Consider the following 57,211-nt stretch of genomic DNA (forward strand, 5'->3'; position numbering starts at 1 on the left):
GCGGCCATCCACAACCTGATGGAGGACGCCGCCACCGCGGAGATCTCCCGCTCCCAGCTGTGGCAGTGGGTGCACAACGACGTGGTGCTGGACGACGGCACGCCGGTCACCGGCGAGCTGGTGCGGGAGGTGCTCGCCGAGGTCGCGAGCGGGCTCGACGGCGAGCACCTGGCCGCGGCCGTGGAGCTGTTCGAGCGGGTGGCCCTGTCCGACGACTTCGTGGACTTCCTGACGCTGCCCGCCTACGAGCGGATCGACTGACCCGCCGCGCCCGCCGCCGGGATCGGGGAGCCGACCCGGCGTCGCGGTGCGCGCGCGGTACTCGCGAGTTAGCCCGTAGGGGGTCAAACCACGGGAGGACGGCCCGCGCGACTTCAGGCGGTTGTGCCGCAGTTCACAGCCCTGCCACCCTGCGATCACCCATAAGGGTGACAGGACTGAGGGAGGAACCTGTGCGACCGATCTTCCGAGCGCTGGGTGGTGCCGGCGCGGTCACCGCGCTCGTCGCCGGCCTGGCGTCGCCCGCTTCGGCGGACCCCGCCGGGACCACCGGCACGCAGGGCGTCGAGCTGTCGGCCATCGACTGGCAGCCGTGCCCGGAGATCGCCGAGGTCGAGTGCGGCACGCTGCGGCTGCCGATCGACTGGGCGGCGCCGCGGGGTGAGAAGTTCGACCTGGCCGTGGCCCGCCGCAAGGCCACCGACCCCGCCAAGCGCATCGGCGTCCTGGTGATCAACCCCGGCGGCCCCGGCGGTTCCGGCGTGAACTTCGCCCTGGGCGCCGACGGGTACTTCAGCCCGCAGGTCCAGGAGCGCTTCGACATCGTCGGCTTCGACCCGCGCGGCGTCGCGCGCAGCCAACCGGTGCGGTGCTCGCTCGACGTCCTGGGCCGGGCGCCCGCGGCGTACCCGACCGACCAGGCCGGGTTCGAGGCCCTCGTGCGGTACAACCGGGAGCTGGCCGCGGACTGCCGCGAGCACACCGGCCCGCTGTTCGACCACGCCGACACCATCAGCGTCGTCAACGACATCGACGCCCTGCGCCGCGCGCTCGGCGAGCGGAAGATTAACTACCACGGCATCTCGTACGGCACGCTGATCGGCCAGCAGTACGCCGAGCGCTACGGCCGCAACATCCGGTCCATGGTCATCGACTCCAACATGGACCACAGCCTGGGCACGTGGCAGTTCAACGAGACCGAGGCCCGCACGGCGCAGGACTCGTTCGACGAGTTCGTCAAGTGGTGCGACCGCACGGCGTCGTGCCCGCTGAACGGCCAGGACGTGGTGCGGGCCTGGGAAGACCTGCTGGCGAAGGCGGACCGCGGCGAGGTGCCCGCCCCCGGCGACCCGACCCGCCGGCTCACCGCGCTGCAGATCGTCAACGCCGCGATCAGCGCGCTCTACGGGCCGAACTGGCAGGGCCTGGCGGACCTGATCGTCGCCCTCGGCTCCGGCACGGCGGCCCCGCAGGCCCTCACCGCCGCGCAGACCGCGCCGAACCCGTTCACGGCGGTGTTCTGCCAGGACTGGTCGGTGCCGGTGAAGGACTACCGCCAGTTCTCGGCGCTGACCCGCCGCGCGAACCAGATCGCGCCGCAGCTGCGCGGCGAGTCGCTGGGCATCTCCGCGATCGCCGGTTGCGCGGGCCTGCCGGCGAAGGTGAACAACCCGCAGCACCGCCTGCGCATCAAGCACGCGCCGAAGATCCTGATGCTCAACGCCCTGCACGACCCGGCGACCGGCTACGAGTGGGCCGTCAACGCCCACCGCCAGAGCCGCGACACCACGGTCCTGCTGACCTACGAGGGTTGGGGCCACGGCGTCTACGGCCGCAGCGCCTGCACCCGGGACGCCACCGACGCCTACCTGATCGAGCAGCGCGTGCCGCGGGACGGCGCCCGGTGCGCCGCCGTCGAGCCCGCCGGCGCGGTCGCGGCGGCCGGCCGGCCGCTGCCGCTGCCGAACGGCCCGAAGCCGGGCCTGCCGGGCTGGGGCCGGTAGCACTTCCCGACAGGGGCCGTTGCCCGTCCGCGGACGGGCAACGGCCCCTGTCGTCGTCACCGGGCGCGCCCGCCGGACAGGCGGCGTGCCGCGGGCACCGGGCGTCACCGCCGAAACCGCCCGACCGCAACGGATTCGTGAGCGCTGCTCGCCCTTCAACACCGTGAAACGCGTCCGTAACACCACCGCCCCGACAGTTCACCCGCGCGAAACCTCCGGCGCGGCCCGGCGAAACAGGACGTCCCGATGCTGCCTGCAACCGACGTGCAGTGGAGGTCGACGTGGACACAGGGGACACCGCCTGGTTGCTCACCAGTTCCGCACTGGTGCTGCTGATGACGCCCGGCCTGGCCTTCTTCTACGGGGGCATGGTCCGGTCCAAGGGCGTGCTCAACATGATGATGATGAGCCTGGGCGCGATGGGCGTGGTCGGCGTGCTCTGGGTGCTGGTCGGCTACTCCACCGCGTTCGGCGGCGACGTGGGCGCCGGCCTGCTGGGCGACCCGTTCGAGTTCTTCGGCCTGGCCGGCCTGCTGGGCGGGGAAGCGCTGACCGGCACCATCCCGACCACCGTGTTCGTCGCGTTCCAGGCGATGTTCGCCATCATCACCGTGGCGCTGATCTCGGGCGCCGTCGCCGACCGCGCCCGGTTCGGCCCGTGGCTGCTGTTCGCCGGGCTGTGGGCGCTGGTCGTGTACTTCCCGGTCGCGCACTGGGTGTTCGACTTCGACACCAAGGACGCCGGCGGCAACGTCGTCGACCCGGGCGGGTGGATCGCCAACGGGCTCGCGGCCATCGACTTTGCGGGCGGCACGGCCGTGCACGTCAACGCGGGCGCGGCCGGCCTGGCGCTGGCGATCGTGCTGGGCAGGCGGGTCGGCTGGCCGGGGGACCGCGGGAAACCGCACAGCCTGCCGCTGGTCGTGCTGGGCGCGGCCCTGCTGTGGTTCGGCTGGTTCGGGTTCAACGCCGGCTCCGCCGTCGGCGCGAACGCCACCGCCGGCGTCACCTTCGTCAACACGCTGGTCGCCACGAGCGCCGCCATGCTCGCCTGGCTGGCCGTGGAGCGCGTCCGGGACGGCAACGCCACGACGCTGGGCGCCGCGTCGGGCGTCGTCGCCGGGCTGGTCGCGATCACCCCCGCGTGCTCCGCCGTCACCCCGCTGGGCGCCATCGCCGTCGGCGCGATCACCGGGGCGCTGTGCGCCCTCGCGGTCGGCCTCAAGCACCGCTTCGGGATCGACGACTCGCTCGACGTGGTCGGCGTGCACCTGGTCGGCGGCCTGGCCGGCACCGTCCTGGTCGGCCTGTTCGCCAGCGCCGACGCCCCGGCGGGCGTCGACGGCCTGTTCCACGGCGGCGGCCTCGACCAGCTGTGGCGGCAGGTCGTGGGCGCGCTCGCCGTGCTGGCGTACTCGTTCACCCTCAGCCTCGGCCTGGGCTACCTGGTCAAGCTGACCGTCGGCTTCCGCGTCGACGAGGACGCCGAGGTCGCCGGCATCGACGAGGCCGAGCACGCGGAGAGCGCCTACGACCTCGGCGTGCTGTCCGGTCCGCGCGGTCGCGCCAAGCGCGCCGCCGTCCTGGAGGGGAGCACCCGGTCGTGAAGCTGGTCACCGCGATCATCAAGCCGTTCACGCTGGACGACGTGAAGACGTCGCTGGAGCAGCTGGGGGTGCTGGGCATGACCGTCAGCGAGGTGCAGGGCTACGGCAGGCAGAAGGGCCACACCGAGGTCTACCGGGGAGCGGAGTACTCCGTGGACTTCGTGCCCAAGCTGCGCGTCGAGGTGCTGGTCGACGACGCGGCGGCGGACAGGGTGCTCGACGCGGTGGTCGAGGCCGCCCGCACCGGCCGGATCGGCGACGGGAAGGTCTGGGTGACCCCGGTGGACGCGGTCGTCCGGGTGCGGACCGGGGAACGCGGATCCGACGCCCTGTAGCGGGGAGCCGTGGTGGAGCGGGAGGGAACGGCCGACGACCTGGTGCGGGCGCGCGACCGGCTGCTCGCGCCGGGCCGTCGCCGGCTGACCGGCGAGGCGCTGCGCGCCGCGCTGGCGGACCTGCACGAGTTCTGGCTCGCCGCGCACGCCGCGCGGGCCGGCGTCGGCGGGCCCGGCTGCGGGGTGGCGCTGGTCGCCGTGGGCGGGCTGGGCCGGCGCGAGCTGACGCCGCACTCGGACCTCGACCTGGTCCTGGTGCACACCGGGGGCGAGCCCGTGGCCGAGCTGGCCGAGCGGCTGTGGTACCCGCTGTGGAACTCGGGCGTCGGCCTGGACCACTCGGTGCGCACGGTCGGCGAGGCGCTGCGCGTCGCGGCGGGCGACCTGCGCACCGCGCTGGGGCTGCTGGACGCCCGCCACCTCGCCGGCGACGCGGAGGTCGGCGCCCGGCTCGCGGACGCCGCGCGCCGCGCGTGGCGCGCGGACGTGCGGACCCGGCTGGACGAGCTGGCCGAGTCGGCGCGCCGGCGGTGGGCCCGCAGCGGCGAGGTCGCGCACCGCGCCGAGCCGGACCTCAAGCACGGCCGGGGCGGGCTGCGGGACGTGGCCCTGCTGGACGCGCTGGCGGTGGCGCAGCTGACCGACCGGCCTCCGGCGGAGGTGGCGCAGGCGCGCAGGCTGCTGCTCGACGTGCGCACCGAACTGCGCCGGGTGGCCCGCCGGCCGCGCGACGTGCTGCGGGCGCAGGACGGCGACGAGGTCGCGTCGGCGCTCGGGCTGGCCGACCGGTTCGCCTTGGCGCGTGCGACGTCGTCGGCCGCGCGCACGGTCGTGTACGCGGTGGACGTCGCCCTGCGCACGGCGCGCGCCGCCGTTCCCCGGCGCGGGCTGGGCGTGTTCGCGCGTTCGCCCTTGAGGCGCGCGGCGGTGCGGCGCCCGCTGGACGAAGGCGTTGTGCTGCACGGGACCGAAGTCGCGTTGGCGCGTGACGCGGCACCCGGCCGCGACCCGGCGCTGCTGCTGCGGGTGGCCACGGCGGCGGCGCGGGGCAGGCACCCCATCGCGGCCGGGACGCTGTCGCGGCTCGCCGAGGCGGCCCCGGAGCTGCGCCGCCCGTGGCCGCGCGAGGCGCGGGAGGAGCTGCTGGCGCTGCTGGGCAGCGGCAGCGGGCTGGTCGACGTCGTGGAGGCGCTGGACCGCACCGGGCTGTGGGGCCGGCTGTTCCCGGAGTGGGGCGCGGTGCGCGACCTGCCGCCCCGCGACGCCGCCCACGTGTGGACCGTCGACCGGCACCTGGTGGAGGCCACCGCGCACGCCGCCCGCCTGGCCACCAGGGTGTCGCGGCCGGACCTGCTGGTGCTGGGCGCGCTGCTGCACGACATCGGCAAGGGGCGCCGGAAGGACCACTCCGAGGTCGGCGCGGCGCTGGCCGCGCAGGTGGCCGAGCGGCTGGGGCTGTGGCCGCAGGACGTCGCCGCGGTGACCGCCCTGGTGCGGCACCACCTGCTGCTGCCGCACACCGCGACCCGGCGCGACGTGGCGGACGAGGCGACCGTGCGGCGCGTCGTGGACACCCTCGGCGGCGACCCGGTGCTGCTGGAGCTGCTGGCGGCGCTGGCCGAGGCGGACGCGCTGGCGACCGGGCCGGGCGCGTGGACGGGCTGGAAGGCGTCGCTGGTCGACGAGCTGGTGGCGCGCTGCCGGGCGGTGATGGCGGGCGAGGAGTTGCCCGCGCCGCAGCCGCTGGACCGGCGGCAGCGGGACCTGGCGGAGGAGGTGCTGCGGACCGGCCGGCCGGACGTGCTGCTCGACGCGCGCGGCCACGCGGCGGCGGTGACGGTGGTCGCGCCGGACCGGCCGGGGCTGCTCTCGCGCGCGGCCGGGGTGCTGGCGCTGAACTCGCTGGAGGTGCACTCGGCCGTGCTGCGGTCCCACGGGGGCGCGGCGGTGGACGTGTTCGCGGTCTCGCCCCGGTTCGGCTCGTTGCCGGACGCGGCCCTGCTGCGGGAGCAGCTGTCCCGGGCGGTGGGCGGCGCGCCCGGACCCGGCGGGCCGGCGCTCGCGGACCGGTTGGCCGCGAAGGAGCGCGACTACGGCGGCCCGCCCCGGGACGCGCCCCCGCCGAAGGTGCTGTGGTTCGACGACGAGTCGACCGGCGCGGTGGTGCTGGAACTGCGGGCGGCGGACCGGATCGGCCTGCTGCACCGGGTGGCGGACGCGCTGGAGCGCTGCGGGGTGGACGTCGTGTGGGCGCGGGTGTCCACGCTGGGGTCGACGGTGGTGGACGCGTTCGCCATCACCGGTGCGGGCGCGGCGGGCCGGGTGGCGCGCGAGGAGGTCGAGCGGGCGGTGCTGGCGGCGGCCGGCTGATTTTTTGCGTAGGTCTACGCACAACCCATCGCGGGTGCTCACGCTGCCCCTGGTCGGCCGTGCCGGGCAGGCTTTCAGCCGTGACGCGGGGGGGACGCCCGAAGGGGCGAACGGAGCGTCACCGACGGGAGGTCCGGGGGCGGTCCATCGAGGGGTTGGGCCGCCCCCGGGCGACAACCGGGTTTCCGGGCGCGACGACCACGACGGCCGAATCGCCGGTGCCCGCCGGGCAACCGACCCGGCGGCCCGCCCCGTCCGCGGTGCGGCGCCGTGGTCCGCGGGTCCGGGCTCGTCGCGGCGAGCGGTCGGGACCGTCCCGGGGCGAAGGGCTCCGGGCGGGAACTCAGGCGAGTCCGAAACGTCTCTTTAGTATGGAAGTGATGACCGCCGTCGCCGTAGCGCCACGTGCCCTGGTCGTGCTGGCCGGGCTGCCCGGCGCCGGCAAGTCGACGTTGCTCGCGGGCGTCGACACCGGCGGCGCGGCGGCCGTCGTGCTGGACTCCGACCAGGTGCGCGGCTACCTGCGGCGCGTGCTGCCCGCCGCGCTGCCGTACCGCTTCTACCGGCCGCTGGTCCACCTGGTGCACCGGCTGCGCATCCTCTGGTTCACCGTCTTCGCCGCCGGCCTGCTGCTGGTCCACGAGCCGTCCACCCGGCCGACCACGCGGGCCGGCCTGGTGGCGGTCGGCGTGGTGGGCAACCGGCCGCGGCACTTCGTCTGGCTGGACGCCAGCGCCGAGGAGGCCCTGTCCGGCCAGGTCCGGCGCGGGCGGCTGATCCGGCGCGGGTCGTTCGCGCGGCACGTCCGGCGCGCCGAGCGGTTGCGCCGCAGGTTCGCCGAGGGCCGCGCGCCGCGGGGTTGGCAGGCGCTGACCGTGCTCACCCGCGGCGACCGCCTGCGGCTGGCGGTGAGCCCGAGCGGCTACCCTGGCGGGTAGTCATTGGTCCCACGACGTGCGAGGTCTGGCGGCATCGTGTTCAACACCCTTTCCGACCGGCTCACCTCGGTCCTGCAGAACCTGCGGGGCAAGGGGCGGCTGTCCGAGGCCGACATCGACGCCACCGCGCGGGAGATCCGCGTGGCGCTGCTGGAGGCCGACGTCGCCCTGCCCGTCGTGCGGACCTTCATCGCGAAGGTCAAGGAGCGGGCCAAGGGCGCCGAGGTGTCCCAGGCGCTCAACCCCGCCCAGCAGGTCGTCAAGATCGTCAACGAGGAGCTGGTCGGCATCCTCGGCGGCGAGACGCGCCGGCTGAACCTCGCCAAGAACCCGCCGACGGTGGTCATGCTCGCCGGCCTCCAGGGCGCCGGCAAGACGACCCTCGCGGGCAAGCTCGCGAAGTGGCTGCGCGGGCAGGGGCACACGCCGATGCTCGTCGCGTGCGACCTCCAGCGCCCCAACGCCGTCACCCAGCTGCAGGTCGTCGGCGAGCGGGCCGGGGTGCCGGTGTACGCGCCCGAGCCCGGCAACGGCGTCGGCGACCCGGTGGACGTCGCCCGCCGCGGCGTCGAGGAGGCCAGGCGCGCGCAGCACGACGTCGTCGTCGTCGACACCGCGGGCCGCCTGGGCGTCGACGAGGAGATGATGCGCCAGGCGGTCGACATCCGCGCGGCCGTGCAGCCCGACGAGGTGCTGTTCGTGGTCGACGCGATGATCGGCCAGGACGCGGTGAACACCGCGACCGCGTTCCGGGACGGCGTCGGCTTCACCGGCGTGGTGCTGACCAAGCTCGACGGCGACGCCCGCGGCGGCGCGGCGCTGAGCGTCCGCGAGGTGACCGGCCAGCCGATCCTGTTCGCGTCCAACGGCGAGAAGCTGGAGGACTTCGACGTCTTCCACCCGGACCGGATGGCGTCGCGGATCCTCGGCATGGGCGACATGCTGACCCTGATCGAGCAGGCCGAGCAGGCTTTCGACGCCGACCAGGCCGAGGCCGCCGCGGTGAAGATGGGGTCCGGCCAGCTCACGCTGGAGGACTTCCTGGAGCAGATGCTCACGCTGCGCAAGATGGGCCCGATCGCGAACCTGCTCGGGATGCTGCCCGGCGCGGGCCAGATGAAGGACCAGCTCGCCAACCTCGACGAGAAGCACCTCGACCGGGTGCAGGCGATCATCCGCGGCATGACCCCCGCCGAGCGGGAGGACCCCAAGATCATCAACGCGTCGCGCCGGCTGCGCATCGCCAACGGCTCGGGCGTCCGGGTCAGCGACGTCAACGACCTGGTCAACCGCTTCTTCGAAGCCCGCAAGATGATGTCGCAGATGGCCGGCCGGTTCGGGCTGCCGGGCGGGAAGAACAACCGCAAGGGCAAGGGCAAGAAGGGGAAGAAGGGCAAGGGCGGGCGCGGCCCCACGCCGCCGAAGGTCCGCGGCGGCTTCCCCGGCATGATCCCCGGCGGCCTCCCGCCGGGCATGGCCGGCGGCGGCGCGCACGAGCTGCCGCCCGGCCTGGGCGGGCTCGACCAGCTGCCGCCCGGGTTCGACCCGTCGAAGCTGAAGTTCCCGAAGTGACCGGTCTGCACCTGCGCGGCGTCGTCCTGCCCGACGGCGGGGAGCCGCGCGACCTGTGGGTGGTCAACGGCCGCATCCGCACGCGGGCCGTGCCGGGCGCGCGCACCGTCGTGGACGGCGGGTACCTGGTGCCCGGCCTGGTCGACGCGCACTGCCACGTCGGGCTGGGCGCCCAGGGCGCGGTGGACCTGCCCGAAGCGGTCGAGCAGGCGCTGCTCGACCGGGAGGCGGGCACGCTGCTGATCCGGGACTGCGGCTCGCCGCTGGACACCCGCCCGCTGCAGGAGCGGCTGGACCTGCCCCGCATCATCCGCGCGGGCAGGCACCTGGCCCGGCCCAAGCGGTACATCAGGTACCTGGGCGTCGAGCTGGAGGACGAGCAGGACCTGCCCGCCGCCGTGGCCGAGCAGGCCGCGAACGGCGACGGCTGGGTCAAGCTGGTCGGCGACTGGATCGACCGCGGCACCGGCGACCTGGCCCCGCTGTGGTCGGACGACGTGCTGGTGCGGGCGATCGAGGCCGCGCACGCCGCCGGCGCGCGGGTCACCGCGCACGTGTTCGGCGAGGACGCGCTGCCGGGGCTGCTCGCCGCGGGGATCGACTGCGTCGAGCACGGCACCGGGCTGACCGACGACACCATCGCCACGATGGCCGCCGCGGGCACCGCCCTGGTCCCGACGCTGATCAACATCGAGAACTTCCCGGACATCGCGGCCTCCGGCGCGGACCGGTTCCCGTCCTACGCCAAGCACATGCGGGAGCTGCACGCGCGCAACCGGGCCACCGTCGCGGCGGCGGTCGAGGCGGGCGTGCCGGTGTTCGCGGGCACCGACGCGGGCGGCGGCATCGAGCACGGCCGGATCGTGGACGAGGTCCAGGCGCTGCACGGCGTCGGCCTGTCGCGGCACGACGCGCTCGCCGCCGCGTCCTGGGCGGCCCGCGAGTGGCTGGGCTTCCCGTCGCTGGTGGAGGGCGCGGCGGCGGACGTCGTGGTCTACGACCGGGACCCGCGCGAGGACCTGGCGGCCCTGCGGCGCCCGTCGCTGGTGATGCTGCGCGGCCGGATCCACTGACCGGCAGGCGGGCCCGGTCCACCGGCCCGCCGGGTCCACCGACCGGTCGGTACCGGCCGGTCGGTCCGGGTCCCCGCGCCCGCCGCGGGTACCCCACCGCGCATGACCTCCTGGACGCCCCGCTCGCCGGGCACCTCCTCCACCGACCGCTCGCACGACCGCCGGGCGCGCCGCGAGCGCCGCCGCGCCGGCGGCCGACACCCCGCACCGCGCCGTCCACCCGCGAGCGCGCCGGGTCTGACTAGGGTGTTTGCTGTGCAACCACCGGATGACCCCCCGACGGGACTGATCGCCGGCGTCCGCGCGGTCGGCCGCGAGCCGTCGCCGCGGCGCGCCGGGCAGCGCTGGGGCTTCGGCGCGTTCCTGCTGGTCGAAGCGGTGTTCGTGCTGACCGCCGTGTTCATCACCGCGATCGCGCGCACCTCCGGCGCGGACATCGGCTCGTCGGTCGCGTTCATCCTGGTCGGCTCGATGGTCCCGACCGTCCTGGCCGCCGCCGTCGCGGTGGCGATCACGCGGGTGCGCGGCAACGGCCCGCTGGTGGACCTGCGCCTGGAGTGGAACTGGGCGGACGTCAAGGTCGGCCTCAAGCTCGGCCTGCTCGGGCTGGGCCTGACCTACCTGGCCGCGCTGGTCTGGTCGCGGGTCGTCGGCGACCAGAACGCGACGTCCGCGATCGGCGAGCTGGTGGACGGCGTCGGGCTGCCGCTCGCCGCCGCGATCGCGATGTTCCTCTACGTCTGCTTCGTGGGCCCGATCTGCGAGGAGCTGATCTACCGGGGCCTGCTGTGGGGCGCGATCGAGCGGCAGGGCTGGAGCCAGTGGGCCGCGTTCGTGCTCACCACGCTGATCTTCGCGGCCAGCCACCTGGAACCGCTGCGCACGTCGCTGCTGATCGTGATAGCGCTGCCGATCGGCATCGCCCGGCTGATCACCCGCCGGCTCACCGCCAGCGTCGTGGCGCACGTGGTCAACAACTTTCTGCCCGGCCTGACGCTGCTGCTGGTCTCCGTCGGGGTGATGCCCACGTGATCGACCTGAACAGCGACCTCGGCGAGGGCTTCGGCATCTGGCGGCTGGGTGATGACGCGGCCCTGCTCGACGTCGTGACCAGCGCGAACGTGGCCTGCGGCTTCCACGCGGGCGATCCGTCGACCATGCGCCGGGTGTGCGCGCGGGCCGCCGAGCGCGGTGTCGCCGTCGGCGCGCAGGTGTCCTACCGCGACCTGGCCGGGTTCGGGCGGCGGTTCATCGACGCGGACCCGGCCGAACTGGCCGACGAGGTGCTGTACCAGATCGGCGCCCTGGAAGCGTGTGCGCGCGCGGCGGGCACACGGGTGTCCTACGTCAAGCCGCACGGCGCCTTGTACAACGCGACGGTGCACCACGACGCGCAGGCGCAGGCCGTGGTGCGCGGTGTGAAGGCGTTCGGCGACCTGCCCGTGCTCGGGCTGCCCGGCTCGCGGCTGCTGCACCACGCGGCGCGCGCGGGGCTGCGCGCGGTGCGCGAGGCGTTCGCCGACCGGGCTTACACGCCGGAAGGCGCGCTGGTGCCGCGCTCGCAGCCGGGCGCGGTGCTGACCGGGACGGACGCGGTGGTGGCCCAGGTGTTGCGGCTCGTCCGATCCGGTGAACTCGTGACCGTGACGGGTGAGATCATCGCTACCGAAGTGGACTCCATCTGCCTGCACGGCGATACCCCGGGCGCCGTGGCGCACGCCCGGTCCGTGCGGGAAGCGCTCCTCGACGCGGGCGTGCGACCGGGGCGATTCGTGCCCGCGTGACGCCGTCTGGCAGAATGGCCTGTTGTTCGCCGCGGTCGGTCCCTCTCACCGTGCCTCGGCGCCCAGACACCTGGGCGTTTCCCACCCGTGCCCCACTCGGGTGAGCAGTGCCCGAACCTGAGCAAACGAGAGCCTGAGGAGCACCCACACCCGTGGCCGTCAAGATCAAGCTGCAGCGGCTTGGCAAGATCCGTCAGCCGTACTACCGGATCGTCGTCGCCGACGCGCGCACCCGCCGCAACGGCAAGGCCATCGAGACGATCGGCAAGTACCACCCGAAGGAAGAGCCGTCGTTCATCGCGGTCGACACCGAGCGGGCGCAGTACTGGCTGGGCGTCGGCGCGCAGCCGACCGAGTCCGTCCAGCGCATCCTGGAGATCACCGGCGACTGGCAGAAGTTCAAGGGCCTGCCGGGCGCCGAGGGCACCCTGAAGGTCAAGGAGCCCAAGCCGAGCAAGGCCGACCTCTTCGCCGCCGCCCTCGCCGCGGCCGGCGACGCGCCGTCCACCGAGGCCACCACGCCGAAGAAGAAGTCCGCCAAGAAGGACGACGCGGCGAAGTCCGACGAGGCCGCCACCAAGGACGAGGCGTGAGCTTGTTGGCTGACGCCCTCGAACACCTCGTTCGGGGCATCGTCGACCACCCGGACGACGTCCGGGTCAACCTGGTCACGACCCGGCGCGGTCGCACGCTGGAGGTGCACGTCCACCCGGACGACCTCGGCAAGGTCATCGGCCGCAGCGGCCGGACCGCGACCGCCCTGCGCACCGTGATGGCGGGCATCGGTGGTCGTGGCGTGCGGGTCGACGTGGTCGACACCGACCGCTGAGCGCGCACGTGGACGTCGTCGTCGGCCGAGTGGCCAAGGCGCACGGGATCAGCGGTGAGCTGGCCGTCGACGTGCGCACCGACTCGCCCGAGCTGCGGTTCGCCCGCGGCTCGGCGCTGGTCGCCCAGCTGCGCGACGGCACGTCCCGCACCCTCACCGTCGCAGCCGCCCGGAACCACTCCGGGCGGCTGCTGGTGCGTTTCGAGGAAGTCCTGACCAGGGACGTCGCCGAAACCCTCCGCGGCACGCTGCTGCTCGCGGGCACCGCCGACCTGCCGCCCACCGGTGACCCGGACGAGTTCTACGACCACGAGCTGGAGGGCCTGCGGGCCGAGCTGGTGGACGGCACCGAGGTCGGCACGGTCCTGGAGATCGTGCACGGCCCGGGCGGCGAGCTGCTGGTGGTCCGCCGCGCGGACGACGAGGTGCTGGTCCCGTTCGTCCGGGAGATCGTGCCCACCGTGGACGTCGCCGGCGGTCGCGTCGTGCTCGACCCGCCGGAGGGGCTGCTCGATGCGGATTGACGTCGTCACGATCTTCCCGGAGTACCTGGACCCGCTGCGCGCCGCGCTGCTGGGCAAGGCCGTCGACCGGGGCCTGATCAGCTTCGGCGTGCACGACCTGCGGAACTGGGCGCACGACGTGCACAAGGCCGTGGACGACAGCCCGTACGGCGGCGGTCCCGGCATGGTGATGAAGCCCCAGGTCTGGGGCGAGGCGCTGGACGCCGTGTGCGCGGGGGAGCCCCCGCGGCTCATCGTCCCCACGCCCGCCGGGCGGCCCTTCACACAGGCGTTGGCGCACGAGTACGCCGCGGAGCCGCACCTGGTGTTCGCGTGCGGTCGCTACGAGGGCATCGACCAGCGCGTGGTGGACGACGCGGCGCGGCGGATGCGCGTGGACGAGGTGTCCATCGGCGACTACGTGCTGGTCGGCGGCGAGGTCGCGGTGCTGGTCATCGTGGAGGCGGTGGCCCGGCTGCTGCCCGGCGTGCTGGGCAACCCGGCGTCGGCCGCGCAGGACTCGTTCTCCGACGGGCTGCTGGAGGGCCCGGCCTACACCCGGCCGGAGGTCTGGCGCGACCTGGCCGTGCCGGACGTGCTGCGGTCGGGCAACCACCGGGCGATCGACCGCTGGCGGCGCGACCAGTCGCTGCGCCGCACGTGGGAGCGCCGCCCCGAGCTGGTCGAGGCCCTGCCGGAGGACGCGCTGGACAAGCACGACCGGAAGCTGCTCGACGAGCTGCGATAGGCCCGATTTCGTCGGGCCGCAACCCATCTGGCACACTGGACAGGTTGCTGCACCCGGGTCGTCCGGCGTGCGCCGCAAGCCCGCCCCCGCGCGATGTGCAAGTCGAGACGTCTCGCGCCTCGGGGGAGTACGTACACGTGAGGACGAGGACGGACCACCGATGAACACCCTGGACGCTCTTGACGCCCAGTCGCTGCGCTCCGACATCCCGAGCTTCCGGCCGGGCGACACGCTGAAGGTCCACGTCCGCGTCATCGAGGGCTCCCGCGAGCGGGTCCAGGTGTTCCAGGGCGTCGTGATCCGCCGCCAGGGCGGCGGCATCCGCGAGACCTTCACCGTCCGCAAGGTCTCGTTCGGCGTCGGCGTCGAGCGCACCTTCCCGGTGCACTCCCCGAACATCGCCGAGATCGAGGTCGCCACCCGCGGCGACGTCCGCCGGGCGAAGCTGTACTACCTGCGCGACCTGCGCGGCAAGGCCGCCAAGATCAAGGAGAAGCGCGAGGCCAAGCCGGCCTCCTGACGCCGGGTTCACGTTCTACCAGTAGCCTGCCCATCGTGGCAGAACCCGTGCGCAGCTCCGCTGGCGAAGACGGTCGGGAACCCGATGCCGAGTCCACCCCGGACTCGGCATCGGTCGGTAGGGGCAAGCCGAGGAAGAAGGCCCCGCTCTGGCGCGAGATCCTCGTGCTGCTGGGCACGGCGCTGGTGCTCACCGTCCTGATCCAGACGTTCCTGGCCCGCGTCTACGTCATCCCGTCGGCCTCGATGGAGCAGACGCTGCACGGCTGCACCTCGCCCTGCTTCGGCGACCGGGTGCTCGTGGACAAGCTCGTCTACGACTTCACCGACATCGAGCCGGGCGAGGTCGTCGTGTTCCGCGGGCCGCCCGCGTGGACCGCGAACGACTTCGAATCGCCCCGTTCGGATAACCCGATCGTGCGAATTTTCCAATCCGGCCTGTCCCTGGTCGGCCTCGCGCCGCCGGACGAGCGCGATTTCGTCAAGCGCGTCATCGCCGTGGGCGGGCAGACCGTCGAGTGCTGCGACGAGCAGCACCGGCTGAAGGTCGACGGCAAGCCGCTGGACGAGCCCTACGTCTACTGGCAGCCCGGCACGGGCCCGGAGGACCACGACGCGTTCGAGGCGGTCAAGGTGCCCGAGGGGCAGCTGTGGGTGATGGGCGACAACCGCACCAACTCCACCGACTCCCGCCGGCAGGGCGGTGGCGGCGTGAACGGGACCGTGCCGGAGTCCGACGTGATCGGCAAGGCGCGCGCCGTCGTGCTGCCGCCGTCGCGGTGGGGCGGCGTCGGCGACCACAACCCGCAGGCCGTGGCGCTGGGCGCGCCCGCGTGGCAGGCCGGCATCCCGGCGGGCGCGGGCCTGCTCGCGGCGTGGCCGGTGGTGTTCCTCGGGCGCAGGCTGCGCACCCGGTTGACCAGGGCCTCACAGCCCGGATCGGTACGCTGAGCCGGTGGTAGACGTCGCACCTTCCCGCGGTTCGTCCGACGAGGAGCCCGAGCGCGCCTCGGACGAGGAGAAGATCGAGCAGTTCCGCGAGCGGTCGAAGAAGAAGCGGAAGGGGTCGTTCTGGCGGGAGCTGCCGATCCTGGTCGTGGTGGCGGTCGGGCTGGCGTTCCTGATCCAGACGTTCCTGGCGCGCGTCTACATGATCCCCTCGGAGTCGATGGAGCAGACGCTGCACGGCTGCGCGTCGCCCTGCTTCGGCGACCGGGTGCTGGTGGACAAGCTCACCTACGACTTCACCGACCCCTCGCCGGGTGACGTGGTGGTGTTCCACGGCCCGGACAGCTGGATCAACAACGACTTCGCGCCGGCCGACCCGCCCAACCCGGTGGTGGGGTTCTTCCAGGGGCTGGGCTCGCTGATCGGCATCCCGACCGCGAACGAGGAGGACTTCGTCAAGCGGATCATCGCGGTCGGCGGGCAGACCGTGAAGTGCTGCGACGACAGGAACCGGGTGCTGGTCGACGGCAAGCCGCTGGACGAGCCGTACGTGTACTGGGAGCCGGGGCGCGGCAGCTTCCAGGAGTCGTTCGACGAGCTGAAGATCCCCGACGGGTTCCTGTTCGTGATGGGCGACAACCGCAACGACTCGTGCGACTCGCGCTGCCAGGGCGACCGGCGGCTCGGCGGGCTGGTCCCGGTGGACAACGTGGTGGGCAAGGCGCGGGTGATCGTGCTGCCGCCGTCGCGGTGGGGCGGCGTCGGCGACCACGACCCGCAGGCGGTGGCCATCGGCGCCCCCGCGTGGCAGGACGCCGTGCCCGCCGGGGTGGGCCTCGCGGCGGCGTGGCCCGTGCTGCTGCTGGGCAGGCGGGTGAGGGCGCGGATCCGGCGATCCCGGCTGGGATAGGGTCGGGTGGTGATCCGCAAGCCGCCCCGTGCCCAGGTCCGGCGGGCCGCGGGGACCTGGGCGCTCCAGGCCGCGCTGGACCGGCGCGGCCTGGGACCCGTGGCCGGGGTGGACGAGGCCGGGCGCGGAGCGTGCGCCGGGCCGCTGGTGGTCGCGTCGTGCGTGCTCAGGTCGGGTGACGCGGCCCGGTTCGAGGGGCTGACCGACTCCAAGCTGCTGACCGCCCGGGCCCGCGACCGGCTGTACGACCTGGTGCTCGACCGCGCGCTGGACCGCGCGGTGGTCGTGATCCCGGCCTGGGAGGTCGACCTGGTCGGCGTGCACGTGGCGAACGTCGAGGGGATGCGCCGGGCGGTGGCGCGGCTGTCCGCGCACCCCGGCTACGTGCTGACCGACGGCTTCCCGGTGCCGGGGCTGACCGCGCCGAACACGCCGGTGGTCAAGGGCGACCGGGTGGCCGCGTGCGTCGCGGCGGCGTCGGTGCTGGCGAAGGTCACCAGGGACCGGATCATGGCCGGGTTGCACGAGGAGCTGCCCGTCTACGGGTTCGACGTGCACAAGGGCTACAGCACGGCCGACCACACCGCCGCGCTGCTCGAGCACGGGCCGAGCGCGGAGCACCGCTGGTCGTATGCGAACGTGGCGTCCGCGGGAGCGCGGCTGGGCATGGCGCCGCCGCACCGGGTGGCGCGTGACGTGCTTTCCCCCACCGTGGTCCAGAATGGAACATCGCCGCAGACCAGCGGTGGCAGGCTCGCGACGAGGAGGGGCGCGGATTCGATGAGCACCCGCGCGGAGGCGTAATGAGTGCAGAGGATCTCGAGAAGTACGAGACCGAGATGGAGCTGTCGCTGTACAAGGAGTACCGCGACATCGTCAGCCAGTTCTCGTTCGTCGTGGAGACCGAGCGGCGGTTCTACCTGGCCAACTCGGTGGACGTGCAGGTCCGCAACGCGGACGGCGAGGTCTACTTCGAGGTGCGGATGTCCGACGCGTGGGTCTGGGACATGTACCGGCCCGCCCGGTTCGTGAAGAACGTCCGGGTCATCACCTTCAAGGACGTCAACGTCGAGGAACTGGACAAGCCCGACCTGCGGCTGCCCGAGGACGGCCCGTTCAACTCCTGATCGCCACGTGAACCGCGGAGGGGCTCACCCGGAAATCGGGTGAGCCCCTCCGCGGCATCGCGGCAATATCACACGACTCCGACAATTCGGCCGTTCCCGGGCTCCGGGACGGGAGTTGTCCACAGCCCTCCGGTTGTCCACAGATCCCGGTCGGCGCCTGGCTCCGCTAGATCCGCTTCGGCACAGTCGAGCACGTCACGACCCCGACCGAAGCCGGAGCCACCGATGCCGACCACACAGGAGCTGGGCGCCCTCGGCGAGCACGTCGCCTGCGAGTACCTGCGCCGACAGGAGCGCCTGGCGCTGCTGCACCGCAACTGGCGCTGTCCCGACGGGGAGCTGGACGTCGTCGCGACCGACGGCGCCCGCCTGGTCGTGTGCGAGGTGAAGTGCCGCTCCGGCACGGGCCGGGGCAGTCCGCTCGACACCGTCTCGCCCGCCAAGCTGGAGCGCGTCCGGGCGCTGGCCCGGCGCTGGCGCGACCTGCACGGCCTGCACCGCCTGGCGATCCGCTGCGACCTGGTGGGCGTCCTCTGGCCGCGTTCCGGGCCCGTCCGCCTGCACCACCTGCGGGGTGCCTGACATGGCGCTGGCGAGAGCGTGGTCGGTGGCGCTGTTCGGCGTGGACGGCGTGCCGGTGGAGATCGAGGCGGACGTCGGGGCGGGCGTGGTCCGCACCCAGCTGCTGGGCCTGCCGGACGCGGCGCTGCACGAGTCGAAGGACCGGGTGAAGGCGGCGGTCCGCAACAGCGACCACAGCTGGCCGACCCAGCGCGTGACCCTGGGCCTGTCCCCGGCGACCCTGCCGAAGGGCGGCTCCGGCTACGACCTGGCCCTGGCGTGCGTGGTCCTGGCCGCGGCCCAGGCGGTCCCGGCGGACCGGCTGCCGGGCACGGTCCTCATCGGCGAGCTGGCCCTGGACGGCCGGGTGCGCACCGTCCGGGGCGTGCTGCCCGCGCTGATGGCGGCCCGCCGCGCCGGCCTGGAGACGGCGATCGTGCCCACGGCGTGCCTGCCCGAAGCGGCCCTGGTCGAGGGCCTGACCCTGCGCGGCGCGTCGACGCTGGCCGACGTGATCGCGTGGCTGAACGGCGACGACGACACCCTGGCGAAACCGGGCGGCCAGCGGCCCAGGCCCGCGCTGTCCCGGCCGGGCCCCGACCTGTCCGACGTGGTGGGCCAGCCCGAGGCGCGGTGGGCGCTGGAGGTGGCGGCGGCGGGCGGCCACCACATCCTGCTCACCGGCCCGCCCGGCTCCGGCAAGACGATGCTGGCCGAGCGCCTGGTGAGCCTGCTGCCGCCGCTGTCGGCGGACGAGGCGATCGGCGTGACGGCGATCCACTCGGTCGCGGGCCTGCTCACCCCGGAGACCCCGCTGGTGGACACCCCGCCGTTCGTCTCCCTGCACCCGTCCACGTCCACGGCGGCGCTGGTGGGCGGCGGGACGGGCCTGGCGAAGCCGGGGGCGGTGAGCCAGGCCCACCGCGGCGTCCTGTTCATCGACGAAGCCTGCGAGTTCGGCGCCAGGAACCTCGACTCGCTGCGCACCTGCCTGGAGGAGGGCGAGGTCCGCATCGCCCGCCGCGACGGCATCGCGCGGTACCCGGCCCGCTTCCAGCTGGTCCTGGCGACGAACCCGTGCCCCTGCGCGCCGCCGAAGGACCTCGACTGCATCTGCGTGCCGACGGCGAAGCGCCGCTACCAGGCCAAGCTCTCCGGCCCGCTGCTGGACCGGGTGGACCTGAGGGTGACCATGCGCCCGCTGACGGCGATGATGGCCGCCGAGGTGGCCGACCCGGAGCCGACGGCGGTGGTGCGCACCAGGGTCCTCAAGGCGCGGACGCGGGCCCGCGACCGCTGGGCGGCCCACGGCTGGCGGACGAACGCGGAGGTCCCCGGTCCGGCCCTGCGGCGGGAGTTCCGCCTGCCGAGGCAGGCGACGACCCTGCTCGACCGAGCCCTGGCCCTGGGCGCCCTGACCGGCCGAGGAGCCGACCGGTGCCTGCGGGTCGCGTGGACGCTGGCCGACCTGGCGGAGACGCCGCAGCCGACGGCGGACCACGTGGCGGCGGCCCTCGAATTCCGGGAGCGGAGAAGGCCGTGACCACCGACCCCGCCCTGTGCGGCACCAACCTCCCGGGCACCGGCCCCAGCGTCCACGGTCCAGGCGGCACCGGCCCCCGTGTCCACGATCCCTACGGCATCGGCCCCAGCAGCACCGCCTTCCCCAGTGCAGATTCCCCCGGCACCAGCCTTTTCGGCACTGACGCCGGAGGCGTCGGCCCCTTCGGCACTGATCCCCTCGACACCGATCCGTTCAGCAACGGCCTCTTCGGCACAAGCCCTCTCATCGCCGGCCCCTTCGACACCACCTCTTCCGGGGCGGCGCACCCCGATGCCGAACTGTCGGGCAGCAGGTCTGCCGGCGGCGTCTTCGCGGGCGGCAGGCCCTCGTGCACCGAACCTTCGGGCAGCGCGCTCCTCGACGCCGACCGGGCGAGCAGCACCCGCTCCGCCGTCACCCCCTCGGTCCGGAGGCCCTTCGACGGCACGCCCTCCACCGCCAAGCCTTCGGACAACCACCCATCAGACCCCCGGCTGACCCGCTTGCCCATCCCCCAACCCCCGATGCCGGCCCCCGTCCCGCTGCCCTTGCGCCACGGTCCGTACGCCGGCCGCCCCAGGCTGCGCCGCCTGGCCGCCCCCGAGCCCGAGGCCCGCCGGTCCCTCGGCCAACCGACCAGGCGGATGTCAGCGCGGTCCATCCCCCCGTTCCCCGACGCCCCGCCGACCGCCTCGCCAACCGCCCCGCCGACCGCCCCGTCACCGATCGGAGACCCCTCATGACCGCCTCGACCCCGCCGCCCTCTCCTCTCGCACCGCCGCACCTCCCGTCACCGCACCTCTCACCGCCCCAGCCCACAGCTCCCCGACAAGCCGCACCCCACCACCCCGGCCCGGCGGCGACCCCGCTCGAACCGCACCCCGGCTCGCCCACGCCCCCCGACCCCGCTCCGCCTCATCACTGGCCCACCTCCGCGAACCGCCCACCCGATCCACCCCCGCCCCCTGCCCTCCCACCACCCATAGGGGGCGGGCCGACCGAAACCCGCAACGAAGCGGCCCCCACCCAGGCGTCCGTCGCCACCCCACCCGCCAACCAGGCGCCGCCCGTTCACCCCGCGCCGCCCGCAAGCGCACCATCCCCCGGCACCCCGACCACATCACCGGCTGCGGGTTCGCCCGGGTGTTCGGCCGGGCAGTCAGCCGGTCGCACCGAGCTCTCCTCGGGCCCGGGAGTCCGACGCGAGGGCGCTGCCGTCAAGGTCTGCGGCGAGTGGTGCAAGGCCCACCGGGCCTGCGACGGCGCGACAGGGTGCTGCTGTGGTGTGCGGAACGGCAGCGTTCCGCAGCGGTCCGCTCCCTCGGGCGCCGACGCCCGGCACCGGTGCGGTTCCCCGTCCCCCCACGGTGGTCCGCAACCGCCCGGCGGTGTGCGCGGAGCACGCGCCTGCGCGGCCGTCGGTCGCGGAGCGGGGTGCGGAGCGGGGTGCGGTCGGCGGTGTCGGAGGCCCCAGTCCTGGCTGGGCGCCGTCGTGAGCGTCTGGTTGCTGCGGCCGAAACCCGGCTGCGGGCAGCGGGTCGCCGCCTGTCGCGGTTCGGTGCGGGGCTGTTCGCGATCCGGTCGGGTGTGCTGGGCGGCGTGTGCTGGGCGGTGTCCGTCGGCGGCGTGCCGTGGGTGACGACGCCGTCCGACTGGCGCGCGCCTACCTCTCCCGCGTCGCGGAACCGCCCGCGGCGGCGTTGGCCGCTCTCGTCGCCGAGGTCGGGCCGGTGCGCGCGGCGCGCCTGGTGCGGCAGGGGGAGGTCTCCGGCGCGGTCGACAGCGAGACGTCTGCCCGGCGCGCCGAGGACAGGGCCGCGGAAGACCTGGCCGCGGTCGCCGAGTCGGGCGGCAGACTGGTGGTCCCCGAGGACGACGAGTGGCCCGAGTGGCCGTTCAACGCGCTCACCATGGCCGCCGCGCACGGCCTGCGGTGCGGGTTGGCGCCGCTCGCGCTGTGGGTGCGCGGTGGCGGGGAGCTGGCCGGGCTGGCCGAGCGGGCGGTCGCCGTCGTCGGCAGCCGGTCGGCCAGCGGGTACGGGCAGCACGTCGCGGCCGAGTTCGGGTTCGGGCTGGCCGAGGCCGGTGTCACGGTGGTGTCCGGGGCCGCCTACGGCATCGACGGCGCCGCGCACCGCGGCGCGCTGACCGCGGGCGGGCCCACCATCGCCGTGCTGGCCTGCGGCGTCGACATCGCCTACCCGCGCGGTCACCAGGGCCTGCTCGAACGCATCCCGCACCACGGCCTCGTGGTGAGCGAGTACCCGCCGGGGTGCCGGCCCGCCCGACACCGCTTCCTGACGCGCAACCGGCTCATCGCCGCCCTGGGCGAGGGGACGGTGGTGGTGGAGGCCGGGAAGCGCAGCGGCGCCAAGAACACCGCGGCCTCGACGGCGGCCCTGGGGCGGGTGCTGATGGCGGTGCCGGGGCCGATCACGTCGGCGAGTTCGGCCGGCTGCCACGAGCTGCTGCGGTCGGGGGAGGCGTTGGCGGTCAGCAGCGTGGCGGAGGTGATCGAGTCGACCGGGCGGCTCGGGGTGGACCTCGTCGAAGCCACGCGGAGCACCGAAGCCGGTCTTCCACAGGGCGAGGCGCTGCGGGTGTTCGAGGCGCTGCCGCTGGGTTCCGGCGCGACCGCCGAGGCCGTGGCGGTGGAGTCCGGGGTCGCGCTGCCGCGGGTTCGGGCCCTGTTGCCCGAACTGGAGCTGGTGCGGTTGGCCGAACGAGTGGATGCCGGGTGGAAGCGCTCTCACGAGGGGTGCCGGCGTGGCGGTACTTGACCAAGTGCGTCGGGAGGCGCAGCGTCAGGGGCTATGTGCCCGCCGCCGCCGCACGCTCGAACTCGTCGTGTCGATCTTGTCGGGTTGCGTCGCGAGCTGCCGAGCGACGTCGCGGAAGCCCTGGACGGCTACGAACGCCACCTGGCGCTGGAGCGCTCCCTCTCGCCGCACACGGTTCGGGCCTACCTGGCCGACGTGGTGTCCCTGCTGGTCCACCTGGCGTCCGGGGCCCCGGACGACGCCGCGGTGGAGGCGATCGACCTGGCCGGTCTCCGGTCGTGGCTGGCCGCCCAGCACTCGGCGGGCGCGAGCCGGACGACGCTGGCCCGGCGCGCGGCCTCCGCCCGCGCGTTCACGGCGTGGGCGACGCGGACGGGTGTGCTGACCGACGACCCGGGTCCCCGGCTCGCCGCTCCCCGGCCGCACCGCACCCTGCCCGCCGTGCTGCGGGCGGACCAGGCGGAGGCCGTGATGTCGGCTGCGGAAGTCGACGCGGAACAGGGCGATCCGGTTGCGCTGCGTGACAAGGCCGTGGTGGAGTTGCTGTACGCGACAGGTGTTCGCGTCGCCGAGTTGTGCGGTCTCGACCTCGGTGACGTCGACTACTCCCAAAGGGTGATTCGGGTTCTGGGCAAGGGCAGGCGCGAACGCACCGTCCCATTCGGCGTTCCGGCCGAACGGGCAGTACGGCGCTGGGTGGAACGCGGCCGATCGGCGCTGGTCAGCGACCGTTCACCGAATGCGCTGTTCCTCGGCGCGCGCGGCGGCCGGCTCGATCCGCGTACCGCCAGGAGAGTTGTTCACGATGTAGTGGGTGCGGTGCCCGGAGCGGCCGACACGGGGCCGCACGGGCTGCGCCACACCGCGGCCACGCACCTGTTGGAAGGGGGAGCGGACCTGCGCACCGTCCAAGAGCTTCTCGGTCACGCTACGCTCGCAACGACTCAGCTCTACACCCACGTCACCGTCGAACGGCTGAAGGCGATCCATGACCGAACCCACCCCCGCTCCTGATGCCGCAGGGGGAGGTTCGCGGACCGCAACCGTGACCTCTCCCACCGCCGCGCGCGTCGGGACCTCGTCGGAGGCGCAGGACTCGGCCGTGCACGCCCCGACCGGGACGAACGGTCACCAGCTCGACGAGTCCCGGTACCCGGGGTCGGCCGATGACGACGACCCGTCCAACGGGCACGTCATGACCTCGCCCCTCGGCAGACCGGCGCACCCCGCTTCGGAGTCGCGCACGGCCGACGACGTGGAAGCCGGCATCATCGCGCTCTGGCACACCTACGGCCAATCGCACGAGCAGTTCCTCCGCGACCGCCTGGTGCTGCACTACGCGCCGCTGGTCAAGTACGTGGCGGGCCGCGTCGGCACGGGGCTGCCCGCCCACGTGGACGTGGCCGACCTGATCCAGTCGGGCATCTTCGGCCTGGTCGACGCCATCGAGAAGTTCGAGCCCGAGCGCGGCCTGAAGTTCGAGACGTACGCGATGCAGCGCATCCGCGGCGCGATCCTGGACGACCTGCGCTCGCAGGACTGGGTGCCGAGATCGGTCCGGAGCCGGGCCCGCGACGTCGAACGCGCCCTGGAACGCCTCGGCGCCTGCCTCCAGCGCACGCCGACCGACCGCGAACTCGCCGCCGAGCTCAAGATCGGCCTGGGTGAGCTGCGGGAGCTGTACGCGCAGCTCCAGCTCACCAGTGTGGTGGCGCTGGACGAGCTGATCGCGGCGGGCCGCAGCGCCGGCGCCGGCGCGTCACTGGCCGAGTCGCTGCCCGACGAGGACGCGGAAGACCCGATCGCCACCCTGGTCGACCAGGACAGCCGCCGCCAGCTCGCGGACGCGATCGCGCAGCTCGCCGAGCGCGACCGCGTCGTGGTGACCCTGTACTACTTCGAGAACCTCACCCTCGCCGAGATCGGCAAGGTCCTGGGCGTGACGGAATCCAGGGTCTGCCAACTGCACACCCGAGCGGTGCTGCGGCTGCGCACCAAGCTCAACGAACAGCTCGAAGCCTGATCCGCCTCCCGCCGAACACCCCGAAGCCCGATGCCTCGTCCCCGGTTGCGCGCTGTTCCGGTTGCGCAACCTTCCAGCACCTCACTGTTCCGGCTGCGCGCTGTCCTCGGTTGCCTTGCCTGTCGACTGCCTTGCCTTTCGGCTGCCTTGTCTTTCGGCTGCCTTTGCCTTTCGTCGCCTTCGTCTTCCGGCTGTTCTTGCTTCCCGGCCGGCCGGGTTTTCCGGTTTCCCGCGCCCTCCGGCTGCCACGCGGCCCTCGACTGTTCGCGCCACGGGTAGGCGCGGGTGCGTGAATCCGTGGGTTCGGAAATCGGGTTGGGTGTTCGCACGGGGCTGGGACTGGTCGAGGGGGAGCAGGCGGACGCGGGTGGTTCGCAGGAGGTCGAGTGGGTCGAGGTAGTGGCGGAGGTGGCTGGTGAGCGTGCGGTGGGCACCCCAGTGCAGGCAAGGGGTCGGGCAGCCCCCGTGGCCTGGTCGGAGGGTGCCGATCGGTGTGCCCCGCGCTACCCGTTGGCCTCGGGTGACCAGGGGTTTCACCGGTTCGTAGGCGGTGCGCAGGCCGTTCGCGTGGGACAGGGACACCACCTGCCTGGTCACCACCGTTCCGGCGAAGACCACCGTGGCGTCGGCTGCCGCCAGGACCGGGGCGTCCGGCGGGCCGCCGAGGTCCACGCCCCGGTGGCCCGCGCCGTACGGGACCGGTGGGGCCTGGAAGGGGCGCAGCACCGGGTGCGGTGGCGCCAGCGGCCAGCCGAAGCGGGACGGGCGGGCCGACGCGGGCGGGGTCGCCGCCGGGACCACGGCTGACACCGCGGTCAGGGCCACGGCCAGCATCACGGCCAGCGCCGCCGCCGACACCGGCGACAGCACCGGCACCGGCGGCAACACCGGCACCGGCACCGGCGGCAACACCGGCACCGGCACCGGCGGCAACACCGGCACCGGCGGCACCGGCGACAGCGCCGACACCGACACCGACACCGGCACCGGCGGCACCGGCGACAACACCGGCACCGGCACCGGCGGCACCGGGGACAGCACCGGCACCGGCGGCGGCACCGACACCGACACGGGCACCGGTGCCGACGTGGTGGGTGGTGGGGCTGGGAGCAGGGGTTTTCCGGGGTTGGGGGGCATGGGTCCACGTTGGCCCGGGGTGGGTGGGGCCGCCAGGGGGTCTTCCGGAACTGTGGACAGAGCGAGGGGCTGTGGACAACCAGGGGTCGGTTCGGTTCTCGGAGCCGGTGCGGCGTACACTCGACGCGCGGCCCGTGTAAGCGCGGGGCGACTTCGCGTGCCAATGCAGACCCGGTTCACCCCACCGTGTTCGGGTCGCGGCGTCCGGCGGTCCTGAGGTCAACTCTGGTTCGGGCGGCGGCAGGGGCACCAGGGCGGTGGTCCGACCCGGTCCACCGCGAACAACCGGAACGCGCGCCGGTCCAGGCCGGCGCGCCTGATCGAAGAGGTGCGAACCCGGCCATGGCCGTCGTCACCATGAAGCAGCTGCTCGACAGCGGCGTGCACTTCGGGCACCAGACCCGTCGCTGGAACCCGAAGATGAAGCGCTACATCCTCACCGAGCGCAACGGCATCTACATCATCGACCTCCAGCAGACGCTGACCTACATCGACCGGGCTTACGAGTTCGTCAAGGAAACGGTCGCGCACGGCGGGTCGATCCTGTTCATCGGCACCAAGAAGCAGGCGCAGGAGGCCATCGCCAACGAGGCCCTCCGCGTCGGCATGCCCTTCGTGAACCAGCGCTGGCTGGGCGGCATGCTCACCAACTTCTCCACGGTGCACAAGCGCCTCCAGCGGCTCAAGGAGCTGGAGTCGATGGAGCAGACCGGCGGTTTCCAGGGTTTCACCAAGAAGGAAATCCTGATGATGAACCGCGAGAAGGACAAGCTGGAGCGCACGCTCGGCGGTATCCGCGACATGTCCAAGGTGCCCAGCGCCGTCTGGATCGTGGACACCAAGAAGGAGCACATCGCGGTCGGCGAGGCGCGCAAGCTGAACATCCCGATCGTCGCGGTCCTCGACACCAACTGCGACCCGGACGAGGTCGACTACCCGATCCCGGGCAACGACGACGCCATCCGGTCCGCCGCGCTGCTGACCAAGGTCGTGGCCGAGGCCGCGGCCGCCGGTCTGATGGCCCGCTCGGGCGCCCGGACCAACGTCGCCGACGGCGCCGACAAGCCCGAGCCGGGCGTCGCCACCGACGAGCCGCTGGCCGAGTGGGAGCAGGAGCTGCTCGTCGGCGCCGAGGCGACCGACAAGCCCGCCGCGCCCGCCGAGGGCACCGAGGCCGTCCAGTCCTGACCCGCCGCGCGCCGTGCCCGCGACACCTCGTGGGCACGGCGCGCGTCCCCGGCCACCGCACCACCCCGCGCGTATCCCGCAGAAGGAACGGAAACCCGCACGATGGCGAACTACACCGCCGCTGACGTGAAGCGCCTGCGCGAGCTGACCGCCGCAGGCATGATGGACTGCAAGAAGGCGCTGGAAGAGGCTGACGGCGACTTCGACAAGGCGGTCGAGATCCTGCGCATCAAGGGTGCGAAGGACGTCGACAAGCGCGCCGCGCGCACCACCTCGAACGGCCTGGTCGCCGCCGAGGACGGCGTGATGGTCGAGCTGCGCTGCGAGACCGACTTCGTCGCCAAGAACTCCGACTTCCAGGAGCTGGCCTCCCGGATCGTCGCGGTCGCCAAGGCCACCCGCCCGGCGGACGTCGACGTGCTCAAGGCCACCGACCTCGACGGCCAGTCCGTCGACGCGGTCGTCCAGGAGTTCTCGGCCAAGATCGGCGAGAAGCTGGAGCTGGCGAAGGTCGCGGTCTTCGACGGCGCCGTCACCACCTACCTGCACCGCCGGGCCGCCGACCTGCCGCCCGCCGTGGGCGTCGTGGTCGAGTACACCGGTGACAGCGAGGACGCCGCGCGCGGCGCCGCCATGCAGATCGCCGCGATGCGCCCCCGCTACCTCACCCGCGACGAGGTGCCCGCCGACGTGGTCGCCAACGAGCGCCGCATCGCCGAGGAGACCTCGCGCGAGGAGGGCAAGCCGGAGGCCGCGCTGCCCAAGATCGTCGAGGGCCGGGTCAACGGCTTCTTCAAGGACGTCGTGCTCCTGGAGCAGGCTTCCGTGACGGAGTCCAAGAAGACGGTCAAGGCCGTGCTGGACGAGGCCGGCGTCACCGTGACGCGCTTCGCCCGGTTCGAGGTCGGCGAAGCCTGATTCGCGTGGGGGCGGGGTTGCGCGAGGATGCAACCCCGCCCTTGCCGTGTCCAGAGGAGGACCTGTTGAGCGCAGAGGTAGACGAGGAGCCAGGCCACGGTTACCGCCGGGTCATGCTCAAACTCGGTGGCGAGATGTTCGGCGGCGGGGGTGTCGGCGTCGACCCCGACGTCGTGCAGACCGTCTCCCGCCAGATCGCCGCGGTCGTCCGAACAGGGGTCCAGGTCGCCGTCGTCATCGGTGGCGGCAACTTCTTCCGCGGCGCCGAACTCCAGCAGCGCGGCATGGACCGCAGCCGCGCCGACTACATGGGAATGCTGGGCACCGTCATGAACTGCCTGGCGCTGCAGGACTTCCTGGAGCGCGAGCACGGCATCGAGACGCGCGTGCAGACCGCCATCACGATGGGCCAGGTCGCCGAGTCCTACATCCCGCGCCGCGCCATGCGCCACCTGGACAAGGGCCGCGTGGTGATCTTCGGCGGCGGCGCGGGGATGCCGTACTTCTCCACCGACACCACCGCCGCGCAGCGGGCGCTGGAGATCGGTTGCGAGGTCGTGCTGATGGCCAAGGCCGTGGACGGCATCTACACCGCGGACCCGAGGATCGACCCGGACGCGCAGATGTTCGACCACATCACCCACCGCGAGGTGCTCGAACGGGGCCTCAGCGTGGCCGACGCGACCGCCTTCAGCCTGTGCATGGACAACAACATGCCGATCATGGTGTTCAACCTGCTCACCGAGGGGAACATCGCGCGGGCCGTGCGCGGTGAGAAGATCGGCACGCTGGTGAGCACCCCCGGTGGTCGCCCGTCTTTCTAGACCTGCTGGGATTTGAGCCGAACTGCGCACACCAAGGGAGTCAGCCGTGATCGACGAGACCCTCCTCGACGCCGAGGAGAAGATGGAAAAAGCGGTGTCCGTGGCGAAGGAAGACCTGGCGGCGGTGCGCACCGGCCGCGCCACACCCGCCATGTTCTCCCGCATCGTCGTCGAGTACTACGGTTCGCCGACCCCGCTGAACCAGCTGGCCAGCGTCGCCATCCCGGAGGCGCGGATGGCGGTCGTCAAGCCCTACGACACCAGCCAGCTGAACTCGGTCGAGAAGGCCATCCGCGACTCGGACCTGGGCGTCAACCCCTCCAACGACGGCTCGGTCATCCGGGTGGTGATCCCGCAGCTGTCCGAGGAGCGCCGCCGCGAGATGGTCAAGGTCGCGAAGGGCAAGGGCGAGGACGCCAAGGTCTCCATCCGCAACATCCGCCGCAAGGCCAAGGAGGAGCTGGACCGCCTGGTCAAGGACGGCGAGGTCGGCGAGGACGAGGGCTCCCGCGCCGAGAAGGAGCTGGAGAACGTGACGCACCGCTACGTCGCGCAGGTCGACGAGCTGGTCAAGCACAAGGAAGCCGAGCTGCTCGAGGTCTAGGTGTGGTCGCGTCGGTGTCGTCCGGCCGGGTGGCCGGCCGCAGGTCTTCCCCGGTCGGTCGGCGACCGTGATAGGAGCACAGGTGTCAGGCGGCGGTGAGCAGGGCGCGGCCCGCCCGAGCGCGTCACGCGCGGGCCGGGACCTGCGCGCGGCCGTCGCCGTCGGCGTCGGCCTGGGCGCGGTCATCCTGTTCGCGCTGTTCACGGTGCGGCAGCTGTTCGTCGGCGTCGTCGCGATCGCGGTGGCGGTCTCGATGTACGAGCTGGCGGGCGCGGTGCGGCGCGGGGCGGGCATCCGGGTGGCGCTGGCGCCCGTGCTCCTGGGCGGCCAGGCGGTGGTGTGGCTGGCCTGGCCGTACGGGCGCGAGGGCGTGCTGACCGCGTTCGTGGTGACCGTCCTGGTGTGCCTGATCTGGCGGCTGAAGGACGGCGCGGACGGCTACCTGCGGGACGTCACCGCGTCGGTCTTCACCGTCGTGTACGTGGCCGTGTTCGCCTCCTTCGCGGTGATGCTGGTCGTCGCCGAGGACGGCGTGTTCCGGGTGCTGTGCTTCCTCGTCGGCGTGGTCCTGTCCGACACCGGCGGGTACGCGGCCGGCGTCTTCTTCGGCAAGCACCCCATGGCGCCCACCATCAGCCCGAAGAAGTCCTGGGAGGGGTTCGCGGGCTCGATGGCGGCGGGCATGGTCGGCGGCGCGCTCACCGTCGGCCTGCTGCTGGGCGGCCAGTGGTGGCACGGCGTGCTGTTCGGCGCCGCGCTCGTGGTCACCGCCACCACCGGAGACCTGGTGGAGTCGCTGATCAAGCGGGACCTCGGGCTCAAGGACATGGGCACGCTGCTGCCCGGCCACGGCGGGCTGATGGACCGGATGGACTCGCTGCTGCCCTCGGCCGTCGTGTCGTGGCTGCTCCTGCAAGCCTTCGTCCCCGCCTGAGCCGCAACGCGCCCGGGCGGGCGCACCCGCGCGGACGGGCACGGGCGGACGGGCACAGGCGGGTGGGCACGGGCGGGTGGGCACGGGCGGGTGGGCACGGGCGGCTGCCCGGCCCGCGAGCCGGGCGGGCACGCGCCGGCGGCACGCGCCCGAGCGGTCCCGACCCCTCATCCGGGACCGACCGGGCGCGGAACCGACCGGCGTCGACCACACCTCCCGTGCGGCGGGAGGTGTGGCACAGGTCGCACACCGACGCTACGCCGGGGGTACGACAATCCCCGGCGCGGACTTCGGCACCCCGCGTCAGTCGTCGAACGGGTCGTCCACCGGGGCGCCGGTCTCCTCCTCGGTCAGCGGCGCCGAGCGGGACGGGTCGATGACCGAGAACACCGCGCCCGAGTGGTCGGCCACCGCGGTGACCCGGCCGAACGGGGTGTCGTAGGGCTCCACGGTGATGCGCCCGCCCAGCTCCAGCACCCGCGAGGCGACCGAGTCGGCCCCGATCTCGGGCGCGGCGGTGAAGTACACCATCCAGTGCGCGGGCGTCCCGGGCGCGAAGGCCCGGCCCATCCGCTGGCGGCCCAGCACCGTGTTCCCCTCGACGGCCCAGGTCGTGTAGTCCACCGCCTGGCCGTCGCCGACCTGCGTGACCTCGAAACCGCACAGCTCCCGGTAGAACGCGTCCGCGGTCGCGCCGTCGCGGGTGTTCAGCTCCGCCCACGCGTACGCCCCGTGCCCGTCCGCGCCGAACAGCCAGTCCGGCGGCACGCGCCGGAAGCCGACCACCCCGCCGGTCGGGTCGGCGATCAGCGTGTCCAGCTCGTTGGGCTCGCGCAGCACGTGCCCGCCGAGGGCGTGCGCCTTCTCGGCGGTCGCGCGCGCGTGCGGGGTGTTGAGGTACAGCGTCCAGCCGAAGCCGCCGTCGGCGGGCACCAGCTCGGCGACCGGCAGCCCGCCCGCGACGGCCACGGTGCGGCCGTGCACGTCGGCGTAGGTCCACCCGAACAGGCCGGAGTAGAAGTCGGCGGAGGCTTGCTCGTCCACCGTGGGCAGCTCCACCCAGCACGGTGCGCCGTGGAGCAGTTCAGCCAATGCGGGGGAGTTCGGGACGATCGACACCGTTGCCTCCTGCGCTGCCGGGGAAGATCACGGTACGGCTCTACAGTCGTCCCGTGAAGGGATTCGTCCGCGCCGCCCTGTCCGCCGTCCGGCCCACCGACGTCCTGCCGAGCCCGAACATCTGGAACTGGCCGGAGGTCTACGAGGTCGAGAACCGCGCCCAGGACGTGGACGGGGCGATCTGGCGGGCGCTGCGCGAGGCGTGCGACTGGACCGGCCGCGACGTGGTCGACGTCGGCTGCGGCGACGGGTTCCACCTGCCGGTGTTCGCGCGCGACGCCGCCCGGGTCACCGGGGTCGAGCCGCACCCGCCGCTGGTGCGCCGGGCGCGCACGAGGGTCGACGGGCTGCCCAACGCCTCCGTGGTGGCGGGTCCCGCGCAACGGCTCCCGCTGCCCGACGGCAGCGCCGACCTCGTGCACGCGCGCACCGCCTACTTCTTCGGCCCCGGCTGCGAGCCCGGCCTGCGCGAGGCGGACCGCGTGCTCCGGCCCGGCGGCACGCTCGCGATCGTGGACCTCGACGGCACGGCCGAGCCCTACGGCCCCTGGCTGTGCGCGGACGAGCCCCGCTACGACCCCGCCGACGTGGAGCGGTTCTTCGCGGCTCAGGGCTTCGCGCTGCGCCGGGTGCGCGCGCTGTGGCGGTTCGAAACGCGCGAGGACCTGGAGGCGGTGCTGCGCATCGAGTTCTCCGCCGAGGTCGCCGAACGCGCCGTGGCCCGGACGCCCGGCCTGTCGTTCGAGGTCGGCTACCGCGTCCACACCCGGCGGAAACCGTGCGGTCTCGTCCTGCCGTAGGCGGCCGGCGCGCGCATAGGATCGCTGCCGTGGAGAATCGCGACGCGCGCAGGTTGGGGCGGCAGGTCGGCGTCATCGGGCTGGGCTGCTGGCAGCTCGGCGCGGACTGGGGCCGGGTGGACGAGGCGGACGCGCTGGCCGTGCTGCACGCCGCCGCGGACTCGGGCGTGACCTTCTTCGACACCGCCGACGTCTACGGCGACGGGCGCAGCGAGCAGCTGGTCGGCCGGTTCCTGCGGGAGCGCGGCGACGCCGCGATCACCGTGGCGACCAAGATGGGCCGCCGCGTCGGGCAGACCCCGGCGAACTACACCCGGGACAACTTCCTGGCCTGGAACGACCGGTCCCGCGCGAACCTCGGCGTGGACACCCTGGACCTGGTCCAGCTGCACTGCCCGCCGACGCCGGTGTACTCCTCCGACGAGGTCTTCGACACCCTGGACGAGATGGTGGAGGCCGGGCGGGTCGCCGCCTACGGCGTGTCCGTGGAGACCACCGAGGAGGCGCTGACCGCCATCGCCCGGCCGGGTGTGGCGAGCGTCCAGATCATCCTGAACGCGCTGCGGCTCAAGCCGCTGGAGCGGGTGCTGCCCGCGGCGGCGGACGCGGGCGTGGCGATCGTCGCCCGCGTCCCGCTCGCCTCGGGGCTGCTGTCCGGCAAGTACCGCCGCGACACCGCGTTCGGCGCCGACGACCACCGCAGCTTCAACCGCAACGGCGAGGCGTTCGACGTCGGCGAGACGTTCTCCGGCGTGCCGTACGAGGTCGGGCTGGAGGCCGTGGACCGGCTGCGCGGCCTGGTGCCCGAGGGCGCGACGATGGCGCAGTTCGCGCTGCGCTGGGTCGTCGACCAGCCGGGCGTCACGGTGGTGATCCCCGGCGCCCGCAACGCCGAGCAGGCCCGGGCCAACTCGGCCGCCGCCGACCTCGCGCCGCTGACCTCGCACGACCGGGTGCGCGCGGTCTACGACGAGCTGGTGCGGCCGTTGGTGCACGACCGCTGGTAGGGCGGTTCACTCGTCGTCGGTGTCCTCTTCGACGTCCAGCTCGCCGAGGATGGCGTAGAGCTTGCGCCGGGCCTCGTTGAGGACTTCGACGGCGCGCGTCTTCTGCTCGCGCGTGCCCGCGTGGGCCATCTGCTGCATCGCCGACCCCAGGTGCCGCGACGCCGTGCGCAGCTTCGCCGCGTGCAGGTCGACCTCGTCGTTGACCTGCTGCCAGGGCGGGGCGCCCTCCAGCTTCGCCGCTTCGGCCTGCCCGGTCCCGGTGAGCGTGAACAGCTTCTTGCCGCCCGCCTCCTCACTGGCCGCGACGAGCCCCTCGTCGGCCAGCAGCTGCAGCGTCGGGTAGACCGACCCGGGGCTGGGCCGCCAGAGGCCGTCGGTGCGCCGGCCGATCTCCTGGATCATCTCGTAGCCGTGCATGGGGCGTTCGAGCAGCAGGGTCAGGACCGCGGCGCGGACGTTGCCGCGGCGCTGCCTGCCGTGCCGGCCGCGCCCCGGTCCGCCGTGGTGGAAGTCGGGCGGGCCGGGCGGGACCGGGGGGCCGCCGAAGGGCCCGAAGCCGCCGCCGAAGCCGCGCCGCGGGTCGCCGAAGCCCCGCTCCCGGTGGTGCCGTTCGTGGTGCCCGTGGTGGGAACGCATGTCGCTGTCTCCTTCGTCAATCGGTCGTGACGTGTCGACGATATATCGGAACCTGTCGCGATGCAACGGTGAGGACCGCTCCGCGGACGTGGGACACTGGAGGGCGCCATGACTGCACTTCCCCTCGTCTTCGACGCGCCCAAGCGCGGCCTGCCGCCGCGCCACCTCGCCGACCTCACCGCCGACCAGCGCAAGGAGGCCGTCGCGGCACTGGGCGAGAAGCCGTTCCGCGCCGCGCAGCTGTCCCACCACTACTTCAGCCGGCTCACCGCCGACGCCGCCGAGATGACCGACATCCCGGCGGCCACCCGCGAGAAGCTGGTGTCCGACCTCATGCCGCCGCTGTGGACCGAGCTGCGCTCGGTGGAGGCCGACGGCGGGTCGACCCGCAAGACGCTGCTGCGCGCGCACGACGGCACGCTGGTCGAGAGCGTCCTGATGCGCTACCCGGACCGCGCGACGCTGTGCATCTCCAGCCAGGCAGGCTGCGGGATGGCGTGCCCGTTCTGCGCGACCGGGCAGGGCGGGCTGACGCGGAACCTGTCGACGGCCGAGATCGTGGACCAGGTGCGCCGCGGCGCCGCGGCCATGCGGGACGGCGAGCTGCCCGGTGGGCCCGGCCGGCTGTCGAACATCGTGTTCATGGGCATGGGCGAGCCGCTGGCGAACTACCGGCGCGTGGTCGAGGCGGTGCACCGCATCTGCGACCCGGCGCCCGGCGGGCTGGGCATCTCGCAGCGGTCGGTGACGGTGTCGACCGTGGGGCTGGTGCCCGCGATCCGGAAGCTGACCGAGGAGGGGCTCCAGGTCCGGCTGGCGGTGTCGCTGCACACGCCGGACGACGAGCTGCGGGACACGCTGGTGCCGGTGAACACGCGGTGGAAGGTGTCCGAGGTGCTGGAGGCCGCCCGCGGCTACGCGGACCGGACCGGGCGCCGGGTGTCCATCGAGTACGCGCTGATCCGCGACATCAACGACCAGGGGTGGCGGGCGGACCTGCTGGGCAAGGTGCTGCGCCGGCACCTGGGGCGGCTGGTGCACGTGAACGTGATCCCGCTGAACCCGACGCCGGGGTCGAAGTGGGACGCCTCGCCGAAGCCGGTGGAGCGGGAGTTCGTGCGGCGGGTGAAGGAGCAGGGCGTGGAGTGCACGGTGCGCGACACGCGCGGTCAGGAGATCGCCGCGGCGTGCGGCCAGCTCGCCGCCGAGGGCTGAGCCCGCGTCCGCTCGACGGCGGCCGGGGTGCGGGAGCGCCTGCCCTCGGGTGCGGGGCCGCGGATCCGGCGGGGTCGGTGACGCGGGTCGACCGGCGACCGGGTCGCTGCGCGAGGACGATCCGGCACGGGCCGCGGAGTCGCCGGAACGACCGCTTCTCCCGACGTCGGGCTGAGCAGTCCGCCGGGGGCCGGGAGCCGACCTCGGAGCCGGGCACGTGCGTCACCCGGCTCCGCGTGCGCCTTCGGTCGGGCAGCGCCGTCGTGCTCAGGCGACCTCGGTGAGCTTGCCGGTGGCGACGTCGAACACGAAGCCGCGGACGGAGTCCTTCACCGGGATGTAGGGGTTGTCGCGGACGCGGGCGAGGGACTGCCGCACGTCCTCCTCCACGTCCGGGAACGCCTCGGCCGCCCACGGCGGCTTCACGCCGACCTCGTCCTGGATGGCCCGCTTGAACTCGTCGTCGGTGAAGGTCAGCATCCCGCAGTCGGTGTGGTGGATGAGGATGATCTCTCTGGTGCCCAGCAGGCGCTGGCTGATCGCCAGCGACCGGATCTCGTCCTCCGTGACCACGCCGCCGGCGTTGCGGATGACGTGCGCCTCGCCCTCGTTCAGGCCCAGCGCGCGGTACACGTCCAGGCGGGCGTCCATGCAGGCCACGACGGCGACGTGCTTCGACGGGGGCAGCGGCAGCGGGCCGGTGAACCGCTCGGCGTAGGCGGCGTTGTTGGCGAGGAGTTCGTCCGTGACGGACATGGCGGGTCCTCCCTCTCACGGAGAGCGAGTCGGTGTGTGCTCTGCGCGACACCGAACCCAACTGGCGCGGGCGGACGCGCGCAACCGGCGTTCACAGGGTGGGACGGCAGACCCGTCGCCACGACGGGAGGTCGCGAGGCGTCACCGCGTGAGGGGATCGCCCGGCCGGGTGGCCCGGCCGGACGCGCGAAGGGCGGGGCCCTAGCCCTTGCGGCGCCAGGAGGTGCGGCCGCGCACCTGGTCCCAGACCAGCAGCAGCGCCAAGCCGGCGGCGAACGCGATGACCCAGATGTCCTCGGTGCGGCCCTGGTGGTTGCCGATCAGCATGGACAGCGTCGCCAGCACCGACAGCCAGCCGGCGATCTTGAGCCCCTTGGGGAAGGTGCCGTGCCAGCCCCACTCGGCCGACGGCTCGTCGTGGGTGTCGACCGCCGGACGCTTGTCCAGTTCCGAGGACGAAGACACAGCCGCACGACCTTCCTGCCCGATCACGTTCACCGACCGGCCAATCGTCGCACATGGTGGGCCCGCGCGAGACGTGAGGTGCGCGGCACAGCGCCGCCGTCTACCCTCGGCCGCTGTTCGACGTGGGGACCGCGGCCGAAGCCGCCCGAGCGCTGCCGGAAAGGCGAAGAGTTGACCGAACAGCCCGGCTTCCACCCGGCCGAGGAGCCCGCCCCGGACACCTTCGCGCCCGTCGAGGTCGGCCTTCACGGGGTGACCAAGCGCTTCTCCGACCAGACCGCGGTGGACGACGTCACGCTGCGCGTCCACGAGGGGGAGTTCTTCTCCGTGCTCGGGCCGTCCGGGTGCGGCAAGACGACCCTGCTGCGCATGGTCGCCGGGTTCGAGCGCCCGGACGCCGGCCGCATCGAGCTGGACGGCGCGGACATGGTCGGCGTGCCGCCCTACCGGCGGGACGTGAACACCGTCTTCCAGTCGTACGCGCTGTTCCCGCACATGTCGGTGTGGGACAACGTGGCGTACGGCGTCAAGCGCAAGGGCGTGCGGGGCGAGGCGCTGCGGAAGACCGTCGGCGAGCACCTGGAGCTGGTGCGGTTGAGCCGCTTCGCCCGGCGGCGCCCCGCGCAGCTGTCCGGCGGTCAGCAGCAGCGGGTGGCGATCGCCCGCGCGCTGGCGGCCGGGCCGCGGCTGCTGCTGCTGGACGAGCCGCTGGGCGCGCTGGACGCCGTGCTGCGCAAGGAGTTGCAGATGGAGCTGATGCGCATCCAGCGCGAGGTCGGCACGACGTTCCTGTACGTGACGCACGACCAGGAGGAAGCCCTGGTCCTGTCGCACCGCATCGCCGTGATGAACGCCGGGAAGCTGGAGCAGGTCGGCTACCCGGAGGACGTCTACGAACGCCCCGCGACCCGGTTCGTGGCCGGGTTCATCGGCACGTCCAACATCCTCGACGCCGAGGTGTCCGGTGTGGACGGTCGGTGGGTGGAGCTGTCCGCGCCGGGCGTGACGCGGCTGCGCGCCCCGCTCAACGGCTCCGCCCGGCACGGGCAGCGCGTCGCGGCGACGGTGCGGCCGGAGAAGGTGCACCTCTACGACCGGTCGGGCGAGCCGCCGCCGGGCTGGTGCGTGTTCAGCGGCACGGTGCGCGACGTCGTCTACGCCGGGGTGTCGACGCAGTACGTGGTCGACGTGCCCGGCGGCGGCGAGCTGGTCGCGTTCGTGCAGAACACCCGCCGCATCGACGACGCCGGCGCGCCCGGCCAGCCGGTGCGGATGGCCTGGGACCCGGACTTCACCGTGCTGCTGGGGAGCGCAGATGACTGATCGCAACCTCCGGATCGCCCGCCTGTGGGACGTGGCCGACCCGCGGGTGACCCGCCGGGCCCTGTTGCGGTCCACGGCGTTCTTCGCGCTGGCCGCGACCGGCGCGTGCGGGGTCGGCGAGGCGCCGGGCAACGGCGGCGCCCCGGCGTCGCAGGCCGAGGCCACCAACGCCCGGGACGAGCCGGAGCTCAACTTCTACAACTGGACCGACTACATCGCGCCGGACACCCTGTCGGGGTTCACCGCCGCGAGCGGCGTCCGGGTCACCTACGACAACTTCAGCACCAACGACGAGATGGAGGCCAAGATCGCCTCCGGCGCGGCGGGCTACGACCTCGTGGTGCCCAGCGACAACTTCGTGCGCCGCTTCCTGCGCGCGGGCCTGCTCATGCCGCTGGACCACGACCTGCTGCCGAACCTGGCGAACCTGGACAAGCGGTTCACCGAAGCCGACTACGACCCGGGCAACGCGCACTCGGTGCCGTGGGCGTGGGGCACGACGGGCCTGGCCTACTCCCGGTCGCGGCTCGGGGACGTGACCGGCTTCTCGGCCTACGACCTGGCCGCCGCGCAGGGCCGCAGCACGATCCTGGACGAGGCGCGGGACGCGATGGCGCTGGGCCTGCTGAAGGCCGGCCACGACCCGAACACCACCGATCCCCGGCACCTCGACGAGGCGGTGGCGGTGCTGCTGGAGCTGAAGAAGAGGATCGGGCAGATCACCTCCGACGTGATCGAGCCGCTGACCGGCGGGCAGGTCCCCCTGGCGCAGGCGTACTCCGGCGACGCCTTCCAGGCGCGCGAGGCCAACCCCGACATCGCCTACGCGATCCCGTCCGAGGGCGGGCTGTCCTACGTCGACCTGCTGTGCGTGCCCAAGGACGCGCCGCACGCGGCGAACGCCCACCGGTTCATCGACTACGTCCTGGGGCCGGAGGTCGGCGCGGCGCTGGCCAACGCCGTCCGCTACGGCAGCCCGAACGCGGCGGCCAAGCCGCTGATCGACCGGGAGCTGCTGGACGACCCGCTGGTGTACCCGTCGGACGAGCAGCTGGCGAAGCTGCCGTTCACCAAGGACCTCGGCGGCGAGGCGGAGGCCCGCTACGCCGACGCGTGGACCCGGGTCAAGACCGGCTGACCGGCGGTGCGCCCCGGCGGTAGCGGGGGTCGCCACGTGGGTCGCGGCAGCAGGCGAACGCGTTGTTAACGTGCGCAAATGCCCGCACCGGTGCGCTGACGTTCGCGTGGCATCATGTGCGCTCGTGCTCCCGTCCCGGCGCAGGTGGCTCGTCGCCACCGGCCTGCTCACGCCCACCGGCCTCTGGCTGGGCGTTTTCCTCATCGCGCCGCTGGCGCTGGTGGTGCAGTTCAGCTTCGCCACCCGCGACACGGGCGTGGCCAGGGCCGTGCTGCCGTGGACCACGCACGCCTACGCCACCGCCCTGGACCCGGCGTTCCTGCCGATCTTCGGGCGGACCCTGGCCTACGCCGGGCTGACCACCCTGTTCTGCCTGCTCCTCGGCTTCCCGCTGGCGTGGTTCATCGCCCGGCACGGCGGCCGGTACCGCACGGCGCTGCTGGCCGCGGTGCTGGTGCCGTTCTGGTCCAGCTACCTGGCCCGCGTCTACGCGTGGAAGGCGCTGCTGGACGGGGAGGGGCTGGTCAACCGGCTGCTCGCCGGGGTCGGGCTGGACCGCCCCGGCGGCTTCCTGCTGACCGACGGCGCGGTGGTGCTGGGCCTGACCTACGGGTTCCTGCCGTTCATGGTGCTGCCGCTCTACGTCGCCTGCGAGCGGTTCGACCACCGGCAGGTGGAGGCGTCCTACGACCTCGGGCACGGGCGGGTGTCGACGTTCGCGCGCGTGGTGCTGCCCGGTGTGCTCCCCGGCGTGCTGGCCGGGTCGCTGCTGGTCCTGGTGCCGGCGGCGGGCGACTTCGTGACGCCCCGGCTGCTCGGCGGGGTCGACCAGTCGACGTTCGGCAGCGTGATCGACGACCAGTTCCGCGGCGGGAACAACTGGCCGCTCGGGTCGGCGATGGCGGTCCTGCTGCTGGTGCTCGTGGTGGTGGCGCTGGCGCTGCGCGGGCGCCGCGGGGAGGACGTGCTGTGAACCGCCGGCCCTGGTTGCTCGGCGGCGCCGCCGGGCTGGTGCTGCTCTTCCTCTACGCGCCGGTCGCCTGGCTGGCGGTCGTGTCGTTCAACGACTCCCGCTCGCTCAGCCGCATCACCGGCCTGTCGACGCGCTGGTACGCCGAGCTGCTCGGCGACGCGCGCGTGCTGGAGGCCCTGGGGCTGACGCTGCGGCTGGCGGCGGCCAGCGCCGCGGTGGCCACCGCGATCGGGACGCTGGCGGCGTTCGGCCTGCGGCGGGCGTTCCCGGGGCGCGGGCTGTGGACGCTGCTGCTGGGCCTGCCGCTGGTGGTGCCGGAGGTGGTGCTGGGCGTGGCGCTGCTCGGGTTCTGCGTGAAGCTCGCCGGCATCCCGCTGGGCTTCGGCGCGCTGCTGGCCGCGCACGTGGCGTTCTCGCTGAGCTTCGTGGTGGTCGTGGTGCGGGCGCGGATCGCGGGGATGGACCCCCGGCTGGAGGAGGCCGCCGCCGACCTCGGCGCGAGCCCCCCGGTGGCGTTCCGGACGGTCACCCTGCCGCTGGTCGCGCCGGCCGTCGCGGCGGGCGCGGCGTTCGCGTTCCTGCTGTCCTTCGACGACGTGGTGACCTCCAGCTACCTGACCGGGGTCGGGTCGACCACGCTGCCGGTGCACGTCTACGCGCAGGCGAGCAAGCGCGGGGTGTCGCCGGAGATCGTCGCACTGTCCACTGTGCTGGTCGCGGTCAGCGCCGCCCTGCTCATCGCGGGTGTGCTGGTCGCGAGCAGGCGCGCCCGCGCGTCAACTTTCGTCGAGCCGAACCGCGACCAATGAACGCGGACGACCGCAGGGGGGTTGTTTACCGTTGGCCCGTGTGACGTCCGTTGTGCAGCGCCTGCGACCGGGGGTCGGGGACCTGCGGGGTGCTCCGGCGGCGTTCCTGCGCACCCACGCCCGGCGCCTGCGCGAGGTCACCCCGTGGCGCGTCGGCCGCGAACTGCTCGCGATCACCGCCATCGTCCTGCTGGACGTCCAGCCGGGCTGGATCGCCGGCGAGGAGCGGGTCGACCAGTGGTGGTTGGTCGGCGCGGTCTACGTCGGCGTGTACGTGCTGCGGCTGGGGTTCCCGGCGATCGCGCTGCTGCTGGGCATCTGGGCGGTGTTCCGCTTCCCGCACGGCGGCGTCGCCGTGATCATCATGCTCTCGTACGCGGCCGGCTACCGGATCGTGTCCTGGCAGCGCTCGCTGGTCACCGCGGCGCTCGGGCTCGTGCTCTACCTGGTCGCCTGGGGCGTGTCGACCCCCGGCCTGACCGGGCCCATCGGGTCGTGGGTGATGTTCACCGTCTACGGCATGGTGGTGGCCCTGCCGTTCCTGGTCGGCCGGTACAGCGCGCAGCGCCACGCCCTGGTGGCGGCCCTGCACGACCGCGAGGAGACCCTGCTGCGGGAGCGCCGGATGGTCGCCCGCCAGGTCCGGCTGCGCGAGCGCAACCGGATCGCCCAGGACATGCACGACAGCCTCGGCCACCGGCTCAGCCTGATCTCCGTCCACGCGGGCGCCCTCGCGCTGGACCCCGGCCTCGGCGAGCGGCAGCGCGACGCGGTGCAGGTGCTGCGCAGCGCGGCGCTGACGGCCATGGAGGAGCTGCGCGGGGTCATCGGCGTGCTGCGGCGCGACGAGCCCGACGAGGACCAGGTGCGGCGGACCGTGGACGCGATCGACGAGCTGGTCGACGGCGCGCGGCAGGCCGGGGTGCGGGTGAGCCTGGTGCGCGGCGGGCAGCCGTGCCCGCTGCCCGCGAAGGTCAGCCACGCCGCGTACCGGATCGCGCAGGAGGGGCTGACCAACGCCAGCAAGCACGCGCCCGGCGCGAGCGTCCAGGTGACGGTCAAGTACGAGCCGGACGCGCTGGTCGTCGAGGTGCGCAACAACCCGCCCCGGGTCAAGCCCGCCGACGGCGCCGGCTTCGGCCTGGTCGGCCTGGGCGAGCGGGTGCGGCTGGCGGGCGGGATGCTGCACGTCGGCGAGCTGCCCTCGGGCGGCTTCCGGATCGCCGCCGTGCTGCCCTACGAGGACACCGCCGCGGCCGACGACGAGCCCTCCGACGACGAGCCCGTCGAGCAGGCCAGGCCCAGCGGCATCCGCAAGTGGGCCGGCGTCGGCTCGATCCTGCTCGCCGGCGTCGTCGTGGCGGTCGTCGTCGGCGGCTACACGTGGCTGGGCAGCCAGCACTTCACCAAGGTGGTCGACGCCCGGCTCTACGACTCGATCCGGGTGGGCGACGCGGAGGCCGAGGTGCGCGGCAAGCTGCCCGGCGGCGCGGAGCCGCCCATCGGCGAGCTGCGCTCCGACGCGCCGCCCGAGCCGCCCGGGTCGCGGTGCGAGTACCGGGTGGCCGACGAGCAGCGGCAGTCGGCGCGGTCGACCAAGGTCGTGCGGTTCTGCTTCGCCGACGGCAGGCTCGTCGAGAAGAACACCCACCAGCAAGGGGCGTGAGCGTTGATCCGGGTTCTGATCGCCGACGACGAGCCGTTGATGCGGGCGGGCATCAAGGCGATCCTCGGCACGGCCGAGGACATCGAGCTGGTCGCGGAGGCGGGCGACGGCCGGGAGGCCGTGCGGGTCGCGCTGGAGCGCCGGGTCGACGTGGCGGTGCTGGACATCCGGATGCCCCGGCTGGACGGCCTGGGGGCGGCGCGCGAGCTGCGCGCCGTCGCGCCGTCGGTGCGGGTGGTGATGCTCACCACGTTCGGCGAGGACGACAACATCGTGCGGGCGCTGTCCGACGGCGCGTCGGGCTTCCTGCTCAAGGACTCGGCGCCGGAGGAGCTGCTGCGGGCGGTGCGCGCGGTCCACGCGGGGGAGGCTTACCTGTCACCCATGGTCACCAGCCGGGTGGTCGGCATGGTCGCCCAGGTGGGCCAACCCCGTCGGCAGGAGGCCCGGCGGCAGGTGGCGGGGTTGACCGAGCGCGAGGTCGAGGTGCTGGCGCTGCTGGGGCTCGGCATGTCCAACGCCGACGTCGGCCAGCGGCTGCACATGAGCGAGGCGACGGTGAAGACCTACGTCAGCCGCCTGCTGGCGAAGCTCGGGCTGACCAACCGCGTGCAGGCCGCCCTGCTGGCCCGCGACGCCGGCCTGGCGGGCTGAGCGCCCGCGACGCCGGGCTGAGCGGGTGCGGCGCGACGCGGTGCGGCCGGTCGCGCGGCGTCGGCGGCGCACGCGAAAGCGCCCCTCGCCGCAGGGGGGTGGCGGCGAGGGGCGCTGCGATCGCGCCTTGCGAGGGGGGACGCGTCAGGCGCGAGCTCGGTTGCCCGTCACCATGCGGTAGACGAACAGGACGATCAGCGAGCCGAGGATGGCCAGCAGCCAGGTGCTGAGGCTGAAGAACGTGTTGATGTCGGTGCCGAAGATCGCCTTGCCGACGAACCCGCCGATGATGGCGCCGACGATGCCGAGTAGCATGGTGATGATGATGCCACCGGGGTCGCGACCAGGCATGATGGCCTTGGCGATGGCGCCTGCGATGAGGCCGAGGACGATCCAACCCAAGATGCCCACGGGGGGTCTCCTTCCTGATGGCCGCGACGGGCGGAATCCGTCGGCGGCGCTTGATCAGAGGTTGCCCACGTTCGGGTGAGCCCACGCCTGCGTTATCATTCTGTGACCTGAGTACCGCTGTGCGGGCTATCAGGTTGGTTCCGGAACAATGGTCGGTGATGAGCACACCACGCACGGTCCTGGTACTGGGGTCGACCGGCTCGATCGGCACCCAGGCCCTCGACGTCATCGCCGCCAACCGGGACCGCTTCACCGCGGTCGGCCTCGCCGCCGGCGGGGCCGACCCCGCCGCCCTGGCCGCCCAGGCCCTGGAGCACGGGGTCGAGGCCGTCGCCGTCGCCCGGGCCACCGCCGTGGAGGACGTGACGCTCGCGCTGTACGCCGAAGCGCAGAAGCGCGGCTACCCGCGGGGCGCGTTCAAGCTGCCGCGCGTGCTGGCCGGGCCGACGGCGATGACGGACCTGGTCGACTCGACGCCCGCCGACGTGGTGCTCAACGGCATCACCGGCTCGATCGGGCTGGAGCCGACCCTGCACGCGCTGCGCACCGGCGCGACGCTCGCGCTGGCGAACAAGGAGTCGCTGGTCGCGGGCGGGCCGCTGGTGCTGCGCGCCGCCGCGCCGGGGCAGATCGTGCCGGTCGACTCGGAGCACTCCGCGCTCGCCCAGTGCCTGCGCGGCGGCCGGCGCGACGAGGTCGCCAGGCTGGTGCTCACCGCCTCCGGCGGGCCGTTCCGCGGGCGCGGGCGCGCCGAGCTGGCCGGGGTGAGCGCCGCGCAGGCCCTGGCGCACCCCACCTGGACGATGGGCCCGGTCGTCACGGTCAACTCGGCGACCCTGGTCAACAAGGGCCTGGAGCTGATCGAGGCGCACCTGCTGTTCGACGTGCCCTACGACCGCATCGACGTGGTGGTGCACCCGCAGTCGGTCATCCACTCCATGGTCGCCTTCACCGACGGCTCGACGCTCGCGCAGGCCAGCCCGCCGGACATGCGGCTGCCGATCGCGCTGGCCCTGGGCTGGCCGGACCGGGTGCCCGGCGCCGCCGCCGCGTGCGACTTCGCGGCGCCGGCCGCCTGGACCTTCGAGCCGCTGGACGACGAGGTGTTCCCGGCGGTCCGGCTGGCCCGGCGGGCGGGTTCGGGCGGCGGCTGCCTGCCGGCGGTCTACAACGCCGCCAACGAGGAGGCGGTCGCGGCCTTCCTCGGCGGCGGCACGTCGTTCACGTCGATCGTGGACACGGTGGAGCGGGTCCTGGGCGAGGCGGACGGCTGGGCGCGCGAGCCCGCCGACGTCGCCGAGGTCCTCGCCGCCGAGGATTGGGCCCGCGCCCGGGCGCGGGAACTCGTGGCCGCCCCGGTGGGGTCGGGAAGGGACTGACCGTGGTCTTCTTTTTGGGCATCCTGCTCTTCGCCCTGCTGATCGGCGTCTCGATCGCGCTGCACGAGCTGGGCCACCTGGCCACGGCGAAGATGTTCGGGATGAAGGTGACCCGGTACTTCATCGGGTTCGGGCCGAAGATCTGGTCGTTCCGGCGCGGCGAGACCGAGTACGGGCTCAAGGCGATCCCCGCGGGCGGGTTCTGCGAGATCACCGGCATGACCGCGCTGGAGGAGGTGCGGCCGGAGGACCGGGCCCGCGCCTTCTACCGGCAGAAGACGTGGAAGCGGGTCGTCGTGCTGTCGGCCGGCTCGATCACGCACTTCATCCTCGGCTTCCTCATCCTGTACGTGATGGCCGCCACCATGGGCATGCCGAACCTGCGCAACACGGCCGTGATCGGCGAGGTCGCACCGTGCGTGCAGAGCACCAGCAAGCCGGACTGCGCCCCCGGCGACGTCTCGCCCGCGGCGAAGGCGGGCTTCCGGCCGGGCGACGAGATCGTGGCCGTCGGCGGCACCAGGGTGCCCAGCTGGGCCGAGGTGCTGACGCTGACCCGCGACAAGTTCGGGCCCACCGAGTTCACGGTCCTGCGCGACGGCCAGGAGGTGAAGCTGACCGCCGACGTGGCGCGGGTCGACCGCCAGTTCCAGCGCAAGGACGGCTCCCGGTACACCAAGGAGGTCGGCGCGATCGGCGTCGTCCAGCAGCTGGAGTTCCACTACAACGCGTTCACCGCGATCGGCGGCGCCACGAAGTACACCGGCGACATGTTCGCCAACACCTGGCGCGGCCTGCTGAAGTTCCCGGAGAAGATCCCGGCCGTGGTCAAGGCCATCGGCGGCGCGGAGCGCGACATCGAGTCGCCGGTCAGCGTGGTCGGCGCGTCCCGCCTGGGCGGCGAGGCGGTCGAGCGCGGGCTGTGGCCGTTCTTCTGGCTGATGCTGGCGGGCCTGAACTTCTTCGTGGGCGTGTTCAACCTCCTGCCGCTGCTGCCGCTTGACGGTGGTCACATCGCCGTCAACCTCTACCAGCGGGTGCGAGACTGGATCCGGAAGCTGCGCGGGAAGCCCGCCGGCGCGCCGGTCAACTACCTGCGGCTGCTGCCGCTGACCTACTTCGTCATCTTCGTCGGCGGTGCGGTGACGCTGCTGACCGTGACCGCGGACATCGTCAACCCCATCCGGCTCCAGTGATCGTGGAACAGTGAGAGGTGTTAAGCCATGAGTGACGGCGTGATGCTCGGGATTCCGGCATTGCCGCCTCCCGTGCTGTCGCAGCGGCGCAAGACCCGGCAGCTGATGGTCGGGTCGGTCGGCGTGGGCAGCGAGTTCCCGGTGTCGGTGCAGTCGATGACGACGACCGTGACGGCGGACGTGAACGCGACGCTGCAGCAGATCGCGGAGCTGACGGCGGCCGGCTGCGACATCGTGCGGGTGGCGTGCCCGTCGCAGGACGACGCGGACGCGCTGGCGGCGATCGCGCGCAAGTCGCAGATCCCGGTGATCGCGGACATCCACTTCCAGCCGAAGTACGTGTTCGCGGCGATCGAGGCGGGCTGCGCCGCGGTCCGGGTGAACCCGGGCAACATCAAGAAGTTCGACGACAAGGTCAAGGAGATCGCCGCCGCCGCGCGCGAGCGCGGCACGCCGATCCGGATCGGCGTCAACGCGGGCTCGCTGGACCCGCGGCTGATGGCCAAGTACGGCAAGGCGACGCCGGAGGCGCTGGCGGAGTCGGCGCTGTGGGAGGCGTCGCTGTTCGCCGAGCACGACTTCCACGACCTGAAGATCAGCGTGAAGCACAACGACCCGGTGGTCATGGTGCGGGCCTACGAACTGCTGGCCGAGCAGTGCGACTACCCGCTGCACCTGGGCGTGACCGAGGCGGGCCCGGCGTTCCAGGGCACGATCAAGTCGGCGGTGGCGTTCGGCGCGCTGCTGCGCCAGGGCATCGGCGACACGATCCGGGTCTCGCTGTCCGCGCCGCCGGTGGAGGAGGTCAAGGTCGGCCACCAGATCCTGCAGTCGCTCAACCTGCGGCCGCGGAAGCTGGAGATCGTGTCGTGCCCGTCGTGCGGGCGCGCGCAGGTCGACGTCTACACCCTCGCCGAGCAGGTCACGGCCGGTCTGGAGGGCATGGAGGTGCCGCTGCGGGTGGCCGTGATGGGCTGCGTGGTCAACGGGCCCGGCGAGGCGCGCGAGGCCGACCTGGGCGTGGCCTCGGGCAACGGCAAGGGCCAGATCTTCGTCAAGGGCCAGGTCATCAAGACCGTGCCCGAGCACCGGATCGTGGAGACCCTGATCGAGGAGGCCATGCGCCTCGCCGAGGAGTTGGGCGAGACCGCCGACGCCAGCGAACCGGTGGTGACCGTCGGCTGAGCGGGTGGCTGACGCGCGTGGAATGCCCTCCGTCTGGCAGGCTTGAACCGTGCTGAGGCTGGCCGGCGCGCGGCTGCTGGACGAGCGGGACCTGGGCGAGGTGCTCGCGGTGCTGGCGGCCGACCCGGTGGCCTCCTGCATGGTGGCCGCGCGGGTCGAGGTGGCCGGGCTGGACCCGTGGCGGCTGGGCGGCGAGGTGTGGGCCTACGACCACCGCTCGCTGCGCGGCGGGCGGATCGACGCGCTGTGCTTCGCCGGGCCCAACCTGATCCCGCTGCGCGGCGACGCCCCCGCGCTGCGCGGTTTCGCCGACCGCGCGCGCCGGCGCGGCCGGATGTGCTCGTCCCTGGTGGGGCCGGCCGAGCAGGTGCTCGGCCTGTGGGAGGAGCTGGCCCCGGACTGGGGCCCGGCCCGCGAGGTGCGCGGCGACCAGCCGCTGCTGGCGCTGGGCGGCAGCCCGCACGTGCCGCCGGACCCGCTGGTGCGGCCGGTGCGGCCCGGCGAGCTGGACCGGTACCTGCCGGCGGCGATCGCGATGTTCGTGGAGGAGGTCGGCGTCGACCCGTGCGCCGACGACGGCGGTGCGTCCTACCGGGCGCGGGTGGCCGAGCTGATCGCGGGCGGCCGGGCGTTCGCCCGGTTCGAGAACGGCGAGGTGGTGTTCAAGGCCGAGATCGGGGCCATGTCGGCGAAGGTCGGGCAGATCCAGGGCGTCTGGGTGCGGCCGGACCGGCGCGGGCGCGGCCTCGGCGCCGCCGGGACCGCTGCCGTCGCCGAACGGCTGGTGCGCGGCCTCGGCCGGACCGCCTCGCTGTACGTCAACGGCTACAACGAGGTCGCCAGGGCGGCGTACCGACGCATCGGGTTCACCCAAGTGGGCCAGTACGCGACGGTGTTGTTCTAGGGGGTTGTCCGGGGAGTTGGGCATACTCGCACCCGTGACGCTTCGGAAGACCGCTTCGGCTGTCGTCGTGCTCGTGGTGCTCAGCGGCTGCGGGGTCTTCGCGTCGCGGCCCGGTCCCGAGCAGGTCGCGGGCGACTTCCTGGGCCGGCTCTCCAGCGGCGACGTCGGCGGCGCGGCGGCGCTGACCGACGACCCGGGCGCGGCGGGGGAGCTGCTGGCCAAGGTGCGCGGCGCCCTGCGGTCCGCGCCGCTCAAGGCCGCCGCGGAGCAGGTGCGGTCCGCCGGCGGGTCCGCGGCGGCCGACGCCACCGCGCGGCTGGAGTGGGACCTCGGGCACGGCCGGACGTGGTCCTACCGGACCGAGTTCGACCTGCGGCGCGAGGAGGACGACTGGAAGGTGCACTGGACGCCCTCCGTCGTGCACCCGAAGCTGGCGGCGCAGCAGTCCCTGGGCCTGGCCGACGTGAAACCGGACCCCGCGCCCGTGCTGGACCGGGAGGGCTCGCCGCTGCTGGCGCCGGAGCAGGTGGTCTCGGTCCTGCTGGACCCGGCGCAGGCGGGCGACCTGGCGGCGGTGACCGGCGCGCTGGGCGCGGCGCTGGGCCGCATCGACCCGGCGATCACCGCGCAGAGCATCGCCGAGGGCGCGGGCGGGGTGCCCGCCGGGCAGGTCTACCAGGTCGCGGCCCTGCGCGACGCCGACTACCAGGCCGTGAAGCCCGAGATCTACGAGCTGCCCGGCGTGCGGTTCACCGCGCAGACCTCCCTGCTCGCGCCGGCGCGGAACTTCGGGTCGCAGGTGCTGCCTGCCGTGCGCAGGCACGTGGAGGAGGAGATCGCCGGGCGGTCGGGCCTGCGGGTCTACACCGTGAACGCGGCCGGCGACGAGGCGGAGGTCCTGCACGACGTCGCGCCCGAGCCGGCCCGGGCGATCCCCACCGGCCTGAGCCGGGCGGCGCAGACGGCGGCGGAGGACGCGCTGGAGCCGGTCGCGGAGCCCGCGATGCTGGTGGCGCTGTCGGTGTCCACCGGCGACCTGCTGGCGGTCGCGCAGAACGGCCCGGCCGACGCGCAGGGCGCGATCGCGCTGACCGGCCGGTTCCCGCCCGGCTCGACGTTCAAGATCATCACCGCGGCGGCGGCGCTGGCGGCCGGGGTGCCCGCCGACTCGCCGCAGCCCTGCCCCGGCAAGCTGACCATCGACGGGCGGCGGGTCGTGCCCAACGACAAGGAGTTCGACAAGGGCGTCATCCCGCTGCACTCGGCGTTCGCGTTCTCCTGCAACACGACGTTCGCGCAGCTCGCCGCCGGCCTGCCGGCCGACGCGATGACCGAGCAGGCCGACCGGTTCGGCCTGGGCGTCGACTTCGAGATCCCGGCCCTGACCACCATCACCGGGTCCGTGCCGCCCGCCACCGACGTGGTGGAGCGCGCGGAGGACGGCTTCGGCCAGGGCAAGCTGCTGGCCAGCCCGTTCGGCATGGCGCTGGTGGCGGCCACCGCGGCGCGCGGCGAGATGCCCGTGCCGGTGCTGCTCAAGGACCGGGAGACCAAGGCCGACCACCGGCCGGCCGCCCCCGAGCCGACCGTGCTGGAGCCGCTGCGGGCGATGATGCGCGAGGTCGTGGAGTCCGGGACGGCGCCGCAGCTGCGCCCGCTGGGCGACGTGCGGGGCAAGACCGGCACCGCGCAGTTCGGCGACGGCGCCAACTCGCACGGCTGGTTCGTCGGCTACCGGGGCGACGTGGCGTTCGCGACCCTGCTGCTGGGCACGAACACGTCGGCGCCGGCGGTGGACGCCTCCGCCCGGTTCCTGCGCGCGCTCGGCTGAGACCGGCCCGGGACCGGTCGGGCGGCGCGCGGCAGGGCCCGGTGGCGCCGACCGACCGCGGCCGGGCGGCGGGCGGCGCGCCGGCCGGTCCCGCCGCGGGCGTTCCCCTGACCACAATGCGGGCACAGGGCGCATGTCCCGTCACGCTGAGCCGTAATGTGGAGGCATGTCCGTGCGTGCCGTCCTCAAGCCAGGTGTGCTCTCCCCGCGTCGTCCGGTCCCCGCCGAGATCGAGCGGCCGGAGTACGTGGATCGGAAGGAGCCCCGGCGCAACACCGACCCGTGGGTCCAGCCGCCCGAGGTCATCGAGGCCATGCGGGTCGCCGGCCGGCTGGCCGCGCAGGCGCTCCAGGAGGCCGGGAAGGTCGTCGTGCCCGGCGTCACGACGGACGAGATCGACGCCGTCGCGCACGAGTTCCTGTGCGACCACGGGGCCTACCCCTCGACGCTGGGTTACCGCGGGTTCCCCAAGTCGTGCTGCACCTCGCTGAACGAGGTCATCTGCCACGGCATCCCCGACTCGACGGTGGTCGAGGACGGCGACATCGTCAACATCGACGTGACGGCCTACATCGGCGGCGTGCACGGCGACACCAACGCCACGTTCCTCGCGGGCAACGTCTCGGAGGAGGTCCGGCTCCTCGTCGAGCGCACCCACGAGGCCACCATGCGGGCCATCAAGGCGGTCAAGCCCGGTCGGCAGCTCAACGTCGTCGGGCGGGTCATCGAGGCGTACGCCAACCGGTTCGGCTACGGCGTGGTCCGCGACTTCACCGGCCACGGCATCGGGCGCACCTTCCACAGCGGCCTGGTCGTGCTGCACTACGACGCGCCGCACGTCCCGACCGTCATCGAGCCGGGCATGACGTTCACCATCGAGCCGATGATCACGCTCGGCGGCATCGACCACGACGTCTGGGACGACGGCTGGACGGTCACCACCCGGGACAAGAGCTGGACCGCCCAGTTCGAGCACACCATCGTCGTCACCGACAGCGGCTCGGAGATCCTCACCGTCTGCTGAGCCGGGCGACCAGCTCGGCCAGCGGCGCGGCCACCTCGGCCGGCGCGGACGCGGCGGCCAGGTGGTGCGCCGCCAGCTCCCGCACCGGCCAGCCCAGCTCCCGCGCCGCGGCGGCGTCCGCCCGGTGCGCGTCGCTGAGCCGCAGGTACCCGCACGGGCCGCGCCACGCGACGGTCGGGCGGGGCTCCTTGAGGAACGCCAGCGGCACCTCGGGCGCCTCGCCCACGATCTCCTCCAGCAGCCGCACGTCCGGCACCATCGCCGAGAGCGCCTCCGGGGCGAACCAGCGGTCCCAGCGCGGCATCAGGCCCTCCCGCGCGATGGCCTTGTAGTGCGCCATGCGCTCGGCGTCCGCGCCGTCGCGCCAGCTGCGGCCCGGGGTCGGCAGCTCGGCGTCGAGGAACACCAGGCCGGTGACCGGCGCCTCCAGCGCGTCGGCGAACGCGGGCAGCAGCGGGCCGGCGCCGCTGTGCCCGACGAGGACCAGCTCGTCGCCCACCGGCGAGTCCTCCACCGCGTCGGCGAACACCCCGATGAGCCGCTGGTGCACGGGCGCCGCGTTCACGGTCACCCGCAGGTCCGGCAGCAGCACCGGGTGCCCGGACGCGGCCAGCGCGCCGGCCAGCGGGCGCAGGCTCGCCGGACCCAGGTAGGGGCTGTGCACCAGGACGGCGGTGGCGGGTGCGGAGACCATGACGTGGATGATGTCAGCCGGGACCGGCGGGGAAGGGGTTTTGCGGCGTGAGCGGTGCGTTGTTGGTCGCCGGGACGACCTCGGACGCGGGCAAGAGCGTCCTGGTGGCCGGGCTGTGCCGGTGGCTGGCCCGCGAGGGGGTGCGGGTGGCCCCGTTCAAGGCGCAGAACATGTCGAACAACTCGGTCGTCACGCGCGACGGCGGCGAGATCGGCCGCGCCCAGGCGCTCCAGGCGGCGGCGTGCGGGCTGGAGCCCAGCGTGCGGTTCAACCCGGTGCTGCTCAAGCCGGGCGGCGACCGCACCTCCCAGGTCGTGGTCCTGGGCCGCGCGGTGGGCGAGGTGTCCGCGCTGACCTACCGCGAGCGCAAGGCCGCGCTGATGACGACCGTGCTGTCCACCCTGGCCGACCTGCGCGCGGACTTCGAGGCCGTCGTCTGCGAGGGCGCGGGCTCCCCGGCCGAGATCAACCTGCGGGCGACCGACATCGCGAACATGGGCTTGGCGCGGGCCGCGGACCTGCCGGTCCTGGTGGTCGGCGACATCGACCGGGGCGGCGTCTTCGCGCACCTGTTCGGCACGCTGGCCCTGCTCGACCCGGCCGACCAGGCGCTGGTCGCGGGGTTCGTCGTGAACAAGTTCCGGGGCGACCCGGCGCTGCTCGCGCCGGGCCTGGACCAGCTGCGCGCCCTGACCGGCCGCCCGGTGCTCGGCGTGCTGCCGTGGCGGGAGGAGCTGTGGCTGGACGCCGAGGACTCCCTGTCCTACGCGGCGGACGGCGTGATCGGCCGCCCCGAGCCGCCGCGCGGCGACCAGTGGCTGCGGGTGGCGGTGGTGCGGCTGCCGCGCGTCTCCAACGCCACCGACGTGGAGGCGCTGGCCTGCGAGCCCGGCGTGTCGGTGCGGTTCGTCACCGAGCCGTCCCGGCTGGCCGACGCGGACCTGGTGGTGGTGCCCGGCTCCAAGGCGACCGTCGAGGACCTGGGGTGGCTGCGCGCCACCGGGCTGGCCGACGCGATCGCCCGGCACGACGGGCCGGTGCTCGGCATCTGCGGCGGTTTCCAGATGCTCGGGCGCACGATCGAGGACGCCGTCGAGTCCCGCGCAGGCTCGGTCGACGGCCTGGGCCTGCTCGACGTCGACGTCCGCTTCGCCCCGGACAAGGCCCTGGGCACGCCCCGCGGCCGGGCGTTCGGGGAGCCGGTCACCGGCTACGAGATCCACCACGGTCGCGTCACGCGCAGCACCGGCGAGGGCCTGATCGCGCTGCCCGACGGCACGGTGGAGGGCGTGCTGGGCGACCGCGTCGCCGGCACGCACTGGCACGGCCTGCTGGAGAACGACGCGTTCCGCCGCGCGTTCCTGCGCTGGGCCGCCGACCGCTCGGGCCGCGACGGGTTCGCGCCCGCGCCGGACACCGAGTTCGCGGGCCGCCGCGCCGCGCAGCTCGACCTGCTCGGCGACCTGGTCGCCGACCACCTCGACACCGACGCGGTGCGCGCGCTGCTCGACCGGGGAGCCCCCGCCGGACTGCCGGTGGTCCCACCCGCGGGTCCGCCGCTGATCGCCTGACCCGGCGGCGCGGTTCCGCGGCGCACGACCACCAAGTCGTGCGGGGTCCACGGGTGCGATGCCATCGCGGTGCGATCGGTGACCACCGGGGACGCGACGAGCGCGGCACTCGACCGCCAAGCCGGGAGACCGCTCGCCGGCGCCGGGCCCGGTGGCCGCGGACGCGGCTTCACCGAAGGGAGAACACTCGGTCGTCTGTCAGGGAAGGTCGACACCTGCGGACGCGTGCGGTGCCATGCATCCGATGAATCGCATGTCACACCCCCACGCACGAGTGGTTATGCAATGAAGGTACCGGCCGGCAGGCCGGGGATACGTCCCCCGAACGGGCGTTGACCGATCACGGTTCGCGAACGAGCACCGCCCAACCGTCACCGTTCGGCCGCTCCACCCACCCGTCCGGCCACTTGCGCCGCACGTCGCCGACCTTCGTCAGGGCTCCCGCGAGCACCGCGGGGGTGTGCACGCCGAAGTCCGTCTCGCCGGAGAACCGGGCGCCCCGGAAGACCGCGTCGCCGAACACGACCCGCCGGAAGTCCGCCAGGCCGCGGAACCGCGCCTCCCGGAAGTCGGCCTGACCGGTGAACTCCGTGCCCCGGAACGTCGCCGGCCCGACGAACGTGGCCCCGACGAAGGACGCCTGGCGCAGCCGCGCGTGCGTCAGCGTCAGCTTCACCAGGGTCGCGTTGGACAGGTCCAGCTCGATGTCCGGCCAGTACGACTCGGGCCGGTCGGGGCGCAGGTGGCGGGCCAGCAGCCCGGTCGCGGTCTGCCGCACCTCCTGCTCCTGCAACCGCGCGGCGTCCCGCGGGCCGATCCGGTCGCGGAGGTCCGGCGGCGGGGTGAACGGCATCCGCAGGTAGGCGCACAGCAGGTGCACGATGGTCTGCCGGTGCGCCGGGTTGCCCTGGCCCAGGCGCTCCAGCGCGTACAGCCCCGCGAGCCGGACCGGGGCCTTGTCGCTGCCCAGCTGGTCGGCGGCCTTGCCGTACAGCTCGGTGACCCGGCGCTCGGCGGCGTCGTGGTCCTTGTGCACCAGGTCCAGCTCGGTGTAGCGCTGCTTGCGCGCGGTGAGCAGCAGGGCCGCCGCGCCACCCGCGCCGAGCACGATGCTCGACGCGGTCCTGATCACGTCCAGCCGCACGCCGTCCCGCGGCTCACCGGAACCCAGCGTGACCAGCAGCACCGCCACCGACCCGGCGGCCAGCACCAGCAGCCCGATGCCCCAGGCCGTGATGGTCCTGGCCGACAGCACCCGGTGTTCCACCGCACAACCCCACCGCACCCCTGCCCGCTCGTCAATCACCAATTCGCGCAGTAAAAGGTTGACAACCCACGCTCATCGACTGCGCTTTGTATGCAGGGGTGGCGCACCTCCTGCGCTTCGCGCCAGCGGTGCCGCACCTAGTGCGCATACCGGTGTCTTCGTGTTCTCCTCCCCGTACGGCCTGGGCGCAGCCCAATCATGTTTGTCGGGGGGTGTCAAGCACGCTCTTCGCTTGACACCCCCCGACAAACATGATTGCCTTCGGCAGGCCGTGCGGGGAGGAGAACACGACCGCCCTTTCTTTTCCTCCTCCTTGGGGGCCTCTCGGCCGCTCTTCTTACTGAGGTCGCGCACCGATCCGGGTGAGAATTGGTGCGGTACGGATCTCATCGTTGCTGTACCGCCCGAGGCTGAAGGGATTAAAAGAGTCCTCGCCGGACAGGCAGGCCGCCAAGGAGGAGGAAGAGCAAGAGCGGTCGTGTTCTCCCCGCATGACCTGTCAAAGACGACCATGCTTTCTTGGGGGGTGCAAGCGAAAAGCGTGCTTGCACCCCCCAAGAAAGCATGGTAGCCCTCCGGGCAGGCCATACGGGGAGAACACGAGGCGACCGGTCTGCACGGGGTGTGCCGAGAGCGAAAGCTGCAATTGGGGCTGTGCTTCGGCGTTTTGCGGAGGTGTGGGTTACGGAACTGCCGCCAGTGGGCGGGTGGGGGTGCGTCGGATCGTGGTTGCGGCCATGCCGGTGATCACCAGGGCTGCCGCCGCCAGTCGCACGGGGCTGATGTGCTCATCCAGGAAAAGCCACCCGGAGAACATGCCCGCCACCGGTACGAGCAGGGCGAACGGGACGACGGTGCTCGCGTCGTGCTCCTTGAGCAGGAAGCTCCACACGCTGAAGCCGAACAAAGTGGAGATCCAGGCGATGAACAGCAGCGCGCCGACGCCCGTCCAGCTCAGGTCCCCCAACGCGGTGACGGCGGCGGACGGTCCCTCGAAGACCAGGGAAAGGCCGAGCAGCGGCAGCACGGCCACCGCACAGACCCACACGTTGAAGCTCAGCGGGTCCGGTGGGCGGGCGCGGCGGGTGGCCACGTTGGACAGGCCCCAGGCCACCGCGGCGAGGATCACCAGCAGCAGCGCGGTGAGGGGGCTGCTCACGCCGTAGTCGATCGCGATCAGCACGATGCCGACCGCCGCCACCGCCATGCCGGCCAGCTGCACCGGCCGCGGGCGCTCGCGCAGCAGGACCGCGGCGAACACCACGGTGAAGAAGACCTGGCTCTGCAGCACCAGCGAGGACAGCCCGGCCGGCATCCCCAGGCCCATCCCGAGGAACAGCAGCCCGAACTTGGCCACGCCCAGCGCGAACGCGACCGCCACCACCCACTTCCAGGCCACGCGCGGCGGTCCGACGAACCACAGGGCGGGCACGGCGGCGACCAGGAACCGCAGCGACGAGAACAGCAGCGGCGGGAACTCGTCCAGCCCCACCTTGATCACGACGAAGTTGACCCCCCAGATGGTCGTGATGAGCACCGCCAGGCCGGCATGACGCGGATTCACGTCATCGAGTCTGCGGTGAGTCGATCATTTAGCACCAGCGACGAGTTCTGAACGCTTGGGTTTAGGATCGCTACATGCTCGATCTCGGGAGGCTCCGCGCGCTGCACGCGGTGGCGCGGCACGGCTCGGTGGGCGCGGCGGCCACCGCCCTGGGCTACACGCCGTCGGCGGTGTCCCAGCAGATCGCCAAGCTGGAGCGCGAGACCCGCACCACGCTGCTGGAGCGGCGGGGCCGGGGCGTCGCGCTGACCGACGCCGCGCACCTGCTCGCCGCGACCGCCGACCAGGTGCTCAAGCTGGTCGAGCACGCCGAGGTGACCCTGGAGGAGCAGCGCGGCGCGGCGGTGGGGGAGCTGCGCGTCGGCGCGTTCGCCACGGCCGCCCGGGGCCTGCTGCCGGCGGCGCTGGTCGCGCTCGCCCGCGACCACCCGGCGCTGGACCTCCGGCTGGTGGAGACCGACCCGCCGCAGGGGCTGGAGGCCGTGGCGCGCGGCGAGCTGGACATGGCGGTCACCCACGACTGGGTCAACGCGCCGCTGGCCGTCCCGGAGGGCGTGTCCCGGACGCAGCTCGGCGAGGACCTCGCGGACGTGCTGCTGCCCGCCGGGCACCCGCTGGCCGACCGCGCGGTGCTGGTGCCGCAGGACCTGGCCGGCGAGCGCTGGATCTGCCAGCCCGAGGGCACGATCTGCCACGACTGGCTGGTCAACACCGTCCGGGGCGCAGGCATGGAGCCGGACCTGGCCTACCGGATCGCCGAGTACGACACGCAGCTGGCGCTGCTGGCCGCGGGGATCGGCGTCGCGCTGCTGCCCCGCCTCGGCCGCGGGCCGCTGCCGGCCTCCGTGCGGGCGGTCCCGTTCACGCCCACGCCGACGCGGCGGGTGTTCGCCGTGTGGCGCGCGCAGGCCACCCGGCGGCCCGCCGTGGTGGCCGCGCTCGACGCGCTGCGGAACTGCTGGGGCGACCGCTCGACCGCCTGAGCAGCGCACCCGAGCAGCGCACCCGAGCAACGCGCCCGAGCGGAGCCCCGCGCAGCGATCCGGCAACGCCGCGTAGCGCCGCCGTCCCTCGCGACGACTTCCGGGACGGGCGACCGACTCCTCGCCGCGCCGACCCCCCACCAGGGGACCTCCCAGGGAACTTCCGCCACCGTGGGAGGTCCCCGCCCCGGCGGCGGGGGTGACCGGTCAGTCCGTGTGCCGCTCCAGCAGCTCCTCCAGGAACCCGCCCGCCTCGGCCGCCGCCCGCGCCGGGTCGCGGTCGCGGACCGCCTCCAGCAGGCCGGCGTGCGAGACGTGGTCGTCGTCGTGGTCGGTCTCCACCGTCGCCGTGATGCTGGCCCGCACCGCTTCGGTCAGCCCCTGGTACAGCTCGGCCAGCAGGGTGTTGTGCGAGCACTGGACCAGCAGCACGTGGAACGCGGCGTCCCGCTCCACCAGCCGCTCCCAGTCCTTGGCGGCGAGCGCGGCGTCCCGCTCGGCGAGCAGCGCCTCCAGCCGGCGCAGTTCCTCGTCGGTGCGCTGGGAGGCCGCCAGCCGGGCTCCCTCGACCTCGAGCGTGCGCCGCACCTGGAGCACGTCGCGCAGCTCGCTGCCGCACAGCCGCCGGACCGCGCCGGACAGCTCGCTGGTGGCGCGCACGAACGTGCCGTCACCCTGGCGGACCTCCAGCAGGCCGGCGTGGGACAGCGCGCGCACCGCCTCCCGGACGGTGTTGCGGCCGACGCCCAGCGCCGTGACGAGTTCCGGCTCCGGCGGGATGCGCTGGCCGACCGGCCACTCGCCGCCGGCGATCGCGCCCCTCATCTGGTCGATCACCTGGTCGACGAGTCCGGCCCGTCGGG

At 73.6% G+C, this 57,211-nt stretch carries 57 protein-coding genes (2 of these 57 cut by a window edge); 46 read left to right on the forward strand and 11 right to left on the reverse strand.

Features of this window, described 5'->3' with window-relative positions; translation table 11 throughout:
* From aceB to JOE68_RS21155, 21 genes are all read left to right on the forward strand, one after another.
* Positions 1-261: the 3' end of a malate synthase A gene (gene aceB, locus JOE68_RS21055; protein WP_204844011.1), read on the forward strand. The gene continues 1,269 nt to the left of window position 1, outside the view; 261 of the gene's 1,530 nt are visible here — the last part of the coding sequence; its start codon lies beyond the left edge, outside the window; it ends in the stop codon at positions 259-261.
* Positions 262-452: 191 nt separating this feature from the next.
* The gene (locus JOE68_RS21060) at positions 453-2,003 is read left to right on the forward strand and encodes an alpha/beta hydrolase (protein WP_204844012.1); all 1,551 of its coding nucleotides are present in this window, start codon (positions 453-455) and stop codon (positions 2,001-2,003) included.
* 281 nt (positions 2,004-2,284) lie between these two features.
* Positions 2,285-3,610: an ammonium transporter gene (locus JOE68_RS21065; RefSeq protein ID WP_204844013.1), complete on the forward strand. Its 1,326-nt coding sequence runs from the start codon at positions 2,285-2,287 to the stop codon at positions 3,608-3,610.
* Positions 3,607-3,945, forward strand: coding sequence for a P-II family nitrogen regulator (locus JOE68_RS21070; protein WP_204844014.1), 339 nt, complete (start codon positions 3,607-3,609; stop codon positions 3,943-3,945). The genes JOE68_RS21065 and JOE68_RS21070 overlap by 4 nt, the downstream gene beginning before the upstream one ends.
* Before the next feature lie 12 nt (positions 3,946-3,957).
* Positions 3,958-6,315: a [protein-PII] uridylyltransferase gene (locus JOE68_RS21075; RefSeq protein WP_204844015.1), complete on the forward strand. Its 2,358-nt coding sequence runs from the start codon at positions 3,958-3,960 to the stop codon at positions 6,313-6,315.
* Between the two features lie 380 nt (positions 6,316-6,695).
* Positions 6,696-7,253 carry an AAA family ATPase gene (locus tag JOE68_RS21080; RefSeq protein WP_239562305.1) on the forward strand — a complete coding sequence of 186 codons (558 nt, stop codon included), beginning with the start codon at positions 6,696-6,698 and terminating at the stop codon, positions 7,251-7,253.
* Between the two features lie 36 nt (positions 7,254-7,289).
* Positions 7,290-8,825: a signal recognition particle protein gene (gene ffh / locus JOE68_RS21085; RefSeq protein WP_204844017.1), complete on the forward strand. Its 1,536-nt coding sequence runs from the start codon at positions 7,290-7,292 to the stop codon at positions 8,823-8,825.
* Positions 8,822-9,898, forward strand: coding sequence for an amidohydrolase family protein (locus JOE68_RS21090; RefSeq protein ID WP_204844018.1), 1,077 nt, complete (start codon positions 8,822-8,824; stop codon positions 9,896-9,898). Before ffh ends, JOE68_RS21090 begins: the two co-directional genes overlap by 4 nt.
* A gap of 255 nt (positions 9,899-10,153) precedes the next feature.
* Positions 10,154-10,930: a CPBP family intramembrane glutamic endopeptidase gene (locus JOE68_RS21095; protein ID WP_204844019.1), complete on the forward strand. Its 777-nt coding sequence runs from the start codon at positions 10,154-10,156 to the stop codon at positions 10,928-10,930.
* The gene (locus JOE68_RS21100; protein ID WP_204844020.1) at positions 10,927-11,682 is read left to right on the forward strand and encodes a LamB/YcsF family protein; all 756 of its coding nucleotides are present in this window, start codon (positions 10,927-10,929) and stop codon (positions 11,680-11,682) included. The genes JOE68_RS21095 and JOE68_RS21100 overlap by 4 nt, the downstream gene beginning before the upstream one ends.
* Before the next feature lie 152 nt (positions 11,683-11,834).
* Positions 11,835-12,275, forward strand: coding sequence for a 30S ribosomal protein S16 (rpsP, locus tag JOE68_RS21105; RefSeq protein ID WP_204844021.1), 441 nt, complete (start codon positions 11,835-11,837; stop codon positions 12,273-12,275).
* Positions 12,272-12,511, forward strand: coding sequence for an RNA-binding protein (locus JOE68_RS21110; protein ID WP_015104447.1), 240 nt, complete (start codon positions 12,272-12,274; stop codon positions 12,509-12,511). Before rpsP ends, JOE68_RS21110 begins: the two co-directional genes overlap by 4 nt.
* Positions 12,512-12,519: 8 nt before the next feature.
* Complete coding sequence (gene rimM / locus JOE68_RS21115) at positions 12,520-13,035, forward strand: ribosome maturation factor RimM (protein WP_204844022.1); 516 nt, start codon at positions 12,520-12,522, stop codon at positions 13,033-13,035.
* The gene (trmD, locus tag JOE68_RS21120; RefSeq protein ID WP_204844023.1) at positions 13,025-13,762 is read left to right on the forward strand and encodes a tRNA (guanosine(37)-N1)-methyltransferase TrmD; all 738 of its coding nucleotides are present in this window, start codon (positions 13,025-13,027) and stop codon (positions 13,760-13,762) included. Before rimM ends, trmD begins: the two co-directional genes overlap by 11 nt.
* Before the next feature lie 160 nt (positions 13,763-13,922).
* The gene (gene rplS, locus JOE68_RS21125; protein WP_204844024.1) at positions 13,923-14,282 is read left to right on the forward strand and encodes a 50S ribosomal protein L19; all 360 of its coding nucleotides are present in this window, start codon (positions 13,923-13,925) and stop codon (positions 14,280-14,282) included.
* A gap of 35 nt (positions 14,283-14,317) precedes the next feature.
* Entirely contained in the window at positions 14,318-15,232 is a 915-nt protein-coding gene (gene lepB / locus JOE68_RS21130) for a signal peptidase I (RefSeq protein WP_204844025.1), read from the forward strand.
* Positions 15,233-15,236: 4 nt separating this feature from the next.
* The gene (lepB, locus tag JOE68_RS21135; RefSeq protein ID WP_204844026.1) at positions 15,237-16,139 is read left to right on the forward strand and encodes a signal peptidase I; all 903 of its coding nucleotides are present in this window, start codon (positions 15,237-15,239) and stop codon (positions 16,137-16,139) included.
* A gap of 9 nt (positions 16,140-16,148) precedes the next feature.
* Complete coding sequence (locus JOE68_RS21140) at positions 16,149-16,943, forward strand: ribonuclease HII (protein WP_204844027.1); 795 nt, start codon at positions 16,149-16,151, stop codon at positions 16,941-16,943.
* Positions 16,943-17,266 carry a DUF2469 domain-containing protein gene (locus tag JOE68_RS21145; protein WP_015104440.1) on the forward strand — a complete coding sequence of 108 codons (324 nt, stop codon included), beginning with the start codon at positions 16,943-16,945 and terminating at the stop codon, positions 17,264-17,266. The genes JOE68_RS21140 and JOE68_RS21145 overlap by 1 nt, the downstream gene beginning before the upstream one ends.
* Before the next feature lie 225 nt (positions 17,267-17,491).
* Positions 17,492-17,848 carry a YraN family protein gene (locus JOE68_RS21150; RefSeq protein WP_204844028.1) on the forward strand — a complete coding sequence of 119 codons (357 nt, stop codon included), beginning with the start codon at positions 17,492-17,494 and terminating at the stop codon, positions 17,846-17,848.
* 1 nt (position 17,849) lies between these two features.
* Positions 17,850-19,370: a YifB family Mg chelatase-like AAA ATPase gene (locus JOE68_RS21155; protein ID WP_204844029.1), complete on the forward strand. Its 1,521-nt coding sequence runs from the start codon at positions 17,850-17,852 to the stop codon at positions 19,368-19,370.
* 91 nt (positions 19,371-19,461) lie between these two features.
* Here JOE68_RS21155 and JOE68_RS21160 read toward each other — a convergent pair whose 3' ends face one another.
* A complete protein-coding gene (locus tag JOE68_RS21160) occupies positions 19,462-19,881 on the reverse strand; it encodes a hypothetical protein (RefSeq protein ID WP_204844030.1) in 420 nt (139 codons plus the stop codon).
* Positions 19,882-21,001: 1,120 nt separating this feature from the next.
* On the opposite strand from JOE68_RS21160, the gene dprA reads away from it, so the two are divergent.
* The 3 genes from dprA to JOE68_RS21175 all read left to right on the forward strand — a co-directional run bounded on the left by dprA (position 21,002) and on the right by JOE68_RS21175 (position 24,173).
* Positions 21,002-22,150: a DNA-processing protein DprA gene (gene dprA / locus JOE68_RS21165; RefSeq protein ID WP_204844031.1), complete on the forward strand. Its 1,149-nt coding sequence runs from the start codon at positions 21,002-21,004 to the stop codon at positions 22,148-22,150.
* Between the two features lie 33 nt (positions 22,151-22,183).
* Positions 22,184-23,164 (forward strand): tyrosine recombinase XerC, encoded by a 981-nt coding sequence (locus JOE68_RS21170; protein ID WP_204844032.1) that lies wholly within the window; start codon positions 22,184-22,186, stop codon positions 23,162-23,164.
* A 181-nt stretch (positions 23,165-23,345) separates the two neighbouring features.
* Entirely contained in the window at positions 23,346-24,173 is an 828-nt protein-coding gene (locus JOE68_RS21175; protein ID WP_239564497.1) for a FliA/WhiG family RNA polymerase sigma factor, read from the forward strand.
* 81 nt (positions 24,174-24,254) lie between these two features.
* On the opposite strand, the gene JOE68_RS21180 is transcribed toward JOE68_RS21175, so the two are convergent.
* The gene (locus tag JOE68_RS21180; RefSeq protein WP_307819787.1) at positions 24,255-25,250 is read right to left on the reverse strand and encodes a M23 family metallopeptidase; all 996 of its coding nucleotides are present in this window, start codon (positions 25,248-25,250) and stop codon (positions 24,255-24,257) included.
* A 402-nt stretch (positions 25,251-25,652) separates the two neighbouring features.
* Between JOE68_RS21180 and rpsB the strand changes: the two genes are divergently transcribed.
* The 5 genes from rpsB to JOE68_RS21205 all read left to right on the forward strand — a co-directional run bounded on the left by rpsB (position 25,653) and on the right by JOE68_RS21205 (position 29,778).
* A complete protein-coding gene (rpsB, locus tag JOE68_RS21185) occupies positions 25,653-26,498 on the forward strand; it encodes a 30S ribosomal protein S2 (RefSeq protein ID WP_204844034.1) in 846 nt (281 codons plus the stop codon).
* Between the two features lie 102 nt (positions 26,499-26,600).
* Positions 26,601-27,416, forward strand: a complete 816-nt coding sequence (gene tsf / locus JOE68_RS21190) for a translation elongation factor Ts (protein WP_204844035.1) — start codon at positions 26,601-26,603, stop codon at positions 27,414-27,416.
* A 113-nt stretch (positions 27,417-27,529) separates the two neighbouring features.
* Entirely contained in the window at positions 27,530-28,240 is a 711-nt protein-coding gene (gene pyrH, locus JOE68_RS21195; RefSeq protein ID WP_239564498.1) for a UMP kinase, read from the forward strand.
* Between the two features lie 46 nt (positions 28,241-28,286).
* Entirely contained in the window at positions 28,287-28,844 is a 558-nt protein-coding gene (gene frr, locus JOE68_RS21200) for a ribosome recycling factor (RefSeq protein WP_204844037.1), read from the forward strand.
* Between the two features lie 82 nt (positions 28,845-28,926).
* The gene (locus tag JOE68_RS21205; protein WP_204844038.1) at positions 28,927-29,778 is read left to right on the forward strand and encodes a phosphatidate cytidylyltransferase; all 852 of its coding nucleotides are present in this window, start codon (positions 28,927-28,929) and stop codon (positions 29,776-29,778) included.
* A 303-nt stretch (positions 29,779-30,081) separates the two neighbouring features.
* Here JOE68_RS21205 and JOE68_RS21210 read toward each other — a convergent pair whose 3' ends face one another.
* Entirely contained in the window at positions 30,082-30,897 is an 816-nt protein-coding gene (locus JOE68_RS21210; protein WP_204844039.1) for a VOC family protein, read from the reverse strand.
* A 53-nt stretch (positions 30,898-30,950) separates the two neighbouring features.
* Between JOE68_RS21210 and JOE68_RS21215 the strand changes: the two genes are divergently transcribed.
* Both JOE68_RS21215 and JOE68_RS21220 read left to right on the forward strand, forming a co-directional pair.
* Entirely contained in the window at positions 30,951-31,697 is a 747-nt protein-coding gene (locus JOE68_RS21215) for a class I SAM-dependent methyltransferase (RefSeq protein WP_307819788.1), read from the forward strand.
* Positions 31,698-31,726: 29 nt separating this feature from the next.
* Positions 31,727-32,704, forward strand: coding sequence for an aldo/keto reductase (locus JOE68_RS21220; RefSeq protein ID WP_204844041.1), 978 nt, complete (start codon positions 31,727-31,729; stop codon positions 32,702-32,704).
* A 6-nt stretch (positions 32,705-32,710) separates the two neighbouring features.
* Here the strand turns inward: JOE68_RS21220 and JOE68_RS21225 are convergent, their stop codons facing one another.
* Positions 32,711-33,340 carry a PadR family transcriptional regulator gene (locus tag JOE68_RS21225; protein WP_204844042.1) on the reverse strand — a complete coding sequence of 210 codons (630 nt, stop codon included), beginning with the start codon at positions 33,338-33,340 and terminating at the stop codon, positions 32,711-32,713.
* Between the two features lie 108 nt (positions 33,341-33,448).
* Here JOE68_RS21225 and rlmN point away from each other — a divergent pair, with 108 nt between their 5' ends.
* Positions 33,449-34,555 carry a dual-specificity RNA methyltransferase RlmN gene (gene rlmN, locus JOE68_RS21230; RefSeq protein ID WP_204844043.1) on the forward strand — a complete coding sequence of 369 codons (1,107 nt, stop codon included), beginning with the start codon at positions 33,449-33,451 and terminating at the stop codon, positions 34,553-34,555.
* A 267-nt stretch (positions 34,556-34,822) separates the two neighbouring features.
* Here rlmN and JOE68_RS21235 read toward each other — a convergent pair whose 3' ends face one another.
* Both JOE68_RS21235 and JOE68_RS21240 read right to left on the reverse strand, forming a co-directional pair.
* Positions 34,823-35,311, reverse strand: coding sequence for a beta-class carbonic anhydrase (locus tag JOE68_RS21235; RefSeq protein WP_204844044.1), 489 nt, complete (start codon positions 35,309-35,311; stop codon positions 34,823-34,825).
* A 201-nt stretch (positions 35,312-35,512) separates the two neighbouring features.
* On the reverse strand, positions 35,513-35,776 hold the full coding sequence (locus JOE68_RS21240) for a DUF2631 domain-containing protein (RefSeq protein WP_204844045.1): 264 nt from the start codon (positions 35,774-35,776) through the stop codon (positions 35,513-35,515).
* 171 nt (positions 35,777-35,947) lie between these two features.
* Here JOE68_RS21240 and JOE68_RS21245 point away from each other — a divergent pair, with 171 nt between their 5' ends.
* From JOE68_RS21245 to JOE68_RS21270, 6 genes are all read left to right on the forward strand, one after another.
* Positions 35,948-37,099 carry an ABC transporter ATP-binding protein gene (locus tag JOE68_RS21245; RefSeq protein WP_204844046.1) on the forward strand — a complete coding sequence of 384 codons (1,152 nt, stop codon included), beginning with the start codon at positions 35,948-35,950 and terminating at the stop codon, positions 37,097-37,099.
* A complete protein-coding gene (locus JOE68_RS21250) occupies positions 37,092-38,237 on the forward strand; it encodes a polyamine ABC transporter substrate-binding protein (RefSeq protein ID WP_204844047.1) in 1,146 nt (381 codons plus the stop codon). The genes JOE68_RS21245 and JOE68_RS21250 overlap by 8 nt, the downstream gene beginning before the upstream one ends.
* 124 nt (positions 38,238-38,361) lie before the next feature.
* Positions 38,362-39,210 (forward strand): ABC transporter permease, encoded by an 849-nt coding sequence (locus tag JOE68_RS21255; RefSeq protein ID WP_204844048.1) that lies wholly within the window; start codon positions 38,362-38,364, stop codon positions 39,208-39,210.
* Positions 39,207-40,019, forward strand: a complete 813-nt coding sequence (locus JOE68_RS21260) for an ABC transporter permease (protein WP_204844049.1) — start codon at positions 39,207-39,209, stop codon at positions 40,017-40,019. Before JOE68_RS21255 ends, JOE68_RS21260 begins: the two co-directional genes overlap by 4 nt.
* A 40-nt stretch (positions 40,020-40,059) precedes the next feature.
* A complete protein-coding gene (locus JOE68_RS21265) occupies positions 40,060-41,685 on the forward strand; it encodes a sensor histidine kinase (protein ID WP_307819790.1) in 1,626 nt (541 codons plus the stop codon).
* 3 nt (positions 41,686-41,688) lie between these two features.
* On the forward strand, positions 41,689-42,339 hold the full coding sequence (locus JOE68_RS21270) for a response regulator (protein ID WP_204844051.1): 651 nt from the start codon (positions 41,689-41,691) through the stop codon (positions 42,337-42,339).
* A gap of 144 nt (positions 42,340-42,483) precedes the next feature.
* Here the strand turns inward: JOE68_RS21270 and JOE68_RS21275 are convergent, their stop codons facing one another.
* Positions 42,484-42,750 (reverse strand): GlsB/YeaQ/YmgE family stress response membrane protein, encoded by a 267-nt coding sequence (locus tag JOE68_RS21275; protein WP_204844052.1) that lies wholly within the window; start codon positions 42,748-42,750, stop codon positions 42,484-42,486.
* 158 nt (positions 42,751-42,908) lie between these two features.
* On the opposite strand from JOE68_RS21275, the gene dxr reads away from it, so the two are divergent.
* From dxr to map, 6 genes are all read left to right on the forward strand, one after another.
* The gene (gene dxr / locus JOE68_RS21280; RefSeq protein ID WP_204844053.1) at positions 42,909-44,129 is read left to right on the forward strand and encodes a 1-deoxy-D-xylulose-5-phosphate reductoisomerase; all 1,221 of its coding nucleotides are present in this window, start codon (positions 42,909-42,911) and stop codon (positions 44,127-44,129) included.
* A gap of 2 nt (positions 44,130-44,131) precedes the next feature.
* Entirely contained in the window at positions 44,132-45,325 is a 1,194-nt protein-coding gene (locus JOE68_RS21285; protein ID WP_204844054.1) for a M50 family metallopeptidase, read from the forward strand.
* Positions 45,326-45,352: 27 nt separating this feature from the next.
* Complete coding sequence (gene ispG, locus JOE68_RS21290) at positions 45,353-46,510, forward strand: flavodoxin-dependent (E)-4-hydroxy-3-methylbut-2-enyl-diphosphate synthase (protein ID WP_204844055.1); 1,158 nt, start codon at positions 45,353-45,355, stop codon at positions 46,508-46,510.
* A gap of 49 nt (positions 46,511-46,559) precedes the next feature.
* Positions 46,560-47,414, forward strand: coding sequence for a GNAT family N-acetyltransferase (locus JOE68_RS21295; RefSeq protein WP_204844056.1), 855 nt, complete (start codon positions 46,560-46,562; stop codon positions 47,412-47,414).
* A gap of 34 nt (positions 47,415-47,448) precedes the next feature.
* On the forward strand, positions 47,449-49,245 hold the full coding sequence (locus JOE68_RS21300) for a penicillin-binding transpeptidase domain-containing protein (protein WP_204844057.1): 1,797 nt from the start codon (positions 47,449-47,451) through the stop codon (positions 49,243-49,245).
* Between the two features lie 166 nt (positions 49,246-49,411).
* Complete coding sequence (gene map, locus JOE68_RS21305; protein WP_204844058.1) at positions 49,412-50,269, forward strand: type I methionyl aminopeptidase; 858 nt, start codon at positions 49,412-49,414, stop codon at positions 50,267-50,269.
* Here the strand turns inward: map and JOE68_RS21310 are convergent.
* Positions 50,256-50,963 (reverse strand): alpha/beta fold hydrolase, encoded by a 708-nt coding sequence (locus tag JOE68_RS21310; protein WP_204844059.1) that lies wholly within the window; start codon positions 50,961-50,963, stop codon positions 50,256-50,258. The genes map and JOE68_RS21310 overlap by 14 nt on opposite strands.
* 47 nt (positions 50,964-51,010) lie before the next feature.
* Between JOE68_RS21310 and JOE68_RS21315 the strand changes: the two genes are divergently transcribed.
* On the forward strand, positions 51,011-52,534 hold the full coding sequence (locus JOE68_RS21315) for a cobyric acid synthase (protein ID WP_204844060.1): 1,524 nt from the start codon (positions 51,011-51,013) through the stop codon (positions 52,532-52,534).
* Positions 52,535-52,874: 340 nt separating this feature from the next.
* Here the strand turns inward: JOE68_RS21315 and JOE68_RS21320 are convergent, their stop codons facing one another.
* The gene (locus tag JOE68_RS21320) at positions 52,875-53,801 is read right to left on the reverse strand and encodes a pentapeptide repeat-containing protein (RefSeq protein ID WP_307819791.1); all 927 of its coding nucleotides are present in this window, start codon (positions 53,799-53,801) and stop codon (positions 52,875-52,877) included.
* A gap of 682 nt (positions 53,802-54,483) precedes the next feature.
* A complete protein-coding gene (locus JOE68_RS21325) occupies positions 54,484-55,365 on the reverse strand; it encodes an EamA family transporter (protein ID WP_204844061.1) in 882 nt (293 codons plus the stop codon).
* Positions 55,366-55,439: 74 nt separating this feature from the next.
* On the opposite strand from JOE68_RS21325, the gene JOE68_RS21330 reads away from it, so the two are divergent.
* Positions 55,440-56,348 carry a LysR family transcriptional regulator gene (locus JOE68_RS21330; protein WP_204844062.1) on the forward strand — a complete coding sequence of 303 codons (909 nt, stop codon included), beginning with the start codon at positions 55,440-55,442 and terminating at the stop codon, positions 56,346-56,348.
* 207 nt (positions 56,349-56,555) lie between these two features.
* On the opposite strand, the gene JOE68_RS21335 is transcribed toward JOE68_RS21330, so the two are convergent.
* Positions 56,556-57,211, reverse strand: the 3' portion of a protein-coding gene (locus JOE68_RS21335; protein WP_204844063.1) for a FadR/GntR family transcriptional regulator. Its footprint extends 16 nt past the window's final position; only the last 656 of its 672 coding nucleotides appear in the window; its start codon lies beyond the right edge, outside the window; its stop codon occupies positions 56,556-56,558.

The organism is Saccharothrix algeriensis (assembly GCF_016907655.1).
Classification (GTDB): domain Bacteria; phylum Actinomycetota; class Actinomycetes; order Mycobacteriales; family Pseudonocardiaceae; genus Actinosynnema; species Actinosynnema algeriense.

Bases quoted from the DNA above. Each gene is read 5' to 3' on its own strand.
- JOE68_RS21250 (WP_204844047.1), top strand. From the start codon at position 37,092: ATGACTGATCGCAACCTCCGGATCGCCCGCCTGTGGGACGTGGCCGAC.
- pyrH (WP_239564498.1), top strand. From the start codon at position 27,530: ATGCTCAAACTCGGTGGCGAGATGTTCGGCGGCGGGGGTGTCGGCGTC.
- JOE68_RS21310 (WP_204844059.1), bottom strand. From the start codon at position 50,963: ATGGTCTCCGCACCCGCCACCGCCGTCCTGGTGCACAGCCCCTACCTG.
- JOE68_RS21330 (WP_204844062.1), top strand. From the start codon at position 55,440: ATGCTCGATCTCGGGAGGCTCCGCGCGCTGCACGCGGTGGCGCGGCAC.
- rpsB (WP_204844034.1), top strand. From the start codon at position 25,653: ATGGCCGTCGTCACCATGAAGCAGCTGCTCGACAGCGGCGTGCACTTC.
- JOE68_RS21160 (WP_204844030.1), bottom strand. From the start codon at position 19,881: ATGGGCAAGCGGGTCAGCCGGGGGTCTGATGGGTGGTTGTCCGAAGGC.
- trmD (WP_204844023.1), top strand. From the start codon at position 13,025: ATGCGGATTGACGTCGTCACGATCTTCCCGGAGTACCTGGACCCGCTG.
- rlmN (WP_204844043.1), top strand. From the start codon at position 33,449: ATGACTGCACTTCCCCTCGTCTTCGACGCGCCCAAGCGCGGCCTGCCG.
- JOE68_RS21155 (WP_204844029.1), top strand. From the start codon at position 17,850: ATGGCGCTGGCGAGAGCGTGGTCGGTGGCGCTGTTCGGCGTGGACGGC.
- JOE68_RS21235 (WP_204844044.1), bottom strand. From the start codon at position 35,311: ATGTCCGTCACGGACGAACTCCTCGCCAACAACGCCGCCTACGCCGAG.
- ispG (WP_204844055.1), top strand. From the start codon at position 45,353: ATGAGTGACGGCGTGATGCTCGGGATTCCGGCATTGCCGCCTCCCGTG.
- rplS (WP_204844024.1), top strand. From the start codon at position 13,923: ATGAACACCCTGGACGCTCTTGACGCCCAGTCGCTGCGCTCCGACATC.
- JOE68_RS21170 (WP_204844032.1), top strand. From the start codon at position 22,184: ATGTGCCCGCCGCCGCCGCACGCTCGAACTCGTCGTGTCGATCTTGTC.
- JOE68_RS21175 (WP_239564497.1), top strand. From the start codon at position 23,346: ATGACCTCGCCCCTCGGCAGACCGGCGCACCCCGCTTCGGAGTCGCGC.
- JOE68_RS21080 (WP_239562305.1), top strand. From the start codon at position 6,696: ATGACCGCCGTCGCCGTAGCGCCACGTGCCCTGGTCGTGCTGGCCGGG.
- JOE68_RS21150 (WP_204844028.1), top strand. From the start codon at position 17,492: ATGCCGACCACACAGGAGCTGGGCGCCCTCGGCGAGCACGTCGCCTGC.
- JOE68_RS21145 (WP_015104440.1), top strand. From the start codon at position 16,943: ATGAGTGCAGAGGATCTCGAGAAGTACGAGACCGAGATGGAGCTGTCG.
- map (WP_204844058.1), top strand. From the start codon at position 49,412: ATGTCCGTGCGTGCCGTCCTCAAGCCAGGTGTGCTCTCCCCGCGTCGT.
- JOE68_RS21225 (WP_204844042.1), bottom strand. From the start codon at position 33,340: ATGCGTTCCCACCACGGGCACCACGAACGGCACCACCGGGAGCGGGGC.
- dxr (WP_204844053.1), top strand. From the start codon at position 42,909: ATGAGCACACCACGCACGGTCCTGGTACTGGGGTCGACCGGCTCGATC.
- tsf (WP_204844035.1), top strand. From the start codon at position 26,601: ATGGCGAACTACACCGCCGCTGACGTGAAGCGCCTGCGCGAGCTGACC.